Origin of the sequence: Actinomadura miaoliensis (assembly GCF_039536785.1) — a bacterium.
Lineage (GTDB): Bacteria > Actinomycetota > Actinomycetes > Streptosporangiales > Streptosporangiaceae > Spirillospora > Spirillospora miaoliensis.
Genome location: NZ_BAAAZG010000017.1, coordinates 48,703 through 106,373 on the forward strand (window position 1 = coordinate 48,703; position 57,671 = coordinate 106,373).

At 74.1% G+C, this 57,671-nt stretch carries 37 protein-coding genes (1 of these 37 running past the window's edge); 17 read left to right on the forward strand and 20 right to left on the reverse strand.

Going from position 1 to position 57,671, the window contains the following annotated elements:
- On the forward strand, positions 1 to 1,602 hold a 1,602-nt coding region (locus ABD811_RS14230), incomplete at its 5' end, for an amylo-alpha-1,6-glucosidase (RefSeq protein WP_344946581.1).
- 10 nt (positions 1,603 to 1,612) lie between these two features.
- Here ABD811_RS14230 and ABD811_RS14235 read toward each other — a convergent pair.
- Positions 1,613 to 2,869 carry an ArgE/DapE family deacylase gene (locus tag ABD811_RS14235; RefSeq protein ID WP_344946584.1) on the reverse strand — a complete coding sequence of 419 codons (1,257 nt, stop codon included), beginning with the start codon at positions 2,867 to 2,869 and terminating at the stop codon, positions 1,613 to 1,615.
- Positions 2,866 to 3,813 (reverse strand): methionyl-tRNA formyltransferase, encoded by a 948-nt coding sequence (locus ABD811_RS14240; protein WP_344946587.1) that lies wholly within the window; start codon positions 3,811 to 3,813, stop codon positions 2,866 to 2,868. Before ABD811_RS14240 ends, ABD811_RS14235 begins: the two co-directional genes overlap by 4 nt.
- 111 nt (positions 3,814 to 3,924) lie before the next feature.
- Here ABD811_RS14240 and ABD811_RS14245 point away from each other — a divergent pair, with 111 nt between their 5' ends.
- Positions 3,925 to 5,241, forward strand: coding sequence for a lysine N(6)-hydroxylase/L-ornithine N(5)-oxygenase family protein (locus ABD811_RS14245; protein WP_344946590.1), 1,317 nt, complete (start codon positions 3,925 to 3,927; stop codon positions 5,239 to 5,241).
- Positions 5,242 to 5,280: 39 nt separating this feature from the next.
- Here ABD811_RS14245 and ABD811_RS14250 read toward each other — a convergent pair whose 3' ends face one another.
- From ABD811_RS14250 to ABD811_RS14260, 3 genes are read right to left on the reverse strand one after another with little or no spacing between them, the layout of a single operon-like run.
- Positions 5,281 to 6,204, reverse strand: a complete 924-nt coding sequence (locus ABD811_RS14250) for an ABC transporter ATP-binding protein (protein ID WP_425549408.1) — start codon at positions 6,202 to 6,204, stop codon at positions 5,281 to 5,283.
- An 18-nt stretch (positions 6,205 to 6,222) separates the two neighbouring features.
- Positions 6,223 to 7,290 (reverse strand): FecCD family ABC transporter permease, encoded by a 1,068-nt coding sequence (locus ABD811_RS14255; RefSeq protein ID WP_344946593.1) that lies wholly within the window; start codon positions 7,288 to 7,290, stop codon positions 6,223 to 6,225.
- Between the two features lie 8 nt (positions 7,291 to 7,298).
- Positions 7,299 to 8,306, reverse strand: coding sequence for a FecCD family ABC transporter permease (locus tag ABD811_RS14260; RefSeq protein WP_344946595.1), 1,008 nt, complete (start codon positions 8,304 to 8,306; stop codon positions 7,299 to 7,301).
- A gap of 177 nt (positions 8,307 to 8,483) precedes the next feature.
- On the opposite strand from ABD811_RS14260, the gene ABD811_RS14265 reads away from it, so the two are divergent.
- The 3 genes from ABD811_RS14265 (at position 8,484) to ABD811_RS14275 (ending at position 23,736) form a co-directional block, all read left to right on the forward strand.
- A complete protein-coding gene (locus ABD811_RS14265; protein WP_344946597.1) occupies positions 8,484 to 9,530 on the forward strand; it encodes an iron-siderophore ABC transporter substrate-binding protein in 1,047 nt (348 codons plus the stop codon).
- 86 nt (positions 9,531 to 9,616) lie between these two features.
- Positions 9,617 to 23,527: an amino acid adenylation domain-containing protein gene (locus tag ABD811_RS14270; RefSeq protein WP_344946600.1), complete on the forward strand. Its 13,911-nt coding sequence runs from the start codon at positions 9,617 to 9,619 to the stop codon at positions 23,525 to 23,527.
- Positions 23,524 to 23,736, forward strand: a complete 213-nt coding sequence (locus ABD811_RS14275; protein ID WP_344946601.1) for an MbtH family protein — start codon at positions 23,524 to 23,526, stop codon at positions 23,734 to 23,736. Before ABD811_RS14270 ends, ABD811_RS14275 begins: the two co-directional genes overlap by 4 nt.
- A 40-nt stretch (positions 23,737 to 23,776) precedes the next feature.
- Here the strand turns inward: ABD811_RS14275 and ABD811_RS14280 are convergent, their stop codons facing one another.
- The 5 genes from ABD811_RS14280 to ABD811_RS14300 form a co-directional block, all read right to left on the reverse strand.
- Entirely contained in the window at positions 23,777 to 25,600 is a 1,824-nt protein-coding gene (locus ABD811_RS14280) for an ABC transporter ATP-binding protein (protein WP_344946603.1), read from the reverse strand.
- A gap of 60 nt (positions 25,601 to 25,660) precedes the next feature.
- Entirely contained in the window at positions 25,661 to 27,346 is a 1,686-nt protein-coding gene (locus ABD811_RS14285) for an ABC transporter ATP-binding protein (RefSeq protein ID WP_344946605.1), read from the reverse strand.
- Complete coding sequence (locus tag ABD811_RS14290) at positions 27,333 to 28,088, reverse strand: (2Fe-2S)-binding protein (RefSeq protein WP_344946607.1); 756 nt, start codon at positions 28,086 to 28,088, stop codon at positions 27,333 to 27,335. Before ABD811_RS14290 ends, ABD811_RS14285 begins: the two co-directional genes overlap by 14 nt.
- A 144-nt stretch (positions 28,089 to 28,232) precedes the next feature.
- Positions 28,233 to 29,630 (reverse strand): alpha/beta fold hydrolase, encoded by a 1,398-nt coding sequence (locus ABD811_RS14295; protein ID WP_344946610.1) that lies wholly within the window; start codon positions 29,628 to 29,630, stop codon positions 28,233 to 28,235.
- 44 nt (positions 29,631 to 29,674) lie between these two features.
- The gene (locus tag ABD811_RS14300; RefSeq protein ID WP_344946612.1) at positions 29,675 to 30,571 is read right to left on the reverse strand and encodes a PaaX family transcriptional regulator; all 897 of its coding nucleotides are present in this window, start codon (positions 30,569 to 30,571) and stop codon (positions 29,675 to 29,677) included.
- A gap of 127 nt (positions 30,572 to 30,698) precedes the next feature.
- Between ABD811_RS14300 and ABD811_RS14305 the strand changes: the two genes are divergently transcribed.
- The 5 genes from ABD811_RS14305 to ABD811_RS14325 all read left to right on the forward strand — a co-directional run bounded on the left by ABD811_RS14305 (position 30,699) and on the right by ABD811_RS14325 (position 36,355).
- Positions 30,699 to 32,093 carry an MFS transporter gene (locus tag ABD811_RS14305; protein WP_344946614.1) on the forward strand — a complete coding sequence of 465 codons (1,395 nt, stop codon included), beginning with the start codon at positions 30,699 to 30,701 and terminating at the stop codon, positions 32,091 to 32,093.
- Positions 32,094 to 32,571: 478 nt separating this feature from the next.
- Positions 32,572 to 33,996 carry a multicopper oxidase family protein gene (locus ABD811_RS14310; protein ID WP_344946617.1) on the forward strand — a complete coding sequence of 475 codons (1,425 nt, stop codon included), beginning with the start codon at positions 32,572 to 32,574 and terminating at the stop codon, positions 33,994 to 33,996.
- Between the two features lie 249 nt (positions 33,997 to 34,245).
- Positions 34,246 to 35,145 carry an NAD(P)-dependent oxidoreductase gene (locus ABD811_RS14315; RefSeq protein ID WP_344946619.1) on the forward strand — a complete coding sequence of 300 codons (900 nt, stop codon included), beginning with the start codon at positions 34,246 to 34,248 and terminating at the stop codon, positions 35,143 to 35,145.
- 151 nt (positions 35,146 to 35,296) lie between these two features.
- Entirely contained in the window at positions 35,297 to 35,494 is a 198-nt protein-coding gene (locus ABD811_RS14320) for a hypothetical protein (RefSeq protein WP_344946622.1), read from the forward strand.
- Between the two features lie 144 nt (positions 35,495 to 35,638).
- Complete coding sequence (locus ABD811_RS14325; protein WP_344946624.1) at positions 35,639 to 36,355, forward strand: MerR family transcriptional regulator; 717 nt, start codon at positions 35,639 to 35,641, stop codon at positions 36,353 to 36,355.
- A 4-nt stretch (positions 36,356 to 36,359) separates the two neighbouring features.
- Here ABD811_RS14325 and ABD811_RS14330 read toward each other — a convergent pair whose 3' ends face one another.
- A complete protein-coding gene (locus ABD811_RS14330) occupies positions 36,360 to 37,139 on the reverse strand; it encodes a DUF6597 domain-containing transcriptional factor (RefSeq protein WP_344946626.1) in 780 nt (259 codons plus the stop codon).
- A gap of 65 nt (positions 37,140 to 37,204) precedes the next feature.
- Between ABD811_RS14330 and ABD811_RS14335 the strand changes: the two genes are divergently transcribed.
- Entirely contained in the window at positions 37,205 to 37,786 is a 582-nt protein-coding gene (locus tag ABD811_RS14335) for a TIGR03086 family metal-binding protein (protein ID WP_344946628.1), read from the forward strand.
- Positions 37,787 to 38,088: 302 nt separating this feature from the next.
- On the opposite strand, the gene ABD811_RS14340 is transcribed toward ABD811_RS14335, so the two are convergent.
- The 3 genes from ABD811_RS14340 to ABD811_RS14350 form a co-directional block, all read right to left on the reverse strand.
- Positions 38,089 to 39,528, reverse strand: a complete 1,440-nt coding sequence (locus tag ABD811_RS14340) for a HAMP domain-containing sensor histidine kinase (RefSeq protein ID WP_344946631.1) — start codon at positions 39,526 to 39,528, stop codon at positions 38,089 to 38,091.
- Positions 39,525 to 40,235 carry a response regulator transcription factor gene (locus ABD811_RS14345; protein WP_344946634.1) on the reverse strand — a complete coding sequence of 237 codons (711 nt, stop codon included), beginning with the start codon at positions 40,233 to 40,235 and terminating at the stop codon, positions 39,525 to 39,527. Before ABD811_RS14345 ends, ABD811_RS14340 begins: the two co-directional genes overlap by 4 nt.
- A gap of 91 nt (positions 40,236 to 40,326) precedes the next feature.
- Positions 40,327 to 40,926, reverse strand: a complete 600-nt coding sequence (locus ABD811_RS14350) for a TetR/AcrR family transcriptional regulator (RefSeq protein WP_344946636.1) — start codon at positions 40,924 to 40,926, stop codon at positions 40,327 to 40,329.
- 86 nt (positions 40,927 to 41,012) lie between these two features.
- Here ABD811_RS14350 and ABD811_RS14355 point away from each other — a divergent pair, with 86 nt between their 5' ends.
- The gene (locus ABD811_RS14355) at positions 41,013 to 42,890 is read left to right on the forward strand and encodes a cellulase family glycosylhydrolase (protein WP_344946637.1); all 1,878 of its coding nucleotides are present in this window, start codon (positions 41,013 to 41,015) and stop codon (positions 42,888 to 42,890) included.
- A gap of 44 nt (positions 42,891 to 42,934) precedes the next feature.
- On the opposite strand, the gene ABD811_RS14360 is transcribed toward ABD811_RS14355, so the two are convergent.
- The 5 genes from ABD811_RS14360 to ABD811_RS14380 form a co-directional block, all read right to left on the reverse strand.
- A complete protein-coding gene (locus ABD811_RS14360; protein ID WP_344946640.1) occupies positions 42,935 to 44,407 on the reverse strand; it encodes a pyridoxal phosphate-dependent aminotransferase in 1,473 nt (490 codons plus the stop codon).
- A 4-nt stretch (positions 44,408 to 44,411) separates the two neighbouring features.
- A complete protein-coding gene (locus ABD811_RS14365) occupies positions 44,412 to 45,392 on the reverse strand; it encodes a lysylphosphatidylglycerol synthase transmembrane domain-containing protein (protein WP_344946642.1) in 981 nt (326 codons plus the stop codon).
- A 2-nt stretch (positions 45,393 to 45,394) separates the two neighbouring features.
- Positions 45,395 to 46,264 carry a methyltransferase domain-containing protein gene (locus ABD811_RS14370; RefSeq protein WP_344946645.1) on the reverse strand — a complete coding sequence of 290 codons (870 nt, stop codon included), beginning with the start codon at positions 46,262 to 46,264 and terminating at the stop codon, positions 45,395 to 45,397.
- Positions 46,261 to 46,659: a 6-pyruvoyl trahydropterin synthase family protein gene (locus tag ABD811_RS14375; RefSeq protein WP_344946648.1), complete on the reverse strand. Its 399-nt coding sequence runs from the start codon at positions 46,657 to 46,659 to the stop codon at positions 46,261 to 46,263. Before ABD811_RS14375 ends, ABD811_RS14370 begins: the two co-directional genes overlap by 4 nt.
- A gap of 75 nt (positions 46,660 to 46,734) precedes the next feature.
- Entirely contained in the window at positions 46,735 to 47,715 is a 981-nt protein-coding gene (locus tag ABD811_RS14380; protein ID WP_344946650.1) for a zinc-dependent alcohol dehydrogenase, read from the reverse strand.
- Between the two features lie 67 nt (positions 47,716 to 47,782).
- Here ABD811_RS14380 and ABD811_RS14385 point away from each other — a divergent pair, with 67 nt between their 5' ends.
- Entirely contained in the window at positions 47,783 to 48,595 is an 813-nt protein-coding gene (locus ABD811_RS14385) for a CDP-alcohol phosphatidyltransferase family protein (RefSeq protein WP_425549406.1), read from the forward strand.
- Between the two features lie 74 nt (positions 48,596 to 48,669).
- Here the strand turns inward: ABD811_RS14385 and ABD811_RS14390 are convergent, their stop codons facing one another.
- Complete coding sequence (locus tag ABD811_RS14390) at positions 48,670 to 50,271, reverse strand: MDR family MFS transporter (RefSeq protein ID WP_344946653.1); 1,602 nt, start codon at positions 50,269 to 50,271, stop codon at positions 48,670 to 48,672.
- Between the two features lie 124 nt (positions 50,272 to 50,395).
- Between ABD811_RS14390 and ABD811_RS14395 the strand changes: the two genes are divergently transcribed.
- From ABD811_RS14395 to ABD811_RS14410, 4 genes are all read left to right on the forward strand, one after another.
- A complete protein-coding gene (locus ABD811_RS14395; RefSeq protein ID WP_344946656.1) occupies positions 50,396 to 50,950 on the forward strand; it encodes a TetR/AcrR family transcriptional regulator in 555 nt (184 codons plus the stop codon).
- Positions 50,951 to 51,042: 92 nt separating this feature from the next.
- Complete coding sequence (locus ABD811_RS14400) at positions 51,043 to 51,810, forward strand: AMP-binding enzyme (RefSeq protein WP_344946658.1); 768 nt, start codon at positions 51,043 to 51,045, stop codon at positions 51,808 to 51,810.
- Positions 51,811 to 51,961: 151 nt separating this feature from the next.
- Positions 51,962 to 56,290 carry a HAMP domain-containing protein gene (locus tag ABD811_RS14405; RefSeq protein WP_425549407.1) on the forward strand — a complete coding sequence of 1,443 codons (4,329 nt, stop codon included), beginning with the start codon at positions 51,962 to 51,964 and terminating at the stop codon, positions 56,288 to 56,290.
- A 7-nt stretch (positions 56,291 to 56,297) separates the two neighbouring features.
- Positions 56,298 to 57,671: the 5' portion of a SpoIIE family protein phosphatase gene (locus ABD811_RS14410; RefSeq protein WP_344946664.1), read on the forward strand. 1,008 nt of this gene lie beyond the right edge of the window; 1,374 of the gene's 2,382 nt are visible here — the first part of the coding sequence; the start codon lies at positions 56,298 to 56,300; the stop codon falls past the right edge of the window.

The following is a 57,671-nucleotide window of genomic DNA, read 5'->3' on the forward strand; positions in this document are numbered from 1 at the left end:
TCCATCAGCGCCGTGCGGTCCGGCGACGACCCCGGCCTGCCGGAGACGCCGCTGGAGGACGGCACCGAATGGACCGGACCGGACGGCCACCGGGTCCGCCTGGAAGGCCGCACGCACGCCGACGTGTCGCTGGCGCCGGGAGAGTCGTTCACCACCACCATCACCGTCCGCGCCACGCCCCCGGACGTGCCCGGTTTCCGCCCGGCTCCGCCGCCCGGCCCGGCGCCGTGGGCGGACGCGCCGCTGACCGTCCGGTCGGGCGACGAGCGGCTCGACCGCCTCGTCGCCCAGGGAGTCGCCGACCTGGGCGCGCTGCTGCTGTCCTACGACGGCGACGTCTACTGCGCCGCCGGAAGCCCCTGGTACCTGACCCTCTTCGGCCGCGACGCGCTGTGGACGGCGCGCCTGGCGCTTCCGCTCGGCTACGAGCTGGCCGCCGGGACGCTGCGCGCGCTGGCCCGCCACCAGGGCGTGCGCCGCGACCCCGTCACCGAGGAGGCGCCCGGCAAGATCCCGCACGAGCTGCGTCCCGGCGACGCCACCACCTGGCTGCCGCCGATCTACTACGGCTCGGTCGACGCGACGCCCCTGTTCGTCGTCACGCTCGCCGAGGCACGCCGCTGGGGCATGCCCGACGACGAGGTCGCCGCCCTGCTGCCCGCGGTGGAACGCGCGCTGGAATGGCTCGGCACGTTCGACGGCGAGTTCGTCTCCTACGTGGGGTCGGCCGACCGGCTGTCCAACCAGGGCTGGAAGGACTCCGCCGACGGCGTCCAGCACGCCGACGGGCGGCTGGCCCGGCCGCCGGTCGCGCTGTCGGAGGTGCAGGCGTACTCCTACCAGGCGGCCGTGCTCGGCGCCGACCTGCTGGACGCCTTCGGCCGACCCGGCGCGGACCGCTGGCGCCGCTGGGCCGCCGACCTGGCCGAACGGTTCCGCGCCCGGTTCTGGGTGGACGACGGCGCGGGCGGCTACCCGGCGATCGCGCTGGACGGCGACGGCCGCCCGGTCGACGGCGTGGCGTCCAACCTCGGCCACCTGCTCGGCACCGGCCTGCTCACCGCCGCCGAGGAGGCGAAGGTCGCCGCGCGGCTGCCCGAGCTGGACTCCGGCTGGGGCCTGCGGACGCTGACCCCGGACGCCGCCGGATTCGACCCGCTGTCGTACCACCTGGGGTCGGTGTGGCCGCACGACACCGTCATCGCGATCCTCGGCCTGGTCCGCGCCGGCCACCCCGCGGTCGCGGCGCGGCTGGCGCGCGGCCTGATCGGCGCCGCCGCCGCGTTCGGCCACCGGCTGCCCGAGCTGTTCGGCGGGCAGGACTCCGGCACGCCGCCGGTGCCGTACCCGACGGCGTGCAGCCCGCAGGCGTGGGCCGCCGCCGTCTCACCGGCGCTGGTCACGGCGCTGCTCGGCCTGGACGTCGACGTCCCGTCCGGGCGGGTCGCGCTGGCGCCGGTGCCCGGGTTCGGCGAACTGTCGGCCGGCAACATCCGCGTGGGCCGGGCCGTGCTGTCGGCCAGGGTGGACGGTGACGGCCGCGCCACCGTCACCGGCCTCCCGTCCGGCATGACGACATGGATCCGCGAGGCGGGGACCTGACGCGGCGCGGCTACCCGCCCGTTCCGCAGTGGTCGAGCGCGAAGGCCGCCAGCGTCTGCGCGGCGACGGCGACCTCGTCCAGGGACACGCATTCGTCCGGGCCGTGCATGCGGGCCACGTCACCAGGCCCGTACTGCACGGCCGGGATGCCGCCGAGCCCGATGATCAGCCGCAGGTCGCTGCCGTACGGGGCGCCCCACACTCCCGGGGCGTCGCCCGTCACGCGGGTGTGCGCGGCGCCCAGCCGTTCCAGCAGCCCGCCGTCGTCGGCGGGCAGGCGCGCGGAGGCGAACCGGCCGCCCCACCACTCGACCAGCACCGGGTGCCGCGCCAGCCAGTCGTCGGCGGCGCAGGCGTCCGCGACCGCCTCCTCCAGCGCGTGCCGCGCCGCCCGCTCGGACTCGCCGAGGGCGACGCCCATCCGGCCCTCGGCCACCAGGTCGCCGGGCACGGTCGACGGCCAGTCGCCCGCCCGCACCGTCCCGATCTCGATGGCGTAGGGCAGGTCCCAGCGCCGCATCAGCGGATCGACGTCGGCGTTGCGGCGCCGTTCCAGGTCGCGCAGCGCGGCGAAGACGGGCCAGAACCGCTCCACCGCGCTGACCCCGGTGCCGCGGCGGGCGGCGTGCGCGGCGCGGCCCCGCACGCGCAGCCGGAACGTCAGCGCGCCGGCGTTGGCGGGCACGACGTCCAGCCCGGTCGGCTCGGGGATGACGCACGCGTCGGCGCGCCAGCCGCGGCGCAGCAGGGCGTAGGAGCCGAGCCCGCCGTCCTCCTCGCCGGCCACGCACGCGACCAGCACGTCACCGCGCGGCCGCGCGCGGCGCAGCGCCCGCACCGCGAACAGCGCGGCGACCAGACCGCCCTTCATGTCGCACGCGCCGCGCCCGTACAGCAGGCCTCCGGCGACGCGGCCGCCGAACGGGTCCTCGGTCCAGGCGCCGGGGTCGCCGGGCGGGACGACGTCGACGTGGGCGTTCAGCATCAGCGAGCGTCCGCCGCCGGTGCCGGGCAGGCGGCCGACCAGCCCGGACGCCCGCGTGCGCGGCACCTCGGCGCCGGGGAAGGCGTCCTCGGCGGTGACCGCGTCCACGTCGATCGGCCAGTGGTCGACCTCCAGACCCTCGTCGCGCATCCATCCGGCCAGGCGCTCCTGGATCTCGACCTCGGCGGCCGACCCGCCGACGCTGGGAATGCGGACGAGTTCGGCCAGCAGTTCGGCCATGGCGCCCGTCTCGTCGCGCAGCGCCTCGATGACGCCGGTCACGGCCGGCCGGTGAGGTAGCCGCCCATGGTGCGGAAGTACTCGGTGGCGGGCAGGTCGGTGCCGTCGTCGGTGCGGACGCGCTCGACGACCAGGCCGTGGCTGCGGCCGCGCCGCGCCTCCGCCCCCGCGACGATGACCACGCCGTCGCCCTCGCGGATGAACACCCGTCCGGGGGTGCCGCCGTAGACGCCCTTGGACACCGACGCCTTCAGCACGCGCACGCGTTCGCCCTTGTAGTAGGTGAACGCGTTGGGGTACGGGTCGGACTGCGCGCGGACGAGGCGTTCGATGTCCTCGGCGGGCCAGGTCCAGTCGATGCGGCTGTCCTCGATGGAGCGCTTGTGGAAGAAGCTGGCCTTCGAGCGGTCCTGCGGGGTGAAGTCGGTGCGCCCGGAGGCGATGAAGTCGAGCGACTCGGCGACGATGGGGCCGATCAGGTCGACGGTGCGGTGGAACAGGTCGGTGGCGGTGTCGGCGGGGCCGACGGGGACGGCGCGCTGCACCACGATGTCGCCGGCGTCCAGCTCCTCGTTCATCATGTGCGCGGTGACCCCCACCTCCTTCTCGCCGTTGATGAGCGCCCAGATGATGGGGGAGAAGCCCGCGTAGGCGGGCAGCAGCGAGTCGTGGACGTTGAGGGTGCCGTACCGGGGCAGGGTGAAGATCCGCGGCGGGATCCAGGTGCGCCAGTTGTTGGCGACGATGAGGTCGGGGTCGGCCTCCTTGAGCCGGGTCATGAGCTCCTCGTCGTCGGGCCGGTTGCGCAGCAGGACCGGGACGCCGTGCTCGGCGGCCAGGTCGGCGACGGAGTCGTCCCAGATCTTCTCGTAGGCGTGGTCGCTCTTGGGGTGGGTGACGACGAGGACGACGTCGTGCTCGGACTCCAGCAGCGCCTGGAGCGTGCGGTGCCCCCAGGTCTGGTAGCCGAACATCACGACCCGCATGTGGCCTCCTTGTGCCGAGGATCAGGGAAGGTTAGGCTCGCCTCAATTAGGTGAGGCTAACCTAATCCGCCCGCCTAATCCATCTGTCGGATCCTGGAAAGGCGCCCTTCCATGCCCCCCTCGGACGCGCACGTCCACGATCTCGTCGGCATCGGCTTCGGCCCGTCCAACCTGGCCCTGGCGATCGCGCTGCGCGAGCGGCACGAGCGCACCGGTCAGGCGGTCGACGCGGTGTTCCTGGAGAAGCAACCGGCGTTCGGCTGGCATCGCGGCATGCTCATCGAGGGCACGACCATGCAGGTGTCCTTCCTGAAGGACCTGGTCACCATGCGCAACCCGGCCAGCGGCTTCGGGTTCCTCAGCTATCTGCGCGAGCGCGGCCGGCTGGCCGACTTCATCAACCACAAGACGATGTTCCCCTCGCGCGCGGAGTTCCACGACTACCTGGAATGGGCCGCGGCGGCCTTCGCCGGCCAGGTCGAGTACGGCTCGGAGGTCGTCGCCGTCACCCCGGTCGCCGTCGACGGCGTCGTGGAGTACCTGGACGTGCTGGTGCGGCAGGGCGGCCGCTCCGACGAGCTGACCACGCGGCGTGCCCGCAACCTGGTCGTCGCCGCCGGTCTGGAGCCGGTGCTGCCCGCCGGCGCGGTCGCCGGCGAGCGCATCTGGCACAGCGAGGAGCTGCTCGACCGCGCGCCCGGCCTGCGCGACCCGCGCCGCCTGCTGGTGGTCGGCGCCGGGCAGAGCGGCGCCGAGGTCACCGACTACCTGCACCGCACGTTCACCGGTGCCGAGGTGTGCGCGGTGTTCGCCAAGTACGGCTACACGCCCGCCGACGACAGCTCGTTCGCCAACCGCGTCTTCGACCCCGAGGCCGTCGACCACTTCTTCACCGCCCCCGAGGAGGTGAAGCGGACGCTGATGGGCTACCACCGCTCCACCAACTACTCCGTCGTCGACCTGGAGCTCATCGACGAGCTGTACCGGCGGCACTACCAGGAGAAGGTGCAGGGCAGGGAGCGGCTGCGCATCATGAACGCCTCCCGCGTGACCGACGTCGAGTGCGACGCCGCGGCGGTGCGCGCCACGGTCGAGTTCCTGCCGACCGGCGAACGCACCGTCCTGGAGGCCGACGCGCTGGTCTACGCGACCGGATACCGGCCCTGCGACCCGCTGACGCTGCTCGGCGAGGCGGGCGAGTACTGCGTGCGGCGCCCCGAGGGCGGCCTGCGCGTGGAACGCGACTACCGCATCGCCACCACGCCCGCGATGCGCTGCGGCCTGTACCTGCAGGGCGCCACCGAGCACACGCACGGCATCGGCTCGACGCTGCTGTCCAACACCGCCGTCCGGGCCGGGGAGATCGCCGACTCGGTGGGGGAGCGGCTCAGCGGCTTCCACCGCGACTCCTACGCCATGCGCAACTGACCGCCGCCGTGCACGGGCGGGGCGCGCGGCCGGCAACGGTCAGGACGCCGTGCGGCCGTGGCCGGACACGGCCCGCGCCCCGTCCCCGTCCCCGTTTCCGTTTCCGTCCCGGGGATCGTCCGTCGCGGGTGCGGGCGCGCCGTGGTGGCGGCCCATCGGGATGACCAGGGGCGTTCCGCTGACCGGGTCGGTGGTGACCTGGCAGCGCAGCCCGAACACGTCCTCGACCAGCTCGGCGTCGACCACCTCGGCGGGCGGCCCCTCGGCGACGATCGCGCCCGCCTTCATCACGACGACGTGGTCGGCGTACCGGCACGCCTGGTTCAGGTCGTGCAGCACCATCACCACCGTGCGCCGCTCGCGCCGGTTCAGGTCGACCACCAGGTCGAGCACGTCCACCTGGTGGGCCAGGTCCAGGTAGGTGGTCGGCTCGTCCAGCAGCAGGATGGGGGTGCCCTGCGCCACCGCCATGGCGATCCACGCGCGCTGCCGCTGCCCGCCCGACAGCTCGTCCACCGGCCGCGCCGCGTGCTCCAGCATCCCGGTCGCGCGCAGCGCCGCGGTCACCGCGTCCTCGTCGGCGGACGACCACTGACGCCACCAGGTCTGGTGCGGGGCGCGGCCCTGGCCGACCAGGTCCAGGACCGTCAGCCCCTCCGGCGCGACCGGCGACTGCGGCAGGATGCCGAGCCGCCGCGCGACCTGCCGCGTCGGCATGGTGTGGATGGCGCGGCCGTCCAGGTGCACGGCCCCGCCGCGCGGCGTCAGCAGCCGGGCCAGCGCGCGCAGCAGCGTCGACTTCCCGCACGCGTTGGCGCCCATGATGACGGTGATCCGCCCCGGCGGGACGACCATGTCCAGGCTGTCGACCACCACGCGGTCGTCGTAGGCCAGCCGGAGCCCGCTCGCGCGCAGGTCCGGCTCGGCTCCGGCGGCGACGTCGACGGAACCGGGGGTGCGGATGGACGTGGATGTCACGGTTCAGCCTCCAGAGCCGATGCGGTTGGCCCGGGCGAGCAGCCAGAGCAGGAACGGCGCGCCGAACACGCCGGTGACGACGCCGACGGGCAGTTCGAGGTCGGCGAACATTCGCTGGGCGACCAGGTCGCAGCCGAGGACGATCAGCGCCCCGGTGAGCGCGGCGGCGGTCAGCGGCGGCCGCGGCGTGCCCGCCAGCCGCAGCGCGATCTGCGGCGCGGCCAGCGCCACGAACGCCACCGGCCCGGCCGCGGCGGTGGCGAACGCGACCAGCCCGACGGCCACGCACAGCAGCGCCAGCCGCGCCCGCTGCACCGGGACGCCGAGCCCGCCCGCCACCTGGTCGCCGAGCTGCAGGGCGCGCAGCCACCGGCCGAGCAGCAGCGCGACCGGCACCAGCACGGCCAGCGCGAACGCGAGCGGGCGCACGCTGTCCCAGCTCCTGCCGTTGAGGTCGCCGACCAGCCAGCCCACCGCCTGTTGCGCCTCGAACTCCCTGGCCTTGACGATCAGGTACTGGGTGGCGCTGGCGCACATCCAGTTCACCCCGATGCCGACGAGCACGATGCGGAAGCCGGTCGTGCCGCGGTTCCAGGCGAGCACGTAGATGAGCAGGGCGGTCAGCAGCGCCCCGGCCAGCCCCAGCGTCTGGGTGCCGAGGCCGGAACCGAGGCCGAGCACGATGCCGCCGACCACGGCGGTGCCCGCGCCCTGGGTGATGCCGATCACGTCGGGGCCGGCCAGCGGGTTGCGGGTGAGGGTCTGCAGGATCGCCCCGGACATGCCGAACGCGGCGCCCGCCAGCAGGCCGACCAGCGCCCGCGGCAGCCGCAGCTCCCGGACGACGAGGACGGTGCCGCCGTCGCCCGCCCCGAACAGCGCCGGCACGACCTCGTGCGGGCCGAGCGGATAGTCGCCCGAGCCCAGCCCCAGGCACAGCACGAGGAACGCCGCGGCGGCCAGCGCCGCGCACGTCGCCAGCAGGCGGGGCCGCACGACCCCCGACACCGGCGGCCGTGCCACCCGCACGGCGGTGCGCCCCGCCAGCCGGGTCACTTCGATCAGGCTCATGTCCGGGCTCACAGTTCGGCGAGGCGGCGACGGCGGACCAGCGCGATGAAGAACGGCGCGCCGAGGAACGCGGCGAGCACGCCGACGTCGACCTCCTGGGGACGGGCCACGACCCGTCCGGCGATGTCGGCGGCCAGCAGCAGGCAGGGCGCGACGAGCGCGGTCAGCGGCAGCAGCCAGCGGTGGTCCGGCCCGCTGACGGCGCGCACCGCGTGCGGGACGACCAGCCCGACGAACACGATCGGGCCCGCGACCGCGACGGCGGCGCCGGTCAGCAGCGTCACCGCGACCGCGCCCTGCGCGCGGACCAGCCGCAGCCGTCGTCCCAGCGAGGCGGCCACGTCGTCGCCGAGCGCGAGGTTGTTCAGCGCGGGCGCCAGGCTCAGCGCCAGCACCGCGCCGACCGCCAGGAACGGCAGCACCTGGGTGACCAGCGCGGTGTTCTGCCCGGCCAGCGACCCGGCCGACCAGAACCGGTACCGGTTGAGCACCTGCGGGTCGACCAGCGACACGCCGCGGGTGACCGACTCCAGCAGGAACGTGACGGCGATCCCGGCCAGCGCCAGCTTCACCGGTGTCTGCCCGCCCCGGCCGAGCCCGCCCAGCACGTACACCACGACGCTGGCGACGACCGCCCCCGCGAACGCGAACCACACGTACCCGTACAGCGACGTCATGCCCGCCACCCCGACCGCCAGCATCAGGGCGAACGCGGCGCCCGCGCTGACGCCGAGCAGCCCCGGATCGGCCAAAGGGTTGCGGGTCAGGGCCTGCATCACCGCCCCGCCGAGGCCCAGCGCGGCACCGGCCAGCACGCCGAGCAGGGTGCGCGGCACCCGCACGTCCCACACGATGGTGCCGACCTCGGTGTCGCGCGGCCCGGTGAGCGCCCGCACCACCTCGTCGAGAGGGATCTGCCGGCTGCCCACCGCGATAGACAGCAGGCACAGCAGGCCGAGCAGCCCGAGCGCCGCCGCCACCAGCGCGGACCGTCCGGCCCGGTCATCAACCGTCACGCGATCACAACCTGTCCGGGGTAGGGCCACGTCTGAACTTAGGTGAGCCATACCTTACAGGCTTCGAAGGTCTTGTGATTAGGTAAGCCTTACCTTAGTATCGCGCCGACGCCGAGCTTCTCCCGCGATTCCGTCATGCCCGGCAAATCGCGCTCAACCGATTCCGAAAGGGAGTCGATGTCCCCCACATCGCTGTCCCCCACACCGCCCTGGTCCGCGGGTCCGTCGTCCGCCAGGAGGATCGCACTGGCGCTGGCGGCCGTACTGCTGATGACGCTCGGGCTGGCCGCCTGCGGCGGCGACGACGGCTCCGACGGCGACGGCGCGGCCGCCGCCGGTCAGGGCGCCCCCGTCCGCATCCAGCACAAGTACGGCACCACCGAGGTGCCCGCCTCGCCGAAGCGTGTGGTGACCGTCGGCTGGACCGACCAGGACGCGGTGCTGGCGCTGGGCGTCAAGCCCCTCGGCGTCGTCGAGTTCACCGGCCTCGGCCTCAGCGTCGACAAGTACCCCTGGAGCGCCGGCAGGTGGGGCGGCACCGCGCCGACCGTCGTCGGGCAGCGCGAGGACCTGAAGATGGAGAAGATCGCGGCGCTGCGGCCCGACCTGATCCTCGCCCTCTACACCGGCATCACGAAGGAGCAGTACGACCAGCTCTCCAAGATCGCGCCGACCGTCGCGCAGTCGGCCCGGTACGACGACTACGCCATGCCGTGGAAGGAGGCGACCCTGGTCACCGGGCGCGCCCTCGGCAAGGAGGCGCAGGCCAAGGAGCTGATCGCCGCCGTCGACCAGCGGTTCGCCAGAGCCCGCGAGCAGAACCCGCAACTGGTCGGCAAGACGTTCGCCGTCGCCGACCCGTTCAAGCCCGGCCAGTACGCGGTGTTCGGGCCGGGCGACGCCAAGGTGGAGTTCATGAAGGGCCTCGGCCTGACCGTCCCCGACGCCGTCGCCGAGGCGGCCGGCAAGGAGCAGGCGGCCGTGATCGGGTCCGAGCGGGCCGACCTGCTCGACACCGACCGGCTGATCTTCCTCACCTCGGTGCCCGACGCCCGGAAGACCGTCCAGGCCGACAAGGTCTACACCGGGCTGAAGGTCGCCAAGGAGAACCGCGCGGTGTTCGTCCCCTACAACCCGACCGGCGCGGCGGTCTCCTTCAACACCGTGCTGAGCATTCCGTACGCCATCGACCAGATGGTGCCGTTGCTGAACAACACGCGCTGACACCCGGAGCACGGGCCGACCGGGGCGAGGTGCCGGCCCGGTCACAGCGGTGAGCAGGCGAAGTGGGCCGTGTCGGAGGTGTGCTTGTGAATCGGGAAAACGAGTGCTCGGTGCCGTCGGCGACGCTGCCGGAGATGTTCTCCGAACGGGTCCGGCTGGACCCGGACGCGGTGGCGCTGGTCTTCGAGGACGTGGAACTCACCTACGCCGAGGTGAACGCCCGGGCGAACCGGCTGGCGCACGCACTGGCCGAACGCGGCGTCGGCCCCGAGCGGGTCGTGGCGCTGGCGCTGCCGCGCTCGCCGGAGATGATCATCGCCGAGCTGGCGGTGCTCAAGGCGGGCGGCGCCTACCTGCCGCTCGACCCCGACTACCCCGCCGAACGCCTGGCGTTCATGCTGGACGACGCGGGGCCCGTCTGCCTGGTCACCACCGGCGCGCTGGCGCGGGCCGTCCCGGACGCCGCGCGCACGACGCGGCTGCTGCTGGACGACCCCGCCACCGCCGCCGAGCTCGACTCCCACCCGGACACCGATCCCGACGTCGCGCTCGACGTGCGGAATGCCGCGTACGTCATCTACACCTCCGGGTCCACGGGCCGTCCCAAGGGCGTGGTGGTGACGCACTCGGGGGTCGCCAAGCTCGTCGCCACCCAGACCGAACGGTTCGGCGTCGGCCCGCACAGCCGCGTCCTGCAGTTCGCCTCGCCCAGCTTCGACGTCGCGTTCTGGGACCTGTGCCTGGGGCTGCTGTCGGGCGGACGGCTGGTGATCGTCCCGTCGGAGCGCCGCGTGCCCGGCCCGGAGCTGTCGGAGTACGCCCACGCGCACGGCGTCAACTTCATGATCCTGCCTCCGGCGCTGCTGGCGACGATGCCGGAGGACTGCACCCTCCCGCTCGACTCCACGCTGCTGGCCGGCACCGAACGGGTGCCGGCGGAACTGGTGGCGCGCTGGTCGCCGGGGCGGCGGATGTTCAACGCCTACGGCCCGACCGAGGCCACCGTCAACTCCACGCTCGGCGAGTGCCCCGACGACCCCGCGCCCGGCTCGACGGTGCCGATCGGGTACGCCGACCCCGGCACCCGCGCCCACGTGCTGGACGACGCGCTGCGCCCCGTCCCCCCGGGCGTGACGGGGGAGCTGTACCTGGGCGGCTCCGGCCTGGCCCGCGGCTACCTCGGCCGTCCCGGCCTGACCGCCGAACGCTTCGTCGCCGACCCCTTCGGCGCGCCCGGCGAACGCCTCTACCGCACCGGGGACCTGGTGCGGCAGCGCCCCGAGGACGGCCGGCTGGAGTTCGTCGGACGCGCCGACGACCAGGTGAAGATCCGCGGCTTCCGCGTCGAGCCCGGCGAGATCGAGGCCGTGCTCGGCGGGCACCCGTCGGTCGCGCAGACGGCGGTCACCGTGCGCGAGGACCGGCCGGGCGACCGGCGCCTGGTCGCCTACGTCGTCCCCGCCGCCGGTCCGCGTGCGCGCCGCGACGAGCGCCGCGAACGCGACCAGCTCGACGAGTGGAAGCGGCTGCACGAGCTGCTCTACACCGCCGTCGGGTCCGGGGACGGCGGCCTCGCCGAGAGCTTCACCGGGTGGAACAGCACCTACGACGGCGGGCCGATCCCGCTGGAGGAGATGCGGGAGTGGCGGGACGCCACCGTCGAACGCGTCATGTCCCTGCGCCCGCGCCGGGTCCTGGAGATCGGCGTCGGCAGCGGCCTGATCCTGTCGGGCGTCGCGCCGCACTGCGAGTCGTACTGGGGCACCGACCTTTCGGAGGAGGCCGTCGAAAGCCTGCGCCGCCGGGTGGACGCCGTCCCCGAACTGGCCGGGCGGGTGGAACTGCGCGCCCAGCCCGCCCACGACGTCGCCGGCCTGCCCCGCGGCCACTTCGACACGATCGTCGTCAACTCGGTGGTGCAGTACTTCCCCAGCGCCGACTACCTCGTCCAGGTGCTGCGGTCGGCGGTGGAGCTGCTGGCTCCCGGCGGCAGCGTGTTCGTCGGCGACGTGCGCGACCTGCGGTCGCTGCGGTGCCTGCGCGCCGCCGTGGAGGTGGGCCGCCACGGCGGGGACGTCGAGCCGTCCGCCGTGCCGGACCTGCGCGCGGCGGTCGAGCAGGCGGTGCGCTGGGAAGGCGAGCTGCTGCTCGACCCCGACTTCTTCGCCGCGCTGGCACGCACGGTCGACGGCGTGCGCCGCGTGGACGTGCGGATCAAGCGCGCCCGGCACCACAACGAGCTGAGCCGCTACCGCTACGACGTCGTCCTGGCCACCCGCTCCCAACACGGGCAGCCGCCGACCGCCCTGAACCTGCGCTGGGGCGCGGACGTCCCCGACCTGGCCGCCCTGCGCGAACGGCTGGCCGACCGGCCGCCGCTGCTGCGGCTCCGCGACGTCCCCAACGCCCGCCTGACCGAGGACCTGAACGCGCTGCGGGCGCTGTGGCCCGGCGAGCCGACGTCCGAAGGGATCGACCCGGAGACGTTGTGGGCCCTCGGCGAGGAACTCGGCTACACGGTGGACGCCACATGGGCGAGCGGCCGGGCCGACGGCGCCATCGACGTGGTGTTCTCCGGCGCCGGAGTGGATCCCGGCGAGATCTACCGGCCCGGCGGCGACCTCGCCGCGCCCACGGCGTACGCCAACACGCCGTCGGGCTTCCGCGACGTGGGCGCGCTCATGCACACGCTGCGCTCCTACCTGCGCGAGAAGCTGCCCGGCCACATGGTGCCCGCGGCGTTCGTCCCGCTCGGCGCGCTGCCGGTCCTGCCCAGCGGCAAGCTCGACCGCGAGGCCCTGCCCGCCCCCGACTACACCGCTCTCGCCTCGTCCCGCCGTGCCGCCGCCCGCGAGACCGGCGACGCGCGCGAGGAGCTGCTGCGCGGCATCTACGCCGAGGTTCTCGGCGTCGGCGACGTCGGTGTCGACGACGACTTCATCGAGCTGGGCGGCGACAGCATCCTGGCGATCCAGGTGCTCATCCGCGCCCGCGCGGCGGGGCTGGGCCTGTCGGCCGGGGACGTCTTCCGGCACCGCACCGTCGCCGCGCTCGCGGCGGCCGCCTCGGCCGGCGAACCGGCGGGCGAACCGGCGGCCAAGCCCGAGACCGGCGCCGAACCGCTGGTCGGCCTCGGCCCGGAGGACGCCGACCGGCTCACCCGCCTCGCCGGGGAGATCGGCGAGGTGCTCCCGCTCACCCCGCTGCAGGAGGGGTTCTTCTTCCACGCGCTCGTCGACGGCTCGTCCGGCAACGTCTACGTGGTCCAGCACGTCATCGAGCTTCGCGGACCCCTGGACGCGACGGCGCTGCGCCGGGCGGCGCAGGCCGTGCTCGACCGCCACGCCCCGCTCCGCGCCGGATTCGCCAGGCTCGGCGACGGCCGGATGGTGCAGTTCGTCCCCCGCGAGCCCGCCGCCCTGCCGTGGCGTGAGATCGACCTGAGCGGCCTGGACGCCGACGAACGCGCCGCGCGGGCCGCCGCCGTGGCGGCGGAGGAGCAGACCCGCGGGTTCGACCTCGAACGCCCGCCGCTGCTGCGCTGCACGCTCCTGCGGCACGGTCCGGAGCACCACTCGCTGGTGCTGATGTTCCACCACATCGTGGCGGACGGCTGGTCGGTGCAGATCATGCTCCGCGAGCTGCTCCACTTCTACGGCGCGACGGACGAACCCGCACCCGTCACCCCGTACCGCGACTACCTCGCCTGGCTGGCGGGGCGCGACCGCGAGGCGGCGCTCGCGGCCTGGCGGACGGCGCTCGACGATCTGGACGGGCCGACCCGCCTGGCCGCCGCCCTGCCGGCCCCCCGGGACGCGGCGGACGCCGACCCCGACCCGAGCCGGCGCAGGGTCGACGTCCGCGTCGAGCTGTCCGAGCAGGCCACCACCGCCCTGGCCGCGTGCGCCCGGCGGCACGGGCTCACGCTCGGCACCCTCGTGCAGGGCGCGTGGGGGCTGCTGCTCGGCCGGATGACCGGCCGCGCCGACGTGGTGTTCGGCACGGCGGTGTCCGGACGCGGCGCGGACGTTGCCGGCATCGAGTCGATGGTCGGCATGTTCGTCAACACGCTGCCGGTGCGGATGCGGTGGCGTCCCGGGGAGCCGGCCGCCGAGGCGCTGACCCGCTTCCAGGACGAGCAGTCGGCGCTGCTCGACCACCAGCACCTCGGGCTGGCCAGGATCCAGCGGATCGCCGGGACCGGGGAGCTGTTCGACACCCTGGTCGTCCTGGAGAACTATCCCGAGGAACACGACCTGCGCGACCCCTCGGGCACCGTCGCGATCACCGACGTCGACTTCACCAACGTCGAGCAGTACCCGCTCGCGCTCGTCGTGGTGCCCGGCCGCAGGCTGGCGCTGCGCGTCGACCACGACACCGCCGTGCTCGACGCCGCCACCGCCGGACGCCTCGCCGAACGGCTGACGGCGCTGCTCCAGGCCGTGGCCGCCGACCCCGCCCGGCCCGTCGCCCGGATCGAGCCGCCGACGGTGGACGAGCACGCCCCCGCCGCGCTCACCGCGGAACCCCTGGACGCGCCCGCGCCCACCCTTCACGCGGCGATCGAGGCGCAGGCCGCCAGGACCCCGGACGCCACGGCCGTCGCAGGGGACGCGCCGTTGACCTACCAGGAGCTGAACCGCCGGGCAGGGGTCGTCGCGCGGCGGCTGCGGGCCGCCGGGACGCGCCCGGCCGACATCGTGGCGGTCGCCGTCCCCCGCTCGGCGGACCTGGTCGTGGCCCTGCTCGGCGTGTTGAAGGCGGGCGCCGCCTACCTTCCCCTCGACGTGGACCTGCCCGGCGAACGCCTGGCGTACATGCTCACCGACTCGGGCACGCGCACCGTCCTCACCACACGCGAGGCGGCCGGGCGGCTGCCGAGCGTCGACGGCGTGTCCCACGTCCTGCTCGACGAGCCGGACACCGCCGACGATTCCGGCCCCGTTCAGTCTGCGGCCGGGCCGGAGCACCCCGCCTACCTCATCTACACCTCGGGGTCGACGGGCCGTCCCAAGGGCGTGCTCGTTCCGCATCGCGCCGTCGTCGGCCAGCTCACGTGGCTGCGGGAGCGGTTCCGCCTCGGCGTGGACGACCGGGTGCTGCACCACCTGTCGGCGAGCTTCGACGCCTCGCTGCTGGAGCTGTTCTGGCCGCTGTGCACGGGAGCCGCGATCGTGCCGGTCCGCCGGCCGGGCGGCCACCGCGACCCCGCGCACCTGCTGAGTCTCATCCGCGAGCACGGCGTCACCACGATGGCGATGGTGCCGTCGATGCTCGCCGCGTTCCTGCAGTCCGCCCTGGACACGGGGGACCTGGCGGCGGTCCGGGGCATGCGCCGCGTGCTGAGCGGCGGCGAGGCCCTGACCGGCGCGTTCGCCGGCCGCTGGCGCGAGCTGACCGGCGTGCCGATCCACAACGTGTACGGGCCGACCGAGACGACGATCCAGGTCAGCCACTGGGAGTACGACGGCGCGCAGGACGGCACGGCGGTGCCGATCGGGCGTCCGGTGGCGGGCACGCGCCTGTACGTCCTGGACGCGAGCCTGCGCCCGGTGCCCACCGGCGTGCCCGGTGAGCTGTACGTCGGCGGCGTCCAGCTCGCCCACGGCTACCACGGGCGCCCCGGCCTGTCGGCCGAGCGGTTCGTCGCCGACCCGTTCGGCCCGCCCGGACGGCGCATGTACCGCACCGGCGACCTGGTACGCCGCCACCGGCGCGACGACGGCACCGAGTACCTGACGTACGCGGGCCGCGCCGACCGGCAGGTCAAGATCCGCGGCAACCGGATCGAGCCGGGGGAGGTCGAGGCGCGGATCGCCGCGCGGCCGGGTGTGCTGCGCGCCGCGGTGGTCGACCGGCACGACGGGCCGGGCGGCTCCCGGCTGGTCGCCTACGTCGTCCCCGCGCCGGGCGCCCGCCTGGACGCCGCGCGCCTGCGCGGTTCGCTGGCGCGGACGCTGCCGGACGCGATGGTCCCGTCCGACGTCGTCGTGCTCGACGAGCTTCCGCTGACCCCCGGCGGCAAGGTCGACCGTCAGGCCCTGCCCGCTCCCGCGCCCGCCGCCGGACGCGCGGCGGTGCGGGAGCCGCGCACCGAACGCGAGCGGCTGCTGTGCGAGATCTTCGCCGAGGTGCTGGAGACCGAGCGGGTCGGCGTGGACGACGACTTCTTCACGCTGGGCGGCGACAGCATCCTGTCGATCATGGTGTCCGGGCGGGCGAACCGGGCCGGGCTGGCGATCGGCCCGCAGGAGGTGTTCGAGCACCGCACCCCGGCCGCCCTGGCCGCCGCCGCGGGCGAGGTCGCGGGCGCGCCCGGCCACGCGACGACCGCGCCGCTGATCTCGCTGACCGACGAGGAACGGGACCGCCTCGCGCGGATCAGCCCGGTCCCCGTGGAAGAGGTCTGGCCGCTGTCGCCGCTGCAGGAGGGACTGTTCTTCCACTCCAGCTACGACACCGGCGCGCTGGACGTCTACACCGCCCAGGTCGCCTTCGACTTCCCCTACCGCGTGGACGCCGGCCGGCTGCGCGCCGCGTGCGCGGCGATGCTGGCCCGGCACGACGCGCTGCGCGCCGGGTTCACCGGCGACGGGCTCCGGCAACCGGTGCAGTTCATCGGCGCCGGCCCCGAGCCCGCGCTGGAGGAGTTCGACCTGTCCGCGCTGGACCCCGAGCGGCGCCGCGAGGCCGTCGAGAGCGTCCTGGCGGCCGACCGCAGACGGCGCTTCGACCTGGCCCGGCCGCCGCTGTTCCGGATGCTGCTGATCCGGCTCGGCGACGACACCGACCGGCTCGTGCTCACCCACCACCTGATCCTGTGGGACGGGTGGTCGGCCTGGCTGTTCTTCGAGCAGCTCATCGCCCTGTACGAGCGTCACGGCGACGGCTCCCACCTGTCCCCGCCCGGCTCCTACCGCGACTACCTGGCCTGGCTGGACGGGCAGGACACCGGCCGGGCCGCCGCCGCGTGGCGGGACGCGCTGGCGGGCCTGGACGAGCCGACCCTCGTCGGCCCCGTCGACCGCGCCCTGGAACCGGTCATCCCGGACCGCTGCCGCGCCGAACTGTCCAGGCCGCTGACCGAACGGCTGTACAAGGCGGTGCGCCGCCACGGCCTAACGCTCAACACCGTGTTCAGTGCCGCGTGGGCGCTGGTGCTGTCGAACGCCACCGGCCGCGACGACGTGGTGTTCGGCACCGCCGTGGCCGGACGGCCGGGGGACGTCCCCCGGGTGGAGTCCGTCATCGGGATGTTCCTCAACACGGTGCCCGTGCGCGTCGCCCTGGACCCGCGCGAGACCGTCCCGGACCTGCTGCGCCGCGTCCAGGGCGAACGGGTGGCGCTCATGCCGCACGACTACCTCGGCCTGGGCGACATCCAGCAGGCGTCCGGGCACGCCCGCCTGTTCGACACCCTCTACGTGCTGCAGAACCTCGGCGACGAGGACGACATGGCCGACCTGCGGCGCCGGCACGGCATCGTGGAGGCCGAGGGACTGGACGCCACCCACTACCCGATCACGTTCATCGTGACGCCCGGCGCACAGGTGCGGATGAAGCTGGACCACCGCCCCGACGTGATCGACCGCGCGTTCGCCGAGTCCCTGCTGCGGCGTTTCACCACCGTCATGGAACGCCTCGTCGACGGGCTGGACGGGGAGCGGCCGCCGCGCGTGGGCGCGCTGGATCCGCTGGAGCCCCGGGAGCGGCGGGCGCTCGCCGCCGAATGGGACGCCACCCGCCGCCCGCTGCCCGACGAGACCGTCTCCGAGATGCTCGCGGCGCAGGCCGCCCGCACCCCCGGCGCGGTGGCGCTCGTCGCCAAGGAGGAGACCCTCACCTACGCCGAGCTGGACGCCCGCGTGAACCGCCTGGCCCGGCTGCTGCTGGCGCACGGCGCCGCGCCCGAACGGGTGGTGGCGCTGGCGCTGCCGCGCTCGGCCGACATGGTGGCGGCGCTGTTCGCGGTGCTGCGCACCGGCGCCGCGTACCTGCCGCTGGAACTGGACCACCCGGCCGAGCGGCTGGCGCACATGCTCGCCGACGCCGAGCCGGTCTGCGTCGTCACCACGACCGCCGTCGCGGCGTCCGTGCTGCCCGGCGAGCCGCACCGCATCGCGCTGGACGACCCGGCGGTCGCCGGCGCGCTGGCGGCCCTGCCCGGCGACGACATCACCGACGCCGAACGGCCCGGCTTCGAACGCACCCGCCCCGGCCGCCTGGAGCACCCGGCCTACGTCATCTACACCTCGGGTTCCACCGGCCGTCCCAAGGGCGTCGTCACGCCCTACCGGGGCCTGACCAACATGCAGCTCAACCACCGGGAGGCCATCTTCGCCCCGGCGATCGCCTCGGCCGGCGGGCGCCGGATGCGGATCGCGCACACGGTCTCGTTCGCGTTCGACATGTCGTGGGAGGAGCTGCTGTGGCTGGTCGAGGGCCACGAGGTGCACGTCTGCGACGAGGAACTGCGCCGTGACGCCGAGGCGCTCGTCGCGTACTGCGACCGGCACCGCATCGACGTCGTCAACGTCACCCCGACCTACGCGCACCACCTGATCGAGGAGGGCCTGCTCGACCACGACCCGGACGCCGGACGGCACCGTCCCGCGCTGGTGCTGCTGGGCGGCGAGGCGGTCACCGAGACCGTCTGGGCCCGGCTGCGCGACACCGATGGCACGTTCGGCTACAACCTGTACGGCCCCACCGAGTACACGATCAACACGCTCGGCGGCGGCACCCTCGACAGCGACACCCCGACCGTGGGCCGGCCCATCTGGAACACCCGCGCGTACGTGCTGGACGCGGCGCTGCGCCCCGTGCCGGACGGGGCGCCCGGCGAGCTGTACATCGCGGGCGTCGGCCTGGCCCGCGGCTACCACCGCCGTCCCGGCCTGACCGCCGAACGGTTCGTCGCCGACCCGTTCGGCGCGCCCGGCGACCGCATGTACCGCACCGGCGACCTCGTCCGCCGCCGTCCCGACGGCCTCCTGGACTTCCTCGGCCGCACCGACGACCAGGTGAAGATCCGCGGCTACCGGGTGGAGCCCGCCGAGATCGGCGCCGCGCTGGAGGAGCATCCGGCGGTCGCGCACGCCGCCGTCGTCGCCGACGCCTCCGGACCGGGCGGCGTCAGGCGCCTGGTCGGCTACCTGGTGCCCGAGACGTGGCCGGTCCGGGACGCCGACGCGTTCACGGCCGCGCTGCGCTCCCACCTCAGGACGCGGCTGCCGGACTACATGGTCCCGGCGGCGCTGATGCCGGTGGAGCGGCTGCCGCTGACCGTCAACGGCAAGCTGGACGTGCGCGCGCTGCCCGCCCCGGCCGTCACCGCCGCCGCCGAGAGCCGCCCGCCGCGCACGCCCGCCGAGGAGGTCCTGTGCGGGCTGTTCGCGGAGCTGCTCGACGTGGAGCGCGTCGGGATCGACGACGACTTCTTCGACCTGGGCGGCCACTCGCTGCTGGCCACGAGGCTGATCGGCCGCGCCCGCGCCGCGCTCGGCGCGGAGCTGGCCATCCGCGACCTGTTCGAGGCGCCCACCGTCGCCGACCTGGCCGGACGCGCCGCCGCGTCCGCCTCCGGCGACGGCCGGCCCGCGCTCGTCCCGGCCGCCGAACGGCCCGCCGAGCCGCCGCTGTCGTTCGCGCAGCGCCGGCTCTGGATGATCGAGCAGCTCGCGCCCTCGGCCGCGTACAACTTCCCGCTGGTGGTCCGGCTGCGCGGCGCGCTCGACGTGGACGCGTTCCGCGCCGCCCTGACCGACGTGATGGCGCGGCACGAGGCGCTGCGCACGCTCGTCGCCGAGCGCGAGGGCCGCCCCTACCAGCGGATCGTGCCCGCCGAGGACGCCCGCCCCGAGTTCGATGTCGTGACGGCCGGCGAGGCGGGGCTCGACGCGGTGCTGGCCGACGTCCTGGGGCGCCGCTTCGACCTGTCGTCCGAACTGCCGCTCCGCGCCACCGTCATACGGCTGGCGGAAGACGAGCACGTCGTGGCGTTGCTGCTGCACCACATCACCACCGACGAATGGTCCGACGGGCCGTTCCTGCGCGACCTGTCCACCGCCTACGCCGCCCGCACCGCCGGACGCGCACCCGCGTGGGAGCCGCTGCCCGTCCAGTACGTCGACTACACGCTGTGGCAGCGGACCCTGCTCGGCGACCGTTCCGATCCCGGCAGCCTGGCCGCGCGTCAGCTCGCCTACTGGCGCGAGACGCTGAACGGGGCGCCCGAACGCCTGGAACTGCCCACCGACCGTCCGCATCCGGCGCGGCCGAGCATGTCCGGCGGCGAGCTGACCGTACAGCTGGACCCGGACGACACCGCGGCCCTGCGCCGTGTCGCCCAGCGCGGCGGCGCCAGCATGTTCATGGTGTGCCACGCGGCGGTCGCCGCGCTGCTGCACCGCCTCGGCGCCGGGGACGACCTGCCGCTCGGCGCGCCGGTCTCCGGACGCGCCGACGGGGCCCTGGACGACCTGGTCGGCTTCTTCGTCAACACGCTGGTGCTGCGCACCGACGTGTCCGGCGACCCGACGTTCGCCGAACTGCTCGCCCGCGTCCGGGAGACGGACCTGGCCGCGTTCTCCCACCAGGACGTGCCGTTCGAGGCCGTGGTGGAGGAGCTGAACCCGGTCCGCTCGCCCGACCGCAACCCGCTGTTCCAGGTCATGGTCGGCTACCGCAACCGCTCGTCCGCCGATTTCGCCCTGGCCGGCCTGGCGGCGCGGCCCGAGCCGGTCGAGGCCCGCACCGCCAAGTTCGACCTGGTGTTCAGCTTCGCCGAGGACGCGCGGACCGGCGGCCTGGCGTGCGTGCTGGAGTACCGCTCCGACCTGTTCGACCGGTCGACCGTCGCGACGCTGGGGGAGCGGCTCACCCGTCTCCTCTCGGCCGTGGCCGCCGACCCGCGGGTGCGCGTCGCCGACATCGACGTGCTGACCGGCGACGAACGCGAACGCGTCCTCACCGCCTTCAACCGCACCGACCGGGTGGTGCCGGAGCAGACCATCACCGAGATGTTCCAGGCGCGTGCGGCCGAGCGCCCCGGCGCCGTCGCCGTCGTGGACGGCGCCCGCACCGTCACCTACGCGGAACTCGACGCGCTGTCCGACCGCATGGCCCGGCTGCTGGCCCTGTACGGGGTGCGGGCCGAGAGCGTCGTCGGGGTGGCGGTGCCGCGCTCGGTGGAGATGGTCGCGGTGATGCTGGGCGTCAACAAGCTGGGCGCGGCGTTCCTGCCGCTCGACCTGGCGCACCCGGCCGACCGCCTCGCCTACATGCTGGGCGACGCACGCGCCACGGCCGTCGTGGTGACCGAGCAGGTCGCGGGCAAGGTGCCGGACGTCGACGGCGTGCGGCTGGTGGTGCTGGACGATCCCGAGGTCGCGGCCGAACTCGCCGAGACGGAACCGGGCGGGGGCGCCTTCCCGTGGGTGGCGCTCGACCAGGCCGCGTACGTGATCTACACGTCCGGGTCGACGGGACGGCCCAAGGGCGTCGTCGTCCCGCACGAGGGCATCGGCAGCCTCGTGGCCACCGCCGTCGACCGCATGGGGCTGACGCGCGACAGCCGCGTGCTGCAGTTCGCCTCCATCGGCTTCGACGTGACGATCTTCGAGCTGACGATGGCGCTGTGCCACGGGGGGCGGCTGGTGCTCGTCCCGGAGGAGAGCCGGGTCCCGGGCCGCGAGCTGACCGACTTCATGAACGAGCAGGGCATCACCCACGCCATCCTGCCGCCGTCGCTGGTCGCCGCCCTGCCCTCCGGATGCGTCCCGCCCAAGGGCGCGACCGTGCTGGTCGGCACCGAGACCGTCCCGCCGGACGTGATCGCGCGCTGGGCCGGGCACCTGCGGCTGCTGGCCGCCTACGGGCTGACCGAGGCCACGGTGAACTCCACGCTGTGGCCGGCCGAGCCCGGCTGGTCGGGCGGGGCGGTGCCGATCGGCGCGCCCGACCCCAACACGCAGGTGTTCGTGCTGGACGAGCGGCTGCGTCCCGTGCCGCCCGGGGTGCCCGGCGAGCTGTACGTCACCGGACGCGGGCTCGCCCGCGGCTACCTGGGCCGCCCCGGCCTCACCGCCGAACGGTTCGTGGCGTGCCCGTTCGGGCCGCCCGGCACCCGCATGTACCGCACCGGCGACCGCGCCCGCTGGCGCCGCGACGGGAACCTCGACTTCCTCGGCCGCGCCGACGACCAGGTGAAGATCCGCGGGTACCGCATCGAGCCCGGTGAGATCGCCGCGGCCATGACCCGCCACCCGGACGTGCAGCAGGCCGCCGTCGTCGCCGACCGCGGCGACCGGGACACCCGCCTGATCGGCTACGCGGTGCCGGAGAGCGGCGCGCCGGCCCTCGACCCGGCCGAGATCCGCGCCCACGTCGCGACGCTGCTGCCCGACTACATGGTCCCGGCGGCCGTGGTGGCGCTGGACGGTCCGCTGCCGCTCACGCCGAACGGCAAGCTCGACCGCCGCGCGCTGCCCGCCCCCGACTGGTCGGCGCTGACCGGGACGGCCCGGCCGGCGACCGCGCTGCAGCGGACGCTGGCCGCCCTGTTCGCCGAGGTCCTGGACGTGCCGGAGGTCGGCGTCCACGACAGCTTCTTCGAGCTGGGCGGCCACTCCATGTCGGCGATGCGGCTGCTCGGCCGGATCCGCACGACGCTGGACGCGGGGCTCGCCCTGCGCGACGTGTTCGACGCGCCCACGGTCGCCGCCCTGGCCGAACGCCTCGACCGCGACCGCGGCGGGGCGGGCGAGCGGCCGCCGCTGGCGCCCGTCGCGCGACGTCCGGAGGGCGTCCCGCTCGCCCCGCCGCAGGAGTGGCACCGCGCCCGCCACCGGCAGGGCGCGGGCACGGCGTACGACATGGCGTTCGCGTTCCGGCCGCCGGACGGGCTCGACCACGCGGCCGTCGCCGCCGCGCTCGCCGACCTCGCCGAGCGCCACGAGCCGCTGCGCACCGTCGCCGCCGAGGACGGCCACCGGCGCGCCGCCCTGGAACTCGAAGAGCACCAGGTCACCGACCTGGACGCGAGCCTTCGGGCGCTGGCCGCCGAGAAGGCCGACCTGGACGGGCGGCCGCCGCTGCGCGCCCGCCTGCTGACCGACCCCGAGGGCGCGCGGGCGCTGCTGCTGACGATGCACCACATCGGCGTGGACGAGTGGTCCCTCGTGCCGCTGTTCCGCGACTTCACCATCGCGTACGAGGCACGGCGACGCGGCGACGAACCGGCCTGGCCGCCCCTGCCCGTCGGCTACACCGACTACACGCTGTGGGCCCACCAGGTCGTCGGACAGGTGGAGGAGCGGCAGCTTGCGTACTGGCGTGAGGCCCTGGAGGGCATGCCGCGACGCGTCCCGCTGCCCTACGACCGGCAGCCGTCCGCCGGCCACCGCCCCCGGGGCGACTACGTGCAGTTCACACTCGACCCCGGCCTGCACGAGGCGGTCGACGCGCTCGCCGCGCGCACCCGGACGAGCATGTTCATGGTGTTCCAGGCCGCGTTCGCCACACTGCTCACCCGGCACGGCGCGGGCACGGACCTGCCGATCGCCGCGCCGGTCGCGGGCCGCGACGAGGACGCCCTGACCGAGCTGGTCGGCTGCTTCTCCAACGTCGTCGTCCTGCGCACCGGCACGGGCGGCGACCCGGGGTTCGCCGAACTGCTGGCGCGCGTGCGCGACACCGACCTGGCCGCGTTCGACCGGCAGGACGTGCCGTTCGCCCGCGTGGCGGCCGCGCTCGGCCTGGCGGCGCCGCAGGTGATGGTGGTGCACCACGAGGTGCCCGCCGACGACCGGGTGACCGCGTTCGAGCACGTCCCGACCGGCGCGCTCACCGCCGAGCTGACGCTGGGCCTCTACGAACCGCACGGCCCCGGCCCGGTGGACTGCCTGCTGCGCTACGACGCGGGGCTGTTCGACCGCGCCACCGTCCAGGCCCTGGCCGACGAACTGATCGACATCCTGAGGAGGAACACCCGATGAGCACCAACCCGTTCGAGGACCCCGAGGGCCGCTACCTCGTCCTGGTCAACGACGAGGGCCAGCACTCGCTGTGGCCGTCGTTCGCCGACGTGCCCGCCGGCTGGGCGGTCGTCTTCGGCGAGGACTCCAGGGACGCCTGCCTGGCCTACGTCGAGGAGAACTGGACCGACCTGCGGCCCCGCAGCCTCGTCGAGGCCATGGAGGGGTGATCGGCCCTCCGGCGCGGCCGTCCGGGGGCGGACGGCCGGGTCAGCCGTCGCGGCCGTCGGACCAGGCGCGCCACAGCTCGGCGTACCGGCCGCCGGCGCGCACCAGCTCGCCGTGCGTGCCGGTCTCCGCCACGCGCCCGTCGTCCAGCACCACGATCCGGTCGGCGGAGGCGGCCTGGGTGAGGCGGTGGGCGACGACGAGCGCGGTGCGTCCCTCGACCGCGGCGGCCGCCGACGCCTCCAGTGCCCGCGCGCCCGCGCTGCCCGCCTCGGCTGTCGCCTCGTCCAGCACCACGACGGGCGGATCGGCCAGCACCAGGCGGGCCAGCGCGAGCTGCTGCGCCTGCGCGGCGGTCAGCCGGTGCCCGCTGTCGCCCACCACCGTGTCCAGGCCCTGCGGCAGCGCCAGCGCCCACTCCAGGGCGCCGACCCGGGCGAGCGCGTCGCGCAGCTCGTCGCCGGTCGCGTCCGGCCGCACCAGCCGCAGGTCGTCGGCGAGCGTCCCGGCGAACACGTGCACCTCCTGCGTCACCAGCGCCACGTCCCGCCCGGACCCGTCACCGTCCGCGCCGACGGCGATCCGGCCGTGGTCCGGGCGGTGCACGCCCGCGATCAGCCGGGCCAGCGTCGTCTTGCCCGCGCCGCTGGCCCCCACCAGCGCCACCTTCTCCCCACCCGCGATGTGGAGGTCGACGTCGTGCAGCACCGGATGACCGGGCCGGTAGGAGTAGCCGACGCCGCTGACCCGCACCGAACCGTCCGAACCGCCGGAACTACCGGAACTACCGGCGTGCTCCGCGGCGTCCGGGACGGGGGAGGGCGGCGCGGCGTCCGCGACGCCCACCAGCCGGGCCAGGCCCGCCGTGGCGCTCTGCGCGTCGTCGACAAGCCCGAGCGCGACGTTGATCGGGGAGAACAGGTTGTGGAAGTACAGCGCCGCGGCACTGGCCGTGCCGATGCTCACGCTGTCGCCCCGCACCAGCAGGAACCCGGTCACCAGCACCGCCGACAACCCGACGAACTCCGCCAGGTTCAGCCGCGAGTAGAAGCGGGTGACCAGGCGCGCCCCGCGCAGCATCAGGTCGACCGCCGTCAGGGACCGGGCCGCGACGCGCTCGGTGTGCTCGTCCTCCAGCCGGAACGCCCGCACCGTGGCCGCGCCGCCCACCGAGCCGAGCAGCTCCTGCTGCTGGGCCCCGACCGCGACGCGCTGCGCCGCGTACAGCGGGACGGCCCGGCGCACGTACCAGCGGACCGTGTGGGCCTGGATGGGGACGGCCAGCAGCGCCACCAGCAGGAAGCGCCAGTCCAGGATCGCCATGGCCACCAGGGTCAGCCCGATGGTCAGCAGTGAGCGGGCCAGCGCGGGCACCGCCTCCCGCACCACCGTGGTGATCACTGACACGTCGTTGGTGACCCGCGAGGTCAGGTCGCCGGACCCGGCGCGCTCCACCCGTTCCAGCGGAAGCGCCAGCGCCCGCTCCACGAACCGCTCGCGCAGGGTCGCCAGCATGCCCTCCCCGGCGCGGGCGACCAGCCCGAGCCCGTAGGCGGTCGTCACCCCCTGCACGAGCGCGATCACTACCAGCCAGACGGCCGGGGCGGTCAGCGCGGACGCGGGACGGCCGTCGGCGACCAGGTCGATGACGTGGCCGAGCACCGGCGCGGTCAGCAGCCCGACGGCGGTCGCGGCGACCAGCGCCGCGAACCCGGCCAGGAGCGTGCGGCGGTGCGGGCGCGCCAGCTCCCGCACCGCCGCACGGACGCGCGGCCCGGACGCGGTCGGCAGCAGCTCCCGTCCGGTGCCGCCGTCGCGCTCGACACCCGCCGGCCCGCCGGCGGCGCGCTCGTCTGTGGCCGTCATCGCAAGGCTCTCCTCGCAGGTCAGGGTCAGTAGCAGCTCAGGGTCAGTAGCAGCTCGGGGTCAGTACAGGACGGTCGCGCGGTAGGCCGGTCGCCGGTGCACGAGTTCGGCGTGGGAGCCCTCGGCGGTCACGGCGCCGCCGTCCAGGAACACCACCCGGTCGGCGGCGGCCAGCAGCGCCGGGCTGGTCGCGACCACGATCGTGGTGCGTCCCTGGCGGGCCTCGCGCAGGCCCTCGGCGATCCGCGCCTCGGTGACCGCGTCGACGGCGGTCGTCGGGTCGTGCAGCACCAGCACCGGGGCGCCGGAGGCCAGCGCGCGGGCCAGCGCCACCCGCTGCCGCTGCCCGCCCGACAGCGACCGCCCGCGCTCGGCCAGCACCGTCGCGGTGCCGTGCGGCAGGTTCGCGGCGACCTCGTCGGCCGCCGCCGCGGCCATCGCCTTCTCCGCCGCCCCGTCGTCGCCGGCCGCGGCGGTGACGTTGTCGAGCAGGCCGCCCTCGAACAGGTCGGCGTCGTGCTCGGCGACCACGACGGCGCGGCGGATCTCGGCCGCGTCGAGCGTCGCCAGCGGCACGCCGTCCAGCTCCACCGTGCCGCCGTCGGGGTCGGCGGACCGGCCGAGCAGGCGCAGCAGCCACGTCGCGGCCTTCGGGTCGGTGGTGACGACGCCGAGCAGCTCGCCGGGCGCGGCGTCCAGGTCCAGCCCGCGCAACGCGCCGTCGCCGCAGGACACGCCGCGCAGCCGCACCGCGCCCCGCACCGGCCGCGGGAGCACGCCGTCGCCGCCCGCCACGGCGGGCGGGGCGCCCAGCACCGAGGCGATGCGGGCGGCCGAGGCCCGGCCCTGCGCCAGCTCGCCGTTGGCCCACGACAGGATCGACAGCGGCGTCAGCAGGAACTGCGCCAGGCCGACCGCCGTCACCAGTTGCCCGACGGTGATGTCCCCGGACGCCGCCAGGCGCCCGCCGACGAGCGCGACGACGGCGATGAACACGCCGGTCAGCATGAGCATGCCGCCGTCGTGCCACGCCTGCGCCCGCGCCGCCCGCACCGTCGCCGCCAGCGAGTCGCGGCTGGTGCGCCGGTAGCGGTCGACCGCCGCGCGTTCGGCGCCGATGCCCTTGAGCACCCGCAGCCCGGCGATCAGGTCGGCGGCCACGCCGGAGGCGTGCGCGGCGCGCTCCTGCTCGGCGGCGCTGCGGCGTTCCAGCGGCTTGCCCAGCAGGTGCGCCAGCCCGAGCAGCGGCGGGATGCCCAGCAGGACGAGCAGCCCCAGCGGCACCGACACGCGCAGCAGCGCCACGCCGCCGAACACCAGCCCGGCCAGCGCCGCGATCCCGGCGGTCAGCGACAGGTGCACGGCCCCGACCCGCTTGGCGTCGCCGGTCGCGATGTTCACCAGCTCGCCCGGCAGCCGCCCGGTCTCCGCACCGCCGCGCGGGTCGAGCGTCCGGCGGGTGACGCGCAGCCGCAGTTCGTGCGCGGCCCGCTCGGACGCCCGCTCGGCGTGCCGGAAGCTGAACCGGTAGCTGTAGGACAGGACGGCGAACACGGCGGCGAGCACGGCGATCCAGGTGAGCAGCGCGCCCTCGTCGCCCGGCGCGATCGCCTCGTCGATCACCACGCCGATCACGACCGGCACCAGCGCCTCGCCGGCCTGGTGCCCGGCGGCCAGCACCGCTCCGAGCACCGCGTACCGCCACTGCCCGACGAGCGCGCCGCGCAGGACCTCACCCCCGCGCACCGGCGCGGCACTCCTTCTTCACGCAGCAGGAGGGGCAGGCGTCCTTGCCCGGCAGCGCCACCCACAGGCAGCAGGTGCGCCGCCGCATCCCGGGGATCTCCATCAGCCCGTCCACCGGCGCGCCGATCGAGCGCAGCAGGGCGTCCGCGGCCTCGGCCGGGTCGTCGAGCAGGTCGTGCCCGTACGAGACGATCGGGTCGGCCAGCGCCTCGGCCACCGACCCCCACAGCCCGCGGCGCCCCACCCGGGTGAGCGCGTGCAGCGCGTCGATCAGCGGGGCGTGCAGGCCCCGCAGGAGGGTGTCGCCGATGACCTCGCCGAGGTCGTCGCCGCTCGCCGCGCGCAGGTCCCGCGCGGCGACCTCGGTGACCGTCAGCTCGGACGCCCGCACCAGCGTGGTGCCGGCGGTCAGCAGCGGGACGCGCCGGTTCAGCGCCCAGCCGACCGCGACCGGCAGCGTCGTCCAGTACGCCACGCCCTTCCACCACAGGGCGGCCGCCACGTGCGGCGGCGCGTCCCAGCGGCGCTGGGCGTCCGCGACGAGCACGGCGAGCCGTTCGTACGGCGGCGTCGCCAGTTCGGCCACGGTCGCCCAGCCGTCCCCGGAAGCGCCCAGGTCGGGCGACAGTCCCAGCGTGATCCCGCTGTCCACGGCGGCGCGCAGCCGCCGTGCCAGCGGGGCCAGCGCCTCCTCGGCGGACCGCCCGGCGGCGACCTCCACCCCAGTCCGAGTCGCGTACACAGCCCCTCCGCGTCCGTCCGCGTTGCGATCAAATAAGGCAAGGCTAACCTAAAGCGCCTCGCCTGCCGAGGTCACGGGCGGGGGTCCTGTGCGCGCCGGCGGTGTTCCGCGCGAGTTCTGCGCGAGTTCCGCGCGCCGGCGAGGTCAGCGGCCTTCGTCGCCGAGGAACTCGCCGGGACGGTGGCGGACATAGTCGCCGGCGCCCAGGCCGGTCCTCTCGGCGGCCGCGTCCAGCCATTCCGCCGTGGCGACGGAGCCCCAGCGTCCCCTGTCCAGGCGCACGTTCATGGCCTGCACGGACGCCACCAGCTCGGCCGCCGTGAACGTGCAGTGGCCCGTGCGCGCGACGTAGGCCGTGCGGAACAGCGGGGTGCTGCGCGCGGCCCGCACCCGGTCGGCGTAGGCGTCCTCGAACTGGACGGGCACCAGGCCGTCGGCGGTGGTGTGCACGCTGAGCACCGGCATCCGGAGCCGTCCCGACACCGTGGAGGTGCGCCGCACCCACGCGCGGGCCCGCGCGTCGGCGGTCGTGGAGGCGGTCGCGGTCAGCCGCGCCAGGTCGGCGTCGAGGTCGGCGCCCGCCGCCCGGTACAGCTCGCGCACCTGCCGCGAGGTGGCCGAACGCCGCAGCAGCGCGCGGTAGTCGACGCCCTCGTTGGTGGACGGGTTGCCGCCCGCGAGCCGCTCGATGTCGTACCGGGCCGGGAGGATGAACGGCAGGGTGTCCGCCATCCAGCGCTGCTGCGCGGTGACCTGCGCCGTCCAGTCGCGGGCGCCGGGCGGGGCGTCGTCGCCGTACCAGGTGGGGGCGTGGAACAGCGCGGCGGCCAGCGCGATCCGGGCCCGTCCTTGCGCGGTCTGCTGCGCGGCGGCCATCGCCTCACGCAACCGGACCGCGACCCCCACGGCCTCGGCGGCGTCGCCGTAACCGGTGAGCTTCACCTCCTGGCCGGGCAGCAGCAGCCGGGCGAGGGCGTGCGCGCCGTCGAGCTGGGAGTCCAGCAGGCCGATCCCGCCGGCGACCAGCCCGCAGGTGGCGACCGCGCCGTCGATGCGGCCCGCGCCGCGTTCGGCGAGCTGGGCGGTGACGAGCCCGCCCATGGACGTGCCGAGGGCGATCGTGCGCTTGGGCCTGCCGATCCGCTCGGTCACCGCCGCCAGCGTGCCGAGCTGGTCGTCGGCCGCGGTCGCCATCGTCCAGCCGGCGGTGGCGTAGGACGAGCCCGCCAGCGCGTAACCGCGGTCGAGCAGCGCCTTGCCCGCCTCCGGGCCGGGCTGGTCGGTGGGCGGGTTGGGACTGCCGGGCGGGTTGTAGCCGTGGCTGTAGAGCACCAGCACGCCGTTGTAGTTCGCCGGGACGTCGGCGACCCACGTCGCGCCGTTGGGCAGCGTGCCGGTGAGGCGGCGCGGGCCGGACGCGTCGGCGTGCGCGACGGGCGCCGCCGCCGTGGCGACGGCCGCCGCCGACAGCACGGCGGCCAGCAGTGTGTCGCGGCGGGCCGGGGAGGCGGGCTTGCGGACGGGCCGAGGGGTGGGAGGCATGCCCAGAAGTTAGGCATATCTCTCGACGGCCGTCAATGAATTGCTCAATGTGTGACGGCGGCGGCCCGCGGCTCCTCCTCGGGGATCGTGTCGAGCACCTCGGCCGCGATCGCGCGGGCGGCGGGGTCGAGATCGGCGTGCAGCGCGCGGAAGACGCCCTGGGCGCGCTCGGCGGGCCAGCCTGCGGGCAGGTGCTCCCGGGGCAGCCGCGGGTCCTGCCGGATGACCTGCAGCCATTCGGTCTCCAGCAGCAACTGCCGGGCCAGGCTGTCGTCTCCCACGCCGGGCGGGGACGAGCCGTCCCAGCGGCCGAGGAAGCGGTCGTAGCGGGCGGCCACGGCGGTCAGGTCCCACGCGTCGCGCACCAGCTCGGCGACGTTCGTCGGCGGCAGCGCCCGCGCCCGGAACACCTTGACGTGCTCGGCGGCCTCCAGCCCGTCCAGCAGCGCGCGCACGTCGACCGCGGATGGAGCGATCCACAGACCGCCCTGCAGGGCGCCGAACCCCGCCCACAGCAGCCGCGACCGCAGCACGTGCCGCTGCCGCTGCCACGACTCGGGCAGGGAGAAGCCCAGCAGCGTCCAGGTGCCGTCCCAGTGGGCGTTGACCGCGCCGATCCGCCAGATCCGGTGCTCGCCGTCGCGCAGGATCTCCCGCGACCGCGGGGTCAGGCCCACGTAGACGTTGCGGCCCCGGCGGGTGCGGTGCAGCAGGCCGCGCCGCGCCATCCGGCTGAGCGTGGAACGGGTCGCGTGCTCGGAGACGCCGACGCGGCGCAGCACGTCCAGCACGCTGGAGGTGGCCACGCGCACGTCGCGCCCGAGCACGTGCCCGCCGAAGAACGTCAGGAGCAGCGTCTGCGGCCGGGGCGTTCCGTCGGGCGCGGGCTCGCCCTCGCCGCCCCCGGCGGGCCCTTCCTCGAAGAGATCGTCGTCGCGCACGGGAGTCAGGGTAGCCGGGTCAATGTTGGGCAAAGTCTTGACGACGGTGAGATCTATGCTTACCTTCGTCGGCAATGTGGCCCAGGCCACAGCCACCTCAGCGGTCACCGAGCAGACAGGGCACGCCATGTCAGGCACCACCTCAGGGCACACGCCGGCCCGGCGGCCGGGCGACCGGCCGCGCCCCTCACCCGTCCAACTGCGCCGCGCGGTGCTGTCCAGCTACCTGGGCAGCGTGATCGAGTACTACGACTTCCTGCTGTACGCCACGGCGTCGGCGCTGGTGTTCAACAAGGTCTTCTTCTCCAGCCTCGACCCGCTGGCCGGCACCGTCGCCAGCCTCGGCACGTTCACCACCGGCTACCTGGCCCGCCCCCTCGGCGGGATCGTCTTCGGGCACTTCGGCGACCGGCTCGGCCGCAAGCGCATGCTCGTCGTCACCATGGTGCTGATGGGCGTGGCCAGCACGCTCATCGGCCTGCTGCCCACCTACGACCACATCGGCGTGTGGGCGCCGATCCTGCTGGTCCTCCTGCGCGTGCTGCAGGGCGTCGCGGTCGGCGGCGAGTGGGGCGGCGCGGTGCTGATGTCCGCCGAGCACGCCACGTCGCGGCGCGGCCTGTGGGCCAGCTTCACCAACGCGGGCGCCCCGAGCGGCATGGTGGTGTCCACCCTCGTGCTGACGCTGTCGGCGTCCGTCACCACCGAGGACCAGTTCCTGTCGTGGGGCTGGCGCGTGCCGTTCCTGCTCAGCGTGCTGCTGCTGGCGCTCGGCCTGTTCGTGCGGCTGAAGGTCGAGGAGACGCCGGTGTTCGCCGAGGCCGAGGCCGGCAAGTCCCGGGCCGCCGAGGCGCCGCCGCTGCTGGAGGTGCTGCGCCGCCACCCCAGGAACCTGCTGCTGGCGGTCGGCGTCGGGTTCGGCGCGTTCGTCGCCCAGGCCACCCTCACCACCTTCCTGATCTCCTATGCGGTGGACGCGGGCTTCCCCCGGCAGACGGTGCTCAACGCGCTGACCCTGTCGTCGGCCCTGGGGGCGGTCGCGATCGTCGGCTACTCGGCGCTGTCGGACCGGATCGGCCGGCGTCCGGTCGTCCTCGCCGGGGCGGTCGGCATGGCCGTGGTCGCCTTCCCGCTGTTCCCGATGGTCGACAGCGGGTCGGCCGTCCTGCTGACGCTGGCCGTCGTGCTGGGCCAGGCGGTCATGCACCCGGCCATGTTCGGCCCGCTGGCCGCGCTCTACAGCGAGATGTTCGGCACCCGCACCCGCTACACCGGCGCGTCGCTCGGCTACCAGATCTCCGCGACCGGGGCGGGGTTCGCGCCCGTGCTCTTCGCCAGCATGACCGGCGCCTCGGCGGGTGGCACGCTCGGCGTGTCCGTGTTGATCGCCCTGTCCTGCGTGGTGACCGTCCTGTGCGTCCTGGTGACGAAGGAGAGCCACCGGGCGGACCTGGCCGAGGAACCGGAGGAGTCCACGGCCGCGCTGGGACGCTCCACCGCCGCCGAGGGCGCCGCGGGCTAGCGGCCCTCGCCGTGCTCAGGTGCGGCCGGATCGCCGACCGAACGGCGATCCGGCCGCGCGCATGCCCGGCCCGCAACGCGACGCGGGCCAGGTCGACTAGTGGGCGGCCAAGCCGGGCTTGCGTCGCCGCCGTCTAGAACTTCGCCATTGAGTTTCGTCGGTGACCGGCGATGAGAATCCGCATTTCCGTGCACTGCGACGTGATCTCGACGGGAACGCGCCCATTATTAGCATCAGCGGTGAATTGACGTGCGATGTCCGCGTCGGACCGGATAAGAGTGGCGTGCGCGTGCCGGTGGCGACGGGTGTGCGGAGGGCGGTGTTCCGCCAAAAGGCGCGCACTTCCGGGTCAACGGTGTTGATCAAGTGGTTCCGCATTTCCCAAGCTCCGGTAACACGACATTCCGTTGTCGATGAGCCCGGCTGCCCCCTGTCTGTTTTGAGCTACATTTTTGTTTCGGACGGCGAAGGGACGTCAATGCTGAGCAGACGGGGAATCATCACGCTGGGCGCGGTGTCCGCCACCGGGGCGGCGGTGCACGGCGTGGGCGTGGTGCGGCGCGGCACGGCGGCTGCGGCGGAGGCCCCGTCCAAGCCCTTCTCCAGGCCGCTGCTCGTGCCGAAAACCGCGGTCCCCGTGCACCAGAGCAGCACGACCGACTACTACGACATGGCGATCCGGGAGGCGTCCGCCCTGATCCTGCCGGGCTTCCGGACCTGGATATTCGGCTACGACGGGCTGTTCCCCGGCCCCACCGTCCGGGCCTCCGTCGGGCGCCGGGTGGTCATCCGGCAGCGGAACCGCCTGCGCCGCAACGTCGTCGTCCACCTGCACGGCGGGCTGGTGGCGCCCGAGTACGACGGCCACCCCGCCGACATCATCCCGCCCGGCTACTACCGCGACTACGTCTACCCCAACCGCCAGCCGTCGGCGACGCTGTGGTACCACGACCACAGCCATCGCGGGGAGGCCGAGATGGTGTTCTACGGCCTGGCCGGTTTCTACCTGCTCGAGGACCCGTGGGAGCGGGGCCTGAACCTGCCGGCCGGACGCTACGACATCCCGCTCATGCTGCGCGACGCGCACTTCGACAAGCGGGGGCAACTGGTGTTCGCCATGGACGACCGCCGTCGCGACACGCTGCTGGTCAACGGACGCCCCCAGCCCTTCCTCGACGTGTACGCCCGCAGATACCGGCTGCGGCTGCTCAACGGCTCCAACCAGCGCAACTTCACGCTGCGGCTCAGCGACGGCGCGCCCATGACGGTGATCGCCTCCGACGGCGGGCTGCTGCCCGCGCCGCTGCGCGTCGCCGGCGTCACCCTGTCGCCCGCCGAACGCGTCGACGTCGTCGTCGACTTCGGCCGGTACGAACCGGGCACCCGCGTGGTGCTGCTCAACACCGCCGGCACGAACGGCGTGACCAGGAACGTCATGCGGTTCCACGTGGGCCGGCGGGTCTCCGACTCCAGCCGCGTGCCCGACCGGCTCGGCCAGGGCTTCGACCTCGGCAGCGCCACCGTCGTCCGCGACGTCAACCTGCACATGGACCCGCGCAGCGGGCAGTTCTTCATCGACGGCAGGGCGTTCGACATGAAGCGCGTCGACATGAAGATCCGGCGCGGCGAGACCGAGATCTGGCGCGTGCACAACCGGGACCGGCTCCCGGAGACGATGCACAACCTGCATCTGCACGGCACGCACTTCCAGGTGCTCGACCGCAACGGCGGGCCGGTCGCCGGGCACGAGACCGGCCGCAAGGACACCGTCGCCGTGCCGGTCGGCGGGCACGTGCGCATCAAGGTCCGCTACGACCGCCATCTCGGCCGCTACCTCTACCACTGCCACCTGCTCGACCACTCCTCCATGGGCATGATGGCCCAGGCGGAGATCGTCGGTTGACCTTGTTGAGGTTCCGGTGTGAAAGCCGTGTTTGCGGGCATTGTCGGCATGGCCGGTGAGAACGGACGGTGCCGCCAGCCCCGGCTCCGCGCCCGGCCCTCGGTGTGACGGCGCTCGGCCGCCTGGCCCGCGCCGAGGACGTGGCGGGCGTGGTGCCGATCCCGGCCGGCCTTTCGCGCTGTGACGGGGCCCTGCCCGTCGGCCGCGGCATGTGACGCGGCGGTAGGACATTGCAGACGGGGGGCATGAATGAGCGACAGGACTCGAAAACGCGTCATCGGCTTTCTCGGGCTGGGCGCGATGGGCGCCGGCATGGCCACACGGCTCGTGGAGGCGGGCCACTCGGTGAACGTCTACAACCGCACCGCGGCCAAGGCCGCTCCGGTCGTCGCGGCGGGGGCGCGGCAGGCGCGGACGGCGGCCGACGCGGTCGACGGGGCGGACGCGGTGGTCGTCAGCCTGGCCGACGAGCCCGCGGTCGAGCAGGTGCTGTTCGCCGACGCCGCGCACCGGCTGGCCCCCGGCGCGCTGGTGATCGACACCTCCACCGTCTCGCCGGACTTCGCGCGCGACGCCGCGCGCCGGCTGGCCGACCTGGGCGCCCGCCGGGTGGAGGCGTGCGTGTTCGGCAATCCGCTGCAGGCCCGCTCCGGCGACCTGCGCGTGCTGACCGCCGGGGACCCCGCCGACGTGGACGCGGCCCGCGACCTGCTGGAGACCGTCGGCCGCGAGCTGCGTCACTTCGGCCCGCCCGGCGCCGCCGCCACCATGAAGCTCGCGCTGAACATGCTGATCGGCGCGGAGATCGCGGCGATGGCCGAGGCGGTGCAGCTGGCCCGGTCGGCCGGGCTGGACCGCGAGGCCGTGCTGGACTGCGTGGCCTCCAGCGGCGTCGGCTCGGCCGTGATGTCGTTCCGCGCGGCGCTCATGCGCGAGCGCCGGTACGAGCCCGCCGCGTTCCGCACCCGTCTGATGGCCAAGGACCTGCGCCACGCCGTCGAGCTGGCCGAGGCCGCCGGGACCTCGCTGCCGCTGGCCGAATGCGCCCTCGACCTGGTGCGGCGTGCCGTCGACCGCGGTGACGGCGACCGCGACCTGGCCGTCCTGGCCGAACACGCCGGACGGCGCCCGGCCGCCACGGCCATGTAGCCGCCGCGGCCCGCGCCCGCGCCCGCCGTCCCCGCTCGGCGACGGCGGGCGCTGCCGTCCCGCACCGTCGGCGACCCCGCTCATCACCCAGGATCACCGATCCATTACGATGAGTGACTGAGTGTCGTCTGACTGTCATTGCGGGGTTTGTATGACACGCTTTCTGGTGATCTGCGGTCTCGTCATCGCTCTGCTCGCCCCCGCATGGGCCGGATCGCACGGCGCGACCGGCGTCCTCGCCCCCGGAATCGCTCCTGGGCTCATGCCGCGGCTGACTCCGGAGGCCCGCGACGACGAGCGCGGTCCGGTCGCCGCGTTGCGGCACTGCGCGCCGAGCTGTCCGCCCTGACGCCCCGTCCCGCCCGGGCAAGGCGTCCCCGCGCGCCGCGACGGCTTCAAGTGTCCCATTGAAGCGCTTTGAGGTTTTTGCTGACGATCAAGCGGCTATGCTCGATGTTCGTTGGAGGAAACCTCAACGGGGGAGAGTGGGCGGGTGACCAGGACGCTGCGTCCCGTCGACCTGGCGCGGGCGGTCGGCGTGTCGACCCAGCAGATCCGCAACTACGCGGACGCGGGCGTCCTGCCGCCGACACCGCGCTCGCCGTCCGGGCACCGCAGGTTCGGCCCGCGGCACCGCCGGGCCCTGCTCGCCTACCGCGCCCTGGCCAGGGGATACGGCCCGGTGGCCGCGCAGGCGATCATGCGGGCCGTGCACGCGGGCGACGTGGCCGAGGCGCTCGCGCTCGTCGACGCCGCCCACGCCGCGTTGCACGAGCAGCGCCGCACCCTGCGCGCGACGGGCGAGGCGCTGGACGCCGTGGCGCTGCAGGCCCCGGAGGTCCCGGTGCCGGCGCGGTCGGAGCTGCGCATCGGGGAGGTGGCCGCCCGGCTGGGCGTGCGCTCGTCCGCGCTGCGCGTGTGGGAGGCGGCCGGGCTGCTCAGCCCCGCCCGCGAACCCGGCACCGGGCACCGCCGCTTCGGTCCCGCCGACGTCCGCGACGCCCAGATGATCCACATGCTGCGGCAGGGGCGCCACCCGCTGCCGCAGATCCGCGCCGTGCTGGACGAGCTGCGCCGCACCGGCAGCCGCGAGGCGCTGCGGGCGGCCATCGCGCAGCGGCAGGCCGCACTGGCGCAGCGCGCCACGGCCATGCTGGAGGGCTCAAGCCACCTGCACCACTACCTGCACGGGGAGGACCCGCCCGGCTGAGCCCTCACGTGCGGGCGTATCTGGCCGGGGGGACGCCCACGGTGGCGGTGAAGTCGCGGATCAGGTGCGACTGGTCGCAGTAGCCGAGGTCGTCGGCGAGGGCGGCCCAGTCGACGTCGGCGCCCCGGTCGGCGCGGGCGGCGGCCTCGTGCAGCCGGGCCCGGCGCAGCACCCATTTCGGGCTGGCGCCCACGTACTCGGCGAACATCCGCTGCAGGGTGCGGGTGGAGATGTGCAGCGTCTCGGCGGCCTGGTCGACGCGGAACAGCGCGGGGCGGGCGGTGATGCGCTCCACCATGTCCGCGACCTCCTCGGCGACCGGGTCCGGGTCGGGCAGGCGCGGCAGCAGGAACTCCTCCGTCCGGGCGACCATCTCGGCGGGGCCGTCGGCGCGCAGGACGGCGCGGCAGGTCTCCGCCACGGCCGGCCCGAAGAACTCCGTGGCCGGGACCCTGCGGTCGGCCAGGTCGGCGACCCGCACGTCGGTGAACGGACGGAAGCAGCCGGGCCGGAACTTGACCCCCAGCACCTGCCCGCGTCCCTCCAGACGGCGGACGAACAGGCTGCGGTTCACCCCGTACACCTGCGGCGCGGGCTCCTCGAACACCAGATGGACGTTCGGGTGCGCGAGGACCTTCGTCTCGTACGGCTCGGTGACGTTCCAGCGCACATGCCAGTAGAACTCCACGAACCGCGCCAGCGCCGGGCCGGGAGCATGACGGTCCAGGTCGACGAAGGCGGCCTGCTCGTCCGGATACAGCACGCCGCGTCCCAGGTCCCCCACGCGGCCAGGGTATATGGCGCGTTTGTCCAAGCGGTCCGGTACCTGGCCTCCGTAGCGTCACCTGCATGAACGAACTCCACGCTCACATGAAGGAATGCGCCGCCGAGGCTGCCCGCGTCGCCCGTGGCGTGCGCGCGGACCAGCTGTCCGGGCCGACCCCCTGCACGGAGTTCGACGTGCGGACGCTCGTGAACCACTGGGTCCTCTACACCTCGCACGGGCTGGAGCACCGGGCCCTGCGCAGGCCGCTGCCGGAGACGCTCACCGAACGCGACTTCACGGCCGATCCGCACTGGGCGCAGGCGTACGCGGCGCAGCTCGACCGGGCCGTGGCCGCCTGGGCGGACCCGGCGGTGTGGGAGGGCGAGATCGACACCGGCTTCGGCGTCGGCCCGGCACCCGAGATCGCCTCGCTCGTCATCAAGGAGATGGCCGTGCACGGGTGGGACGTGGCCGTCTCCACCGGGCAGGAATACACCGTGTCACCCGAGGTGGAGGAGTTCCTGCTGCGGGTCGTCGAGGAGAACGCCGAAATGTACCGGCAGTACGACGGATTCGCCGACCCGGTGGCGGTGGACGCCGGAGCGCCGGCGTTCGAGCGCGCGCTGGCGCTCTCGGGGCGCGACCCCCGCCGGTCCCCGCGGTGAAACCGTGATCCGCGGCCTTTCAGCCTCTTCTTAATCTTCTCCCAGAGAGCTCACAGAGCGGGTTCAGTGGTGTCATAAAAATGGCCGAGTAACTTCTTTCGTGTCAGGCCGAAAGGCGCGACGAGGAAAGAAGGAAAGGTCAGTACATGAGTTTCAAGAAGATCGCCCCCGTGTCCGCCAAGAAGCGGCTGGAGCACAAGCCGCAGCCGAAGCGCCGCAGGCGCCGCAAGCACAAGTGAGCCGCCGCCGGCGGTGACCGGATGAGCTGAGGGAGCCGGCGGGCGTGACGCCCCTGGCTCCTTTCAGCTCGGCAGATCCGGGCTGGGGCCCGCCCCGCCGCCACCCGGATCCGGGGGGACGGGCGAGCCGGGCAGGTGCATGCACAGCACGGCGCCGCCGCCCGGCCGGTTGCGGGCCCGCACCGTTCCGCCGTGCTGCTCGGCGGTGTGCCGGACGATCGCCAGCCCCAATCCGGAGCCGGGCATCGACCGCGCCGCCGCCGACCGGTAGAAACGCTCGAACACGTGCGGCAGGTCGGCCTCGGCGATGCCGGGGCCCCGGTCGCTCACGGTGAGGCGGCCGTCCCGCAGCACCACCCGCACCGTTCCGCCGGGCGGGCTGAACTTGATCGCGTTGTCCAGCAGGTTCGTCACCGCGCGGGACAGCTCGGTGGCCGCGCCGTGCACCGTCCACGGCCGCAGGTCGCACTCGATGGTGACCTGCCCGGCGGCGCGCGGCCGGGCCCGTTCGGCGGCCTCCCGCACCACCTGGTCGAACCGCAGCCGGGTACGGCGGTGCGCCGGCTCGTCGTCACGGGCCAGTTCCACCAGGTCCCCGACCAGCGCGGTCAGCTCGCGCAGCTGCGCGCGCACGTCGGCCAGCAGCGCGTCCACCCCGCCGTGCGGCGGCGTCCGCTCGGGGTGCGCGCGCATCTGGACCAGCAGGTCGATGTTGGTGCGCAGGCTGGTGAGCGGGGTGCGCAGCTCATGCCCGGCGTCGGCGACCAGGCGCCGCTGCCGCTCCCGGGACCGGTTGAGCGCCGCCAGCATCGCGTTGAAGCTGGCCGCGAGCTGCGCCGTCTCGTCGCTGCCGGTGACCTCGATGGGCCGGGTGTCCAGCTCCTGCGTGCGGGCGACGCGCGCGGCGGCCCGGGTGAGGCGGCGCACCGGGCTCAGCCCCGCCCCGGCGACCGCGATGCCCGCCCCGCCCGCCAGCAGCACCGCCGCCAGTCCCGCGACCACGACGAAGGAGCCGAACCGGGCCTCGGCGCGGTCGAGCTGCACCAGCGACCGGGTCATGACGATCACGCTGCCGTCGCGGGCGCGCAACGTGATGACGCGGCGGTGGCCGGCGCCGGACCCGGCGTCGCCGAGCAGGTACGGCGGCCCGCCCGGCGCCTGGACCCGCGCGACCGTCGCCGCGTCGACGTCCCCGGTCCCCGACGGCGCCCCGGGCGGAGCGATCACCGTGCCGTCGCGCACGATGGTGACGGTCATCCCGAGGGCCTCCAGCACCCGCATGTCCCGCGCGTCGCCCGGGCGGCGGTCCTGGTCGTCGCCCAGCGACCGGGCCTGCGTGATCAGGGTCTGGTCGATCTCGCCGCGCAGCAGGCGACTATAGACGGCGGTGGACACCAGCGACGTGAGGACGACTGCGAGCGCCACCGCCGTCGCGGTCAGCAGCCCCACCCGGGCCCGCAGCGACAGCGCGCGGAAGGAGAGCGCGCGGAGGCGACGGATCACGGCGGGCCTTCCCGCAGCGTGTAGCCGACGCCGCGCACCGTCTGGATCAGCCGGGGCTCGCCGCCCTCCTCGGTCTTGCGCCGCAGATACCCGATGTAGACGTGCAGCGAGTTGGAGTTGCGGCCGTAGTCGAAGCCCCAGACCTCCTCCTGCAGCCGGCCGCGTTCCAGCACCCGGCGGGGGCGGCGCAGCAGGATCTCCAGCAGCGTGAACTCGGTGGGCGACAGTTGCAGGCGCCGCTCGCCCCGCCACACCTCGCGGGTCGCGACGTTCATCGTCAGGTCGGCGAACCGCAGCGTCTCGCCGTCCTCGCCGGTCGTCCGCCCCCGGGCGCGGCGGATCAGCGCGCGCAGCCGGGCCAGCAGCTCCTCCAGCTCGAACGGTTTGCACAGGTAGTCGTCGGCGCCCGCGTCGAACCCGGTGATCCGGTCCGCCAGCTCGGTGCGCGCGGTGAGCATCAGCACCGGCACGTCGTGGCCGCGGCCGCGCATCATCCGGCAGGCGCCGAGGCCGTCGAGGCCGGGCATCATCACGTCCAGGACGACGGCGTTCGGCCGGGCGTCCTCCAGGGCGGCCAGCGCCTCGATGCCGTCCCCGGCCAGGTCGACGTCATAGCCGTGGAACCGCAGGACGCGGTCGAGCGCGGAGCGCACGGCGGGATCGTCGTCGGCCACCAGGATCCGTGTCCGGTCAAGGTCCTCCTCCATGACGTCGAGGATCGGACCGGCGGTTCAGACCCGGGTCAGCGCCGCATGAGAATTCGGTGAGAAACGCGGGAAACGCGTGCGGAGCAGCCGGTCAGTCGTTCCGGGCGGCGAGGAGGGCGGCCAGGGCGGCGGCGAACCGCTCGGGGTCGACGCCCGCGGGCGACCGGCCGAAGAACTCGCGGGACAGGTGGTAGCCGGTCAGCGCGGACACCACGACGGCCAGCAGGGCGTGCGGGTCGCCGTCGCCGGGCGCGCCGTCCAGGTCGCGGGTCAGGTGCGCGGCCTCGTCGGCGATGCCGTCGTCCGGCAGCGCGCCGCGCACCCTGGCGGTCAGCTCGGGGAACCGGCCGTGCTCGCGCGCCAGCAGCATGATCAGCGGCCGGATCGCGGCCAGGTAGTCGAGCTGCTCCAGGAAGCGGCGGGTCAGCACCGCCTCGGCGGCGCCGCCGACCGGGCCGCGCTCGAACCCCGCCCGGTGCCGCCGCGCGCGTTCCAGCTCGCGTTCGAAGACCGCCTCGAACACCTCCCGCTTGGACCGGAAGTGCCGGTAGAAGCTGCCGCTGCCGGGGGAGAGCCCGGCGCCGGCCTCGATGTCGGTGACGGCGGTGCCGCCGAAGCCGCGCACCAGGACCAGTTCCAGCGTGGCGTCCATGATGCGTTCGCGTGTGGGGGAAGGCGCTGTGGAAGGCACGCCTGCAAGATAGCTCTTGCTTCTGCAAGAGGGTTCTTGCACAGTGGAGGCCCGTTCGTGGCCCACCCCCGTGAAAGGCCCCCGCCATGCGAACCTCGAACGCGCGCCCCCTCCGCCCCCTCACGGCCGCGGCCGTCGCGGCGGTCGTCGCCGTCACGGCGCTGTCGCCCGCGCCGAGGGCACGCGCCGACGCGTCCGATGCGATCGTCGTCGCGCCCAAGCAGCGGTCCTGGGTGTTCCGGGACGGCGACGGCCGCGAGGTGACGCTGCGCGGCTTCAACGTCTCCGGCAGCACCAAGCTCTACGAGAACAACCTGCTGCCCTTCCGCAGCACCGCCGACGCGGTCACGTCGGCGCAGGCCATGCGCGACCTCACCGGGGCCAACGCCGTCCGCTTCCTGATCAGCTGGGAGGGGGTGCAGCCCGCCCCCGACCGCATCGACCACGCCTACCTCGACAAGGCCATCGAGCAGATCCGGGCGTTCACCGACCGGGGCGTGCGCGTCCTGCTCGACTACCACCAGGACCTGTACTCGGCGCACCTGTTCGACCGCGACAGCTGGTACACCGGCGACGGCGCGCCCAAGTGGGTGATCGACGCGGGGGACTACCCGAAGGAGTCCTGTGGCATCTGCCTGCTGTGGGGCCAGAACATGATGACCAACGGCGCCGTCCGCCGGGCCGCCCACGACTTCTGGCACAACCGTGTGCTCACCACCTCCGCCGGGCCGGTCGGTGTGCAGGACGCCTTCATCAGGCAGGCGTCGGCGACGATGACGTACCTCCGGCAGAAGCTCCCCGCACAGGCGTTCGACGGCATCGTCGGGTTCGACCCGTTCAACGAGCCGTTCGACGGCGGCCTGGACGGCGCGAGCGGCGCGGACTGGGAGAAGACCTATCTCATGCCGTTCTACCAGCGGTTCCGCGCCGCGATGGACGCCGCGGGATGGTCGGCCAAACCCGCGTTCGTCGAGCCGCTGGTGTTCTGGAACACCGGGTTCTTCGAGCAGGGCGGCATGTCGTCCGTCGGGACGCTCGGCACCCGCATGGTGTTCAACACCCACTACTACGACGGCGCCCGCATGACGCTCGACCCGTCCCCGGCGTCCGACGGCTCCTACGACGCGCCCATGAACAGGATCCGCGACCGGGCGGCGTCACTCGGCACCGCCGCGATCGTCTCGGAGTTCGGCAACCGGCTGACCGGCGCCACCAGCGACCGCACCCCCTGGATGGTGCGCGGCATGTACCAGGCGATGGACTACGGCGTCCCCGGCAGGAACTGGTGGGACCGCCCCGCGTCCGGCGGCGGCGTGCTGTCGGCGCTCCAGTGGCACTGGGACATCTACAGCGGACGTCACCGCGAGCTGATGAACGGCAACCCCGGCAAGGTGCAGACCGAGGGCGACGGCTGGAACGACGAGGACCACTCGGTCGTGCGGACCGACGACGCCGGGCAGGTCACGCTGCGGCTCGACCAGCGCGTTCTGGACCGGCTGTATCCGGCGGCCGTGGCCGGGGACACCCTCGCCTTCGCCTACGAGGACCTGGCGCGCTCCGGCTACGGCGGCGCCGGGCAGCAGCAGGCGTGGCTGACCGTCCCGTCGTCCATGCCCAACGTCGCCGCCCTGGTCAAGGACCGCCAGTACGGCGTGCTGGTGTGGCGGGAGTCGTCCACCGGCGCCCCGACCGAGCTGCACCTGCCGCAGTCCTTCGCCCCGGCGGGCACGGCCGTCGTCAGCGACCTCGGCACCCTGGGCGGCGTCCCGTCCGGCGGTGTGATCCGGGCCGAGCGGGAGACCGGCTCCGGCACCGCCCGCCGGCTGGTCATCGCGCCGTCGGCCCGCACCCCCGGGGCGGTGCACTACGCGCTGGTCGTCAACACCGCGTCGGGCACGCCCGAGCGGCTCGCCGCCGCCCGCGCCGAGCTCGACGCCTGGAAGGCCCGGAACTTCACCGGCTGACCTCACCGCCCTCCGGGCCTGCGCCTGGTGAGATCCGCCGGCGCCTAGATCGACCGGGTGCTGTAGACGTCCTCCAGGGAGGACGGACGCAGCACCGGCGGGCCGGCGGGCGGAGCGGACGGGATCGGCTCCGGCGCCCCGTACAGGTGGGCCGGCGCCTCCGGACGCGGCGAGGGCGAGGGGTGCGGGTCGGCGCGGCGGGGGAGGGGTGGCACGTCCGCGCCCGGCCGGAGCGGCGGCGCGTCCGAGCGCGGCGACGGGGACAGCAGCGGCACCGTCGGCCGGGCCTTCTCGGTGCCGTACAGGAAGGCGCCGATGCCGGTCAGCAGACGCCGCACGTCCTGCGGCGGCCGCACGACCAGGCGCAGGAAGCTGCTGTCGGCGCCCAGCTTGTTGCCGCACTCGCGGACGAACACCCCGTGCTCGGACAGCAGGTAGTCGCGCAGCTGGACGCCGTCCTTGCCGTCCGGCAGCTTGACCAGGACGAAGTTGCCCTGGGAGGAGAACACCCTCAGCCCGGGCAGCAGCGAGTCCAGCTGGTCGGTCATCGTGCGGCGGTCGGCGGCCAGCCGCGCCAGGCTGGTGCGGTACTCGGCCCGGTACTCCTTGAGCAGGAACACCATGACCTCGGCGAAGGAGTTGAGGTTCCACTTCGGCAGGGCCGAGCGGACCCGGCCCGCCAGCGCGGGGTTGGCCACCAGGTAGCCGAACCGGATGCCGTGCAGGCCGAAGTTCTTGCCCAGGCTCTTGAGCACGATGACGTTCGGGCGGATGGCGGCCTCGTCGGCGACGCTCGGCGCCGGCTCGGCGTCGACGAAGTCGATGAACGACTCGTCCACCACCACCAGGTCCAGGTCGACCAGCCGGTCCAGCAGCCGCAGCACGTCGCGGCGGTGCACGTAGCCGCCGTCGGGGTTGTTCGGGTTGCAGATCACCGCCGCGCGGGAGCCGCGGGCGCGGACGAACGCGGCGAAGTCGTCGACGTCGAGGGCGAAGTCGCGGCTCTCCCGCAGCGGGTACATGTCGACGCGCTTGCCGGTCTCCAGCGGCTGGTCGGTCCAGCGGCCGAAGGTGGGGATCGGCACGGCCAGGCTCTCGCGCACCAGCAGATGGTCGATCCAGGTGATCAGCTCGGTGGACCCGTTGCCCATCGCGACGGTCTGGGGGTTCAGCCCGAGCGTGCCGCACAGCTCCGCGGTGATCGTGTCGGCGTCGCTGGGGTAGTACTTGAGGATCGTCTCCAGCATGCCGCCCAGCCGCCCGAACATCTCCGGCGTCGGGAAGTACGGGTTGCACGGTATGCAGAAGTCGACCAGCTCGGCCTGGTCTGTCCCGCCCGCGCGGCTCAGCGCGAAGAACGACGGACTGTGCGCGTTCCGTCGCAGCAGACTCGGATCGATGTGCCCGGCCAACGCGTGCCTCCAGTGGGGGTGAGCGACGGTGGACAGTACGAGACGCGCCGCCCCCCGGTTCGATCCGCCGCCGGCACGGCCGCCGACCGGCGGCGGAGCGGTCACCGGTCTATCCCTCCCGGGCGACCCCGACCCTCCTGCGCCAGGACCCGAGGGGCATCTTGAGGTCGGCCCTGGCGGCGAGCAGGACGGCGGCGCCCGGCAGGCTCGCGACCAGGGCGAGCACCCCGTAGACGACGGCGACGGACAGGCCCTGCGCCGCGCCCAGGCCGGCGGAGCCGAACGCCAGCGTGGCCACGCCCTCGCGCGGCCCCCACCCGCCGACGCCCACCGGCAGCCCCATGGCCAGGAGCGCCAGCACCATCGGCGGCAGCAGCTGGGCGACCGGCGCGGTCGCCCCGGCGGTGCGTGCCGCCACCACGAACAGGGCCAGATGACCGGCCAGTGCCGCCGCCGACAGCAGCGTGACGCCCGGCCACGCGTGCCGCGACAGCAGGCCCGTCCGCGCGTCGTCCAGCGCGGTCGCCAGGCCGCGCCGCCACCGCGAGCCGCCCTTCGCCCAGCGCCGTCCGAGCGTGACGGCCACGACGGGCACCGTCACCGCCACCACCGCGATCACCGCCCCGGCGGTCAGCACCGTGTCGTGCAACCGCGCCGGGACGACCGCCGGACGCGCCAGCATCACCGCCACCCCCGCGACGACGATCGCGGCCTGCCCGGCGGCCCGTTCCAGCGCCACCGCGCGCACGCCGCGGCCCACGTCGCCCTCCTGCCTGCCGTGCCGCACCGCGCGGTGAACGTCGCCGAGCAGCCCCGCGGGCAGCACCGCGTTCAGGAACAGCGACCGGTAGTAGTCCCGGACGGCCTCGCCCAGCGGCAGCCGCAGGCCCAGCCGCCGCGCCACCAGGCACCAGCGCCCGGCGCACAGCACCGTGGTCGCCACGCCGATCCCGAGCGCGGCCAGCACCCCGCCCGCGTCGATCATCCGGAGCCCGGCCACGAACGCCCCGGTGCCGACCTGCCAGACCAGCACGCCGATGATGGCCAGCGCGGCGAACGTACGGAACCGTCCCAGCAGAAACCGCTTCATCCTCACCCGCCCGCCGGGAGCGCCAGCAGATCCTCGTGGCCGATGACGGCGCGCAGCTCGCCCGCGGCGCACTGGCGAAGCCGGCGACGCAGGTACGGGCCCGCCGGGACCGCCAGCGCGGGACGCTGCTCCACCGCGTACCGGACCCAGCCGCGCAGCCACTCGGCGGTCAGCGCGGCCTGCGCCGGGCCGAGCCGCCACGGGCTGGGACGGCGGTGCACGACCATGCCCGCGCGGGCGAACGCCTCGGCGGCCGCGTCCACCGCGTCGGGGCCGAGCTTGCGGGACGTCGGCCGCGGCAGCGTCACCGGGACGGGCGTCCCCCGGGAGCGGCGTTGGTGCGCGTTGAACGCCTCGGCGATCGGACCGTCGAGCGGGTCGGCCGGTGTCAGCTCGACGCGTCCGACCACCGACAGCACCAGCAGCGCCGGGCAGCCCGCCCCGGCGCACGCCTGGGCCAGGCCGGTCACCTCCGGCCCGGTGAGCAGGTCGAGTAGCGCCGAGGCGGTCACCAGCGACGTCCCGGCCAGGTCCGCCGCGCGCAGCCGGGCGATGTCGCGCCGGTGCGCCTCAGCCGTGACCGCGCCGCCGTCGGCCGTCCGTCCGGGCAGACGCGCGGCGGCCAGGGCCAGCAGCGCCGGGTCGTGGTCGTAGAGCACCCAGTGCTGGGGGCCGGGCAGCCGTCCGGCGAGCCAGCGTCCCATGGAGCCGGTGCCGCAGCCGAGGTCCCGCACGACCAGCGGCCGCGCCGCCCGTCCGGCCAGGTGCGCGCGCAGCGGGCCGAGCAGGTCGGCGGCGCGGGCGCCGGCGTCGGCGTCCTCGCGCAGCTCCAGCCAGCCGGGGCTGATGGCGCCCGCGACGGCCGTGCTCACAGCGCCCGCTCGTAACTGGCCCACGCGACGTGCGACTCGCGCAGGGTGACGGCGATCCCGGACAGGCCGCGGGCGCCCTCGCCGAGCGCCCCCGCGTGCACCCGCTCGGCCAGCCGGTCGGCGATCACCTTGGCCAGGAACTCGGTGGAGGTGTTGACGCCCGCGAAGTCGGGCTCCTCGTCGAGGTTGCGGTAGTCCAGCGCGCCGAGCACCTGTTTGAGCTCGCGGGTCGCCAGCCCGATGTCGACGACGAGGTTGTCCGCGTCCAGCTCGGCGCGGCGGAACGTCGCGTCCACCACGAACGTCGCGCCGTGCAGCCGCTGCGCGGGGCCGAAGACCTCCCCGCGGAAGCTGTGCGCCACCATGAAATGATCACGGACGGTCAGGCTGAACACTACGGGCCTCTCTGCTCGGTCGGGCCGGCCTCGGGCCGGTGGGGTGTCGTGCGGGCCGGGACGTGCCGGGCCCGGTCACGCCGGGTCGTACACGACCCGGTGGCACAGCGGATGGGTGCGGCCGCTCGCCAGCGTGGGCATCACCGCGGGCAGCTCCTCGAAACCGCACTCGCCGGTGATGAGCGCGTCGTAGGCGGGGTCGGCGAGCAGCTCCAGCGCCAGGCGCATCCGGTCGGCGTGGCCGCGGCGCCCGCGCCGGGCGGGCGACACCGCGCCCACCTGGCTGCCGCGCACCACCAGCCGCCGCGAGTGGAACGCCTCGCCCAGCGGCAGGCTCACCCGGCGGTCGCCGTACCAGCTCAGTTCCAGCACCACGCCCTCTGGTACGAGCAGTTCCAGCGAACGGCTCAATCCCGCCTCGGTCGCGCTGGCGTGCACGACCAGATCGCAGTCGCCGAGGGCGTCCGGCGGCGTGGCGAACCCGACGCCCAGCGCCTCGGCGACCGCCGCGCGGGCCGGGTCCACGTCGACGAGCTGCACCCGGACGGCGGGAAAGCCCGCCAGCACCTTCGCGACGCTGCAGCCGATCATCCCCGCCCCGACCACGGCGATGCGGTCGCCGAGCATCGGGGCGGCGTCCCACACCGCGTTCACGGCGGTCTCGACGGTCCCGGCCAGCACGGCGCGCGACGCCGGCACCCCGTCCGGCACCGGCGTCACCGCCGAGGCGGGCACGACATAGCGCGTCTGGTGCGGATACAGGCAGAACACCGTGCGGCCGACCAGCCCGGACGGCCCGTCCTCCACCACCCCGACGTTGAGGTAGCCGTACTTGACCGGCCCCGGGAACTCGCCGTCCTGGAAGGGCGCCCGCATCGCCTCGTACTGGGAGGCCGGCACGCCGCCGCGGAACACCAGCGCCTCGGTGCCGCGGCTCACCCCCGAGTAGAGCGTGCGCACCACAACCTCGTCCTCGCCCGGCGCCTCCAGGCGGACGGGGCGGATCTCCCCTCGTCCGGGTGCGTTGAGCCAGAACGCGCGAGCCGTACGTAGCACTAGCGACCCCTCCAATCCGGATGGGTCATCGTACGCGGTGATCCCACGCCGCTAGGGGGAGGCAATCGTGGGCACGGGACACATGAGCCGATCGCACCAGGGCCCCGTCGCAGGGCTGGTCGCGCAGGTCGGACTGCTGGCGACGCTGACGGCGACCACCGGCCTCGGCCTCGTCGGATGGCTGGCCGGGGTGGCGCACGCCCTGGCCGTGTACGTGGCGCTCGACGTGGGGCTGCGCCGCAGCGGCGCGTCCGGGCTCGGCCCCGCCGACCGGGTCACGCTGGCCAGGATGACGCTGGCCGGGGGAGTGGCGGCGCTGGTCGCCGACACCGTCCGCGCCCCGGCACCGGTCGCGGTGCTGGTCGCACTGGCCGCCGTCGCGCTGGTGCTGGACGCCGTCGACGGCAAGGTCGCCCGGCGCACCGGGACCGTCTCCGCCCTGGGCGCGCGGTTCGACATGGAGTCCGACGCGTTCCTCATCCTGGCGCTGAGCGTCTACGTCGCCGGGTCGCTGGGCCCCTGGGTGCTGGCGATCGGCCTGATGAGATACGTGTTCTTCGCGGCGAGCCGTCCGCTGCCGTGGCTGAACGCGCCGCTGCCGCCGAGCATGGCCCGCAAGGCCGTCGCCGCGACGCAGGGCGTCGTCCTGGCAGTGGCCGCCGCGGGCGTGCTGCCCCACCCGGCCGCGACGCTCCTGGTCGGCACGGCGCTGGCCGGGCTGGCGTGGTCGTTCGGCCGCGACATCGCCTGGCTGCACCGCAACCGCCGGGCCGCGGTCGCTCCGGTGCGCCCGCGCGTGCCGTACCGGCTGATCCCGCCCGTGCCGGAACGTCCCGCGACACCGGTGAAGCAGGCGCACCCGGCGGGAACACGCGGCTAGAGCCCGCCACGCCGAAGGGGCCGTCCTCCTCGCGAGGACGGCCCCTTCGGCGTCGACAGGGTCCTTCTACGGGGTCACAGGGCGGCGGGCTCGGCCACGGGACGGCCTTCGGTGGACTGCCCGCCGGACGGGCCCCCGCCGCGCAGCGGGGTCTCGCGGATGAACCAGGCGGCGGCGAACGCCAGCACGGCGAACACGGTGGCCCACAGGAAGACGTTGTGCACGCCCGCGGTGACCGCGTGCTCCACGGCGTCGCGCACGCCGGCGTCCATCTTCTTCAGCAGCGCCGGGGTGAGCTGGCCGCCGCCGCCCGCCAGCTCCTCGCCCTTCTGCTCGCCGAGCCGGGCGCTGAGCGTGGCGGTCAGCTGGTGGCTGTAGACGGCGCCGAGGATGGACACGCCGAGCGAGCCGCCGATCGTCCGGAACAGGGTGGCGGCGCCGCTGGCCGCGCCCATGTCCTTCATCGGCACGCTGTTCTGCGCGATGAGCATCGTGTTCTGCATGAGGAAGCCCATGCCGGCACCGAGCACGATCATGAACAGGGCGGCGGTGAGCTGCGAGGAGCCGACCGTGAGCTGGGCCAGCAGCAGCATGCCCGCGGCCATGACCAGCCCGCCCAGGATCGGGTACACGCGGTAGCGTCCGGTCCTGGTCACCAGCTGCCCGACGACCATGGTGGTCACCAGCATGCCCAGCATCAGCGGCAGCAGGAGCAGGCCGCTGTTGGTCGCCGAGGCGCCCTGCACCAGCTGCTGGTACTGCGGCAGGAACGTCACCGCGCCGAACATGGCGAAACCGACCAGGAAGCCCAGCACCGAGGCCAGCGAGAAGTTGCCGTTGCGAAACAGGCGCAGCGGCAGGATCGGTTCGGCGGCCCGCACCTCCCACAGCAGGAACAGCGCCAGCGTCACGGCGGTCGCGACGCCCAGCCCGATGATCATGGTGGAGCCCCACGCGTACTCGGTGCCGCCCCAGCTGGTCATCAGCGACAGGCAGGTGATGGACGCGGCCAGCAGGACGGCGCCCAGGTAGTCGATGCGGGACGCGCCGCGCGGGCGCTTGGGCAGGTGCATGGTCAGGGCGGTGACGACCAGCGCCAGCCCGCCGAGCGGCAGGTTGACGTAGAAGGCCCAGCGCCAGTCGAGGTGGTCGGTGACGAATCCGCCGAGCAGCGGTCCGCCGATCATCGCCAGCGGCATCACCGCGGCCATCAGCCCCTGGTAGCGGCCGCGCTCCCGGGGCGGCACCAGGTCGCCGATGATGGCCATCGCGCCGACCATCAGCCCGCCCGCGCCCAGGCCCTGCACACCGCGGAACGCGATCAGCTGGCCCATGCTCTGCGCCATCCCCGCCAGCGCCGAACCGGCCAGGAACAGCGCGATCGAGGCCATGAACATGCCCTTGCGGCCGTAGATGTCGCCGAGCTTGCCCCAGATCGGCGTGACCGCGGCGGTCGCCAGCGTGTACGCGGTGACCACCCACGACAGGTGCGCCAGCCCGCCCAGCTCACCGACGATCGTCGGCATCGCGGTGCCGACGACCATGTTGTCGAGCATCGCCAGCAACATGCCGATCATCAGGCCGCTCATGACCGTGTAGACCTGGCGCTTGCTCATCGGCGCCGGCGGCGCCTCCCCGGCCGCCCCGTCGGGCGACTCCTTCGTCGACTGCGTCATCGCTGACCCTCGTCTCGCCATGCCGGTGGGCGCTTACCTGCCGCCCGGCTAGTTTCTTTTACCTGCCGTACGGTAAGGTACGAGCTAGCCGGGCGTCAAGTAAGTTTGCGGGAGGGAGGATCACATGCCCCGACGACGCGGCGACACTCGTGAGCAGATCCGCGAGGTCGCGCTGGAACTGTTCGCCGAGCAGGGCTACGAGAAGACCTCGCTCCGCGAGATCTCCGAACGGCTCGGCGTGACCAAGGCGGCGCTGTACTACCACTTCAAGACCAAAGAGGACATCGTCACCAGCCTCTTCGAGGACTTCCACGCCGACGTCGACGAGCTGTACTCCTGGGCGCGCGAGCAGCCGCTCACCCCCGAGCTGCGGCGCGAGTTCGTCCGCCGCTACGCCGAGATCATCAAGGGGTCCGGCGGCACGCTCATGCGGTTCATGCACGAGAACGGGCCCGCCGTGCGGGAGCTCAAGGCCGGCGGCGACATGCGCAAGCGCTTCCTGTCGTTCGCCGAGATCCTGGTCGACAAGGACGCGAGCCTGCCCGACCAGATCCGCGCCCGGCTGTCCCTTTTCAGTCTGAACATGTCCTTGTTCCTCAAGGGCGAGATCGGCGCCGACGACGAGGCCGTGCAGGCCGCCGCCCTGGAGGTCGCCCTCGGCCTGCTCCCGTCCGACTGAGCCGGCCCCGACGAGCCGCCACATTTCGCTTCTTGTTCCGCGGACGGCGCGCCATCATTGAGGCGAGGCTTCCGGCGGATGGGAGATCCGGCATGGCCCAGGAGGCGATGACCCACGACGACGTCGAGGCGGAGCTGCTGAGGCACCCGGCGGTGCTGGAGTGCGTGGTCACGACGATCGACACCGGGGCGGGCACCAGGACGCTCGTCGCCTACGTCGTCACCCGGGGACGGGCCGAGCCCGCCGAGATCCGCCGGTTCCTGGCGAGGCCGCGGCTGAAGGCCGACCGGATTCCGCGCGCCGTGATCCCGGTGTCCTCACTGCCGCGCACCGACTCGGGCGAGGTCGACATCGCGGAACTGCCGCTGCCGGTGCAGCCGGGACGGGCCGCGGGCGGCAAGGGCGGCGCCGACCTGAGCGGGGTGGGCGACCTCGGGGACGGCGGGCTGGCCCTGGTCATGGCGCTGACATCGGGGCTCGGCGCGCTCGTCTCCTTCCTGCTCACCGACGCGTTCTGGCCCGGCTCCACCGACCTGTCGGCGGTGCCGCAGCCGTGGGCCGGGCTGTTCACCGGGCTCTACGTCGCGGAATGCCTGTCCTTCGGGCTGGGCGTCGGCTTCCTGCTGTTCGGATACCGGCGGATGGCGCGGCTGGGGCGTCCCAGGGCGCTGACCGTCGCGGCGTACCTGTCGGTCGTCTGGCTGCTGGTCGCCTGGTGGCCGCAGGACAACTTCTACCGCCTGGCGTCCAAGACCGACTGGGAACGCCAGGCCGCCCTCGTCTACGGCTTCAACATCACGCTGATGATCGCCGCGGCCGTGCTCGTCGCCTTCGCCGTCCGCGAACGCCGTTCCGGCTGAGGACCGGCGCGACGTGGCCCAGGGGCGCCGCGGCCGCGACACGGCATGCCGTCACTCGTTCGGGTATGGTCGAGCGGCCGGTTTAGTTGCCTCATGTCAACTACCGAGAGGTCCCACGACTCGGCGCCGGAAGCTCGACGGCGGCGGGGCCATGCGGTGGCCTCCCTCGGTGAGAGACTCGCAGGAGGTTGGGGGGATGGGTGAGGTGGCGGCGCGCGAGAAGACGCCCTCGGACGGTGGCAAGGTGGGCGAGTCCGAACTGCGGCTGCTGCTCGACGGCCTGACCGCGGTGCGGGACGGCGACTTCAGCACCCGGCTGCCAGATGACGCCGACGGCCTGATGGGCGAGATCGCCTCGGTGTTCAACGGGATGGTCGACCAGCTGTCGCTGTTCACCTCCGAGGTGACCCGGGTGGCGCGGGAGGTCGGCACCGAGGGCCGGCTGGGCGGCCAGGCCAAGGTGCACGGGGTGTCGGGCACCTGGAAGGACCTGACCGACTCCGTGAACGCGATGGCCGGCAACCTCACCCGCCAGGTCCGCGACATCGCCCAGGTGGCGACGGCGGTGGCCAGGGGCGACCTGTCGCAGAAGATCGATGTCGACGCGCGCGGGGAGATCCTGGAGCTGAAGAACACCGTCAACACGATGGTGGATCAGCTGTCGTCGTTCGCCGACGAGGTGACCCGGGTGGCGCGGGAGGTCGGCAGTGAGGGCCGGCTGGGCGGGCAGGCCGACGTCAAGGGCGTGTCCGGCACCTGGCGGGACCTGACCGACTCGGTGAACTTCATGGCGGGCAACCTGACCAACCAGGTCCGCAACATCGCCCAGGTCACCACCGCCGTGGCCAGGGGCGACCTGTCGCAGAAGATCGACGTGGACGCGCGCGGGGAGATCCTGGAGCTGAAGAACACCGTCAACACGATGGTGGATCAGCTGTCGTCGTTCGCCGACGAGGTGACCCGGGTGGCGCGGGAGGTCGGCAGTGAGGGCCGGCTGGGCGGGCAGGCCGACGTCAAGGGCGTGTCCGGCACCTGGAAGGACCTGACCGAGTCGGTCAACGTGATGGCCGACAACCTCACCGCCCAGGTGCGCTCCATCGCCGAGGTCACCACCGCGGTGGCCCGGGGCGACCTGTCGCAGAAGATCCGGGTGGACGCGCGCGGGGAGATCGCCGAGCTCAAGGAGACCATCAACACGATGGTCGACCAGCTGTCGTCGTTCGCCGACGAGGTCACCCGCGTCGCCCGCGAGGTCGGCACCGAGGGCAACCTCGGCGGCCAGGCCACCGTCCGCGGGGTCTCCGGCACCTGGAAGGACCTCACCGACAACGTCAACGTGATGGCCTCCAACCTGACGGGCCAGGTGCGCTCCATCGCCCAGGTGGCCACCGCGGTCGCCCGCGGCGATCTCTCGCAGAAGATCACGGTGGACGCCAAGGGCGAGGTGGCCGCGCTCGCGCAGACCATCAACACCATGGTCGACACCCTCTCGGCGTTCGCCGACGAGGTCACCCGGGTGGCCCGCGAGGTCGGCACCGAGGGCATCCTGGGCGGCCAGGCCCGGGTCCCCAACGTCGCGGGGACCTGGAAGGACCTCACCGACAACGTCAACTCGATGGCCGGCAACCTGACCAACCAGGTCCGCAACATCGCCCAGGTCACCACCGCGGTCGCGCAGGGCGACCTGACCAAGAAGATCGACGTCGACGCGCGCGGCGAGATCCTGGAGCTGAAGACCACGATCAACACGATGGTGGACCAGTTGTCGGCGTTCGCGGCCGAGGTCACGCGCGTGGCGCGCGAGGTGGGCAGCGAGGGCAGGCTGGGCGGCCAGGCCGAGGTCGAGGGCGTGTCGGGCACCTGGAAGCGGCTGACCGAGAACGTCAACGAGCTGGCCGGCAACCTCACCCGCCAGGTGCGCGCGATCGCCGAGGTGACCAGCGCGGTCGCCGAGGGCGACCTGACCCGCTCCATCACGGTGGACGCCGCCGGGGAGGTCGCCGAACTCAAGGACAACATCAACTCCATGGTGCGGTCGCTGCGCGAGACCACCCGCGCCAACCAGGAGCAGGACTGGCTCAAGACCAACCTGGCGCGCATCTCGGGCCTGATGCAGGGGCACCGGGACCTGTCGGTGGTGGCCGCGCTGATCATGGACGAGCTGACCCCGCTGGTGTCGGCCCAGTTCGGCGCGTTCTACCGGGCCGAGGACACCCCGGACGGCACCGAGCTGCGGCTCATCGGCGCCTACGGCTATCCGGAGGACGGCGGGCCGGCGGCGCGGCCCACCCGGTTCCGGCTGGGGCGGTCGCTGGTCGGGCAGGCGGCGCGCAGCCGCCAGACGATCGTCGTGGACGACGTCCCCTCCGGCTACGTCACCGTCTCGTCCGGGCTCGGCGAGGCCCCGCCCACCAGCCTGGTGATCCTGCCCATCGTGGTCGAGGACCAGGTCCTCGGGGTCATCGAGCTGGCGTCGGTGCGCCCGTTCACCCCGGTCCAGCGCGACTTCCTCGAGCAGCTGATGGAGACCATCGGCGTCAACGTCAACACCATCATCGCCAACGCCCGCACCGACGAGCTGCTGGAGGAGTCCCAGCGGCTGGCCGCCGAGCTGCAGGCCCGCTCGGAGGAGCTGCAGATCCGCCAGGAGGAACTGCAGCGCTCCAACGCCGAGCTGGAGGAGAAGGCGGCGCTGCTGGCCACCCAGAACCACGACATCGAGACCAAGAACCTGGAGATCGAGCAGGCCCGGCAGGAGCTGGAGGCCCGCGCCCAGCAGCTGGCGCTGGCGTCGAAGTACAAGTCGGAGTTCCTGGCGAACATGAGCCACGAGCTGCGCACCCCGCTCAACAGCCTGCTCATCCTGGCGCAGCTGCTGGCGCAGAACCCGACCCGCAACCTCACCCCCAAGCAGGTGGAGTACGCCCAGATCATCCATTCGGCCGGCTCGGACCTGCTGCAGCTGATCAACGACATCCTCGACCTGTCGAAGGTCGAGGCCGGCAAGATGGACATCTCCCCGGAACCGGTGCGCCTGCGGAACCTGCTGGAGTACGTCGAGACCACCTTCCGGCCGCTGACCACCCAGAAGAGCCTGACCTTCGAGATCACGCAGGCGCCGGGGCTGCCGGTGACCCTGCTCACCGACGACTCGCGGCTGCGCCAGGTGCTGCGCAACCTGATGTCCAACGCGGTGAAGTTCACCGAGACCGGCGGGGTGGAGCTGCGGATCGAACCCGCCGCGCCGGCCGAACTGCCCTCCTCGGTGCGCGCCCACGGCCAGTGCATCGCCTTCCGCGTGGTCGACACCGGCATCGGCATCGGCCGGCACCAGCTGGAGAGCATCTTCGACGCCTTCCAGCAGGCGGACGGCACCACCAGCCGCAAGTACGGAGGGACCGGGCTCGGGCTGTCCATCAGCCGCGAGATCGCCCAGCTGCTCGGCGGCGCCATCACCGCCGAGAGCACCCTCGGCGAGGGCAGCACCTTCACCCTCTACCTGCCGGTCGCCCGCCCCGACTTCGCGGACGCCTCGGCCCAGACGCCGCCCGCCAGGACCACCGACGACGCTGAGGCCGACGGCGGCGCCGAGGCGGAGGAGGAGCCCCCCGCCGAACCGGTCCGGCAGCGCCGGCTGCTGGTCGTCGAGGAACGACCGCACGGGCTGCTGTCCCTGGTGGCCGAGAGCGCGGCGGCGGACCTGGACGGCGGCGCCGCCGGCGACGGCCGGGCCCGCATCGAGATCGTCACCGCGGTCGACGTCCAGGAGGCGGCCGCCACGCTGGCCGCCGACTCCTGCCACTGCGTCGTGCTGCAACTCGACATGCTCGGCAGCGACCCGGAGACGTTCCTCGAGGCCATCGACGGGGACGCCGCGCTGCGCAACGTCCCGCTCCTGGCCCACCACAACCGGCCGCCGGACCCCGCGCTGGAGGCCGCCCTGCAGTCCCGGGCGGAGCACCGGCCGCTGGAGCTGCTGTCGAGTCTCGACGAGCTGCGTGAGCGCATCGCCCTGCACCTGTCGGCGGACGAACCGGGGCGTGTGCTGCCGCTGACGCGGCCGCCGCACACCGTCGAACCCGACGCCGGCCCGGCGCAGGGGACGCTGGCCGGGCGCACGGTCCTGGTGGTCGACGACGACACCCGCAACGTCTTCGCCATCACCGGCATCCTCGAACTGCACGGCATGCGGGTCATCCACGCCGACAACGGCCGCGCGGGCATCGAGGCGCTCGACGCCCACGACGGCATCGAGCTGATCCTCATGGATGTGATGATGCCGGAGATGGACGGATACACCGCCACCGCCGCGATCCGGGCGACGCCCCGGCACGCCGACCTGCCGATCATCATGGTGACCGCCAAGGCCATGCCCGGCGACCAGGAGAAGAGCCTGGCCGCCGGGGCCAACGACTACGTCACCAAACCGCTGGACGCCGACGACCTGATCGCCTGCATCCACCGCTGGCTGGGGGAGTGACGGACCGGTGAGCGACGGCGGCAGGAACACCACGACGCCCGGGCGCGAGCCGGCCCAGCCGCCGGGCGTGGGCAGGCTCGCCCGTACCGTCGAGCGGCTGCGGCGCGAGCTGGAGCGGGCCGAGCAGGCCGCGGAGGGGCGAGCCCTGATCGAGCTGGCCACCGGCGTCCTGGTGGAGCGCCTGCAGTGCGGCCCGGCCCAGGCCGCCCGGCAGCTCGAGGACCTGGCCGCCGGGTCGGGCCGCACGCCGCTGGAACTGGCCGCCGAGATCGTCGACCAGGCTGCCCAGGACCAGCTCACCGAGGTGGCCCAGGAGTTCCTGGCCGGCGCGACCGGCCGGAACCCCGGCGTCTCGCCGATCACGCTGCGGCTGCGCACCGCCGAGGCGGGCACGCTGGCCGCCGACGACACCCAGGCGGTCGCCGAGTCGCTGCTCCAGCACGCCCTGGCGCCGCTGGGCGCGACCGCGGTGGCGGTCTGGTCCGCCGGGCCCGACGCCTCGCTCAGCCTCGCCGGCGCGGCGGGGTTCTCCGCCGACGAGCCCGCGCGGTGGCGGTACGTCCCTCCCGGAGTGGCCACCCCGGCCCGGCGGGTGCTCGGCGACCGCAGGACGGCCTGGTATCCGTCGCTGTCGCGCACCGGGCTGCCGTCCATCGGCCAGCGCGACTTCCCCGACGGCGGGCGGGTGGCGGTGCCCGCCGGCACAGGCGGCCGGCTGCTCGGCGTGCTGGAGATCTGCTGGCCGGACGAACTGGAGCCGCAGCCGGCACGGGTCGAGCGCCAGATCGAGGCCCTCGCGGAACTGTGCGCCCACACCCTGGACCGGGGCGTCCCGTCCGCCGTCCTGCTGTCCGGCCCCCAGGACCAGGCGCAGCGCCAGATGCAGGAACTCGTCGTCCTCGCCGACGGCCTGCACGATCCGGCGCTGGTGCTCCGGCCTCACCTGGACGCCGACGGCCTGCTCGCCGACTTCCGCATCCAGCACGCCAACGCCCGCTTCGTCGACCCCGCCGGACGCCCGCGCGGAGCCGTCCACGGCAGGCTGTTCCTGGAGACGTATCCGATGGCCGCCGACCAGGGCGGGCTGCTGGAGAAGATCGAACGGGTGCACGCCACCGGCGAGCCGTTCCGCACCGAGGGCGTGACCCTCACCGCGCTGGTGGGCCAGGTGCCGCTGCCGGGCCCGGCCGACATCAGCATCAGCCGCCTGGGCGACGGCGTCCTGCTGATCTGGCGGGTGGAGGACGAGTCGGCCCAGCTGGCCCGGCTGCTGCAGCACGCGCAGCGGCTGGTGCGCATCGGCGGCTTCGAGGAGAACGCCCTGACCGGGAAGGTGACCTGGAACGACCAGCTCTTCCTGCTGTTCGGGCTGGAACCCGAC

Excerpts from the sequence above, each read along its gene's own strand:
- ABD811_RS14240 (WP_344946587.1), bottom strand. The coding sequence starts at position 3,813 with ATGCGGGTCGTGATGTTCGGCTACCAGACCTGGGGGCACCGCACGCTC.
- ABD811_RS14245 (WP_344946590.1), top strand. The coding sequence starts at position 3,925 with ATGCCCCCCTCGGACGCGCACGTCCACGATCTCGTCGGCATCGGCTTC.
- ABD811_RS14255 (WP_344946593.1), bottom strand. The coding sequence starts at position 7,290 with ATGAGCCTGATCGAAGTGACCCGGCTGGCGGGGCGCACCGCCGTGCGG.
- ABD811_RS14265 (WP_344946597.1), top strand. The coding sequence starts at position 8,484 with ATGTCCCCCACATCGCTGTCCCCCACACCGCCCTGGTCCGCGGGTCCG.
- ABD811_RS14275 (WP_344946601.1), top strand. The coding sequence starts at position 23,524 with ATGAGCACCAACCCGTTCGAGGACCCCGAGGGCCGCTACCTCGTCCTG.
- ABD811_RS14280 (WP_344946603.1), bottom strand. The coding sequence starts at position 25,600 with ATGACGGCCACAGACGAGCGCGCCGCCGGCGGGCCGGCGGGTGTCGAG.
- ABD811_RS14295 (WP_344946610.1), bottom strand. The coding sequence starts at position 29,630 with ATGCCTCCCACCCCTCGGCCCGTCCGCAAGCCCGCCTCCCCGGCCCGC.
- ABD811_RS14305 (WP_344946614.1), top strand. The coding sequence starts at position 30,699 with ATGTCAGGCACCACCTCAGGGCACACGCCGGCCCGGCGGCCGGGCGAC.
- ABD811_RS14310 (WP_344946617.1), top strand. The coding sequence starts at position 32,572 with ATGCTGAGCAGACGGGGAATCATCACGCTGGGCGCGGTGTCCGCCACC.
- ABD811_RS14315 (WP_344946619.1), top strand. The coding sequence starts at position 34,246 with ATGAGCGACAGGACTCGAAAACGCGTCATCGGCTTTCTCGGGCTGGGC.
- ABD811_RS14320 (WP_344946622.1), top strand. The coding sequence starts at position 35,297 with ATGACACGCTTTCTGGTGATCTGCGGTCTCGTCATCGCTCTGCTCGCC.
- ABD811_RS14335 (WP_344946628.1), top strand. The coding sequence starts at position 37,205 with ATGAACGAACTCCACGCTCACATGAAGGAATGCGCCGCCGAGGCTGCC.
- ABD811_RS14345 (WP_344946634.1), bottom strand. The coding sequence starts at position 40,235 with ATGGAGGAGGACCTTGACCGGACACGGATCCTGGTGGCCGACGACGAT.
- ABD811_RS14355 (WP_344946637.1), top strand. The coding sequence starts at position 41,013 with ATGCGAACCTCGAACGCGCGCCCCCTCCGCCCCCTCACGGCCGCGGCC.
- ABD811_RS14365 (WP_344946642.1), bottom strand. The coding sequence starts at position 45,392 with ATGAAGCGGTTTCTGCTGGGACGGTTCCGTACGTTCGCCGCGCTGGCC.
- ABD811_RS14390 (WP_344946653.1), bottom strand. The coding sequence starts at position 50,271 with ATGACGCAGTCGACGAAGGAGTCGCCCGACGGGGCGGCCGGGGAGGCG.
- ABD811_RS14395 (WP_344946656.1), top strand. The coding sequence starts at position 50,396 with ATGCCCCGACGACGCGGCGACACTCGTGAGCAGATCCGCGAGGTCGCG.
- ABD811_RS14400 (WP_344946658.1), top strand. The coding sequence starts at position 51,043 with ATGGCCCAGGAGGCGATGACCCACGACGACGTCGAGGCGGAGCTGCTG.
- ABD811_RS14405 (WP_425549407.1), top strand. The coding sequence starts at position 51,962 with ATGCGGTGGCCTCCCTCGGTGAGAGACTCGCAGGAGGTTGGGGGGATG.